The following is a 50239-nucleotide window of genomic DNA, read 5'->3' on the forward strand; positions in this document are numbered from 1 at the left end:
TTGCCTTTTGCCTTAGCTCCGTTCGATCTCCCGTTACGCTACATGATTTCCATTTCTTAAAAGAACTTGCTCGCTTCATCATCCGAATCAGCTATTATGTTTTTGCAATCGCTTGCTTAACTTGTCATTTTTATCAGCCTTGAGAATCGCTCTCCTCAGCCCTCGAACTACTCGCCTAACGCTTTCATTCTCTTTGTTTTAAACTCCTTTCGAAGTCCGTCCCGTTCGGGGCTGCAAAGGTAAAAACCTTTTTCTTATTTCCAAAACTTTTTTTCTTTTTTTATTCTAAGTTTTGAACCGCTTTCCCTCTCTCTTCTCTTTCTTTTGCGGGTCGCAAAGGTGTGAATTTTTTCTCAATCTTCAAAAAGTTTTTTAACTTTTTTTTCTCTCTCCTCATTCACTCTCAACCTTTAAGAACACAACCCGCTTCCTTATTTGCGGGCTGCAAAGGTGCAAATTTCATTTTGATTTAGCAAGTGAAAATTTCACTTTTTTAAATCTTTTTTCATTCGCTCTAAACCTTCAAAAAACAACGCCTTTTTTCTAAAGCGGTCACAAATGTACACAGAAAAGTCGCATCCAACCAAGATATATTTTCAAATAATGAAACCAATTTTGCAACTCGCTGTAAATTAGACTCAAACAAGCCATACGCTATTATTATAATTAAGTAAACACGGACATTTACCTTATGCGTATATTTGAAATGTATATGAACGAGCTTAATTTCCCACCGCATTTCATTGTATCATTAAGTGCAGAAAACGGTTTTGACGAAGAAAATTTTGTAAAAGCGCACCAGTTTGAGGATGCTCCAACCTCAGTAAGGGCTAATCCTTTTAAGCCGTTTGCCTTAAAAAGCACACAAAATGTACCATGGTGTGCCAATGGCTATTACCTGGCAAGCCGTCCGTCGTTCACTTTTGATCCGCTTTTTCATGCCGGTTGCTATTATGTACAGGAAGCATCGTCCATGTTTATTGATCATATTTTTAAAACGATCCATCAAAACAACGAGGATGAGATAAAAGTACTTGACCTTTGCGCAGCTCCCGGAGGCAAAAGCACCCTCCTAAATTCGGCCTTGCAGCCCACGGATCTGTTAGTATCGAACGAAATCATTAAAACCCGCGTACCTATATTAACAGATAATTTAAACCGGTGGGGCACGGCCAACACCATTGTTACCAATAATGACCCCAAAGATTTCGGGAGGTTGAAAAGCTTTTTCGATATCATACTGGTAGATGCGCCATGCTCAGGTTCGGGCATGTTTCGTAAAGACCTGGACGCGATGAACGAATGGTCGGAAGGGAATGTGAACCTTTGCCACCAGCGACAGGAACGCATACTGGCCGATGTTTATCCATCCTTAAAAGAAGATGGTTACCTTATATATAGTACCTGCTCCTACTCCCACCAGGAAAACGAAGACATCCTGGACTGGCTATGCAGTGAGTTTGAACTGGAAAGTATACGTATACCTATTAATAAGGACTGGGGTATTGTTGAAACGCAATCAGCCGAGAAAAAAGCCTGGGGATATCGCTTTTACCCCGGTAAAGTAAAAGGCGAAGGCTTATTTGCATCCTGCCTGCGTAAAAAAGAAAATAGCGGCGATCTGGCATCATTTAAAAACAACACCCAGCAAAAATTACCAGGCAAGGAACTTGACCAGGTACGGTCTTACATTAATAACCCCGACGATTTTTATTACTTTAAGGTAAATGAAGACTGGATGGCCATTAACCGCGCGCACAAGGAAAGCCTTAATATATTGCAAAGGCAGCTTTATATTAAAAAATCGGGGGTAATTATTGGAAAACTTGCCGGGAAGGACTTGATCCCCGATCATGAACTGGCCCTAAGCCTTATTATTAATAAGGATGCAGTTTTACAAACGCCCCTTAATAAGGAACAGGCTATCCAATATCTGCGCCGGGATAATATTGATTTAACAACAACCGATAAAGGCTGGACATTGATGACCTTTGAAGGACACCCGATTGGCTGGGCCAAGCTTTTGCCTAACCGTATCAATAATTACTACCCTAAAGAAATAAGGATCCTATCTGCACACCCACCGAGGGAATGGTAACTTAGCATACGAATACGGCGTTGAAGTTTAATCTTATACAAAGGCGCTAAGCCGCAAAGAGAAGATATTTCTAAACTTTGCGACTTAGCGCCTTTGTGTGAAAAACAGTTATATAACTATTGAAATTTAAACCCTAAACCAACCTGCCAAACCTGGTTACGATAATTAGGCAAATCCTGATCGGCATAAGGACGATTTTCGCCCAGGTCGAAATTGTAACGACCGCGAATCTCTACATTGCGGTTAATATCAAAGCTTACACCCACTACACCAGCTACATAGCTATGATCGGCATCATTGTCGATATGATCGATACTGGTGCCTAAGTTGCTTTCGTAGGTATTTTTAGTGGATGTTAAAAAGGTAAGCTGCGGACCAACCAATAGGTTAAAGCCCCTTACCACCCTAAACTTAGCAAGTAATGGCACATCGATATAATTGGTGCGCTGTGTAAATTTCCCGTCCCTGTCATTCACCTCATACCCTTTTTGCGAAAACAATACTTCGGGGGCAAATGAGAGTGGGTAAATAATAGGCAAATCGAACGTTAAACCTGCATGCCAGCCTGCAATTGAACTCGAACTGTAATTGCTGTTATAAGAATCAACCGTATTTGCAACGTTTAAACCTACAGCCACGCCAACTTTTGGGGTGTAAAAATCATCATAACGGCGTTGTGGCTGGGACCTTTCAACAACCCGGTGGGGCGGGCGGCGGTGACGCGGACCATAATAATATCCCTGCGCGCTAACTGTACCAACGGTAAAGAGGCATATCGCCAAAAAAAGTAATTTTTTCATCGTCTTTCTCTGTTTTAAATAAGTGGCAGGAAAAGCCTTTGGCCAATTAAATTACTGGTTGCCGCGGGCTTTTCCCTGTATGTATATTAATAACGTGATAGATTAATAAAAAACGCAAAGGTTTATTAGCGGTTTGATTTTTGTAATAGTTGTAACATCATTTTCATCAAAAATTCAGAATAACGCTACATTTGACCTATGCAAGCTTCTAAAACCCGCATTTTTTATCCCCTGATTATCATCTTCACATTTTTTACTGCCGATGCCTTTGCTCAAAAAGAGAGCTATATCCAGTTATTGGGCAAGCAAAACCGCTGGGTTGACTCGGTATATAACAAAATGAGCCGCAAGCAGCGGGTAGCACAATTGCTGTTTGTAAGGGCGCATACCAATAAAGGGAAAGCCTATGAAGATTCGGTTGGGCAGGTAATTAAAGAGCAGCAGTTGGGTGGTGTGGTATTTTTTCAGGGCGGACCGGTACGCCAGGCCAACCTTATTAACAAATACCAGAAACTGGCCAAAGTACCATTAATTATAACCATGGATGGCGAATGGGGATTGGGCATGCGCCTCGACTCTACCATATCGTACCCATATCAAATGACGCTTGGCGCTATACAGGATAATACCCTGATCTACAAAATGGGCCAGCAGGTAGCTTATGATTTTAAGCGACTGGGTATGCAGATGAACCTTGGGCCGGATATGGATGTAAACAACAACCCTAATAACCCGGTGATCAACTACCGCTCCTTTGGCGATAACATGTATAACGTTGCCAAAAAAGGCATAGCTTATTTTAAGGGGATGCAGGATGCAGGTCTGCTTACTTCGGCCAAGCATTTTCCGGGGCACGGCGATACTAATGTCGATTCGCATTTTGATTTGCCGTTGCTGCCTTATAGCCGTACACGGTTAGATTCATTGGAGATGTACCCTTTTCGCGAAGCTATCAACGCCGGGATCAGCGGCGTAATGATCGCGCACATGGGTATCCCATCGTTAGATAACACGCCTAAACTCCCCTCTACCCTTTCGCGCCCTATCATAACCGGAATTTTAAAAGATTCGCTGAAGTTTAAAGGTTTGGTAATATCAGATGCGATGGAAATGAAAGGAGTAACCAAATATTTCCCTAACGGAGAGGCTGATGTGAGGGCATTTATTGCAGGCAACGATATCATTGAATTATCTGAAAACTCCGACCGGGCCATTGGCCTGATCCGTAAGGCCGTGCGACACGGCAGTGTAAATGCTGCCGAATTTGAAGCACGGATCAAAAAGATCTTAGTTGCCAAATACTGGGTAGGGCTTAATCAATATAAACCTACATCACCGGTTAACTTAAGCCAGGATATTAACAGCGATGCGGCCAAAACACTGGTACAGCAACTAAGCGATGCGGCGGTAACACAGTTAAAAAACAATGGACCAAAGCTTAATCCTTTTTTAAAAACGGCCGTCGTGAGCATAGGCGTAAGCTCACCAACGCTTTTCCAGATGGAGGTTGTAAAAAACTTCCCGAACAGCCGCATATTTATAGTTAATAAAGATGCACCGGCCATTGAAGTTACCAATATCCTGAACTGGCTTAAACAATACCAGCAAATTATTGTGGGCATACATGATACCCGCCTGCGCCCGCAAAGCAAACTTGATTACAGCAATGACGTAAAACTAATGATTGCCGATCTGGCTTCGCGTAAAAATACAGCGTTCAGCGTGTTCGCTAATGCTTATACCATAGCAGGATTGCCGGGCCTTGAAAAAGCAGGCAGCCTAATTGTTTGTTACCAGATGTCGCCCGAGTTACAACAGTCGGCCGCGAAAGTGCTTAGCGGTAGGTTAAAGCCTACCGGTAAGTTGCCGGTAAGTGTGAATGCGTTTTTCCCTACGGGGACGGGATTGTAGTTGAGATTAGAGACTGGAGCTTAGAGATTGGGTTTATCGGTTATTTCCAAAGCAGGGGTATAACATTTAACAGGCCATAACTGTTATTTAAACTGGCTTTCTGTTAATACCCATTTACTCTTCATAACGTTAAGCAGGTATTGTGCCTCTGGCTCATAAAGATCTTCTCCAAAGCAGAAGTTTCGCATGCCGTAGTCAAATGCAATAGTTCCCCTTTCTTTATTTCTATAATAAAATATGAACCAGTGTTTCCGGTCGGATTCTGAATCCACTTCCCTGATCCTAAACTCCCTGCACTCGTTAAGGTCATAAACTTTTTCACGGGTAAACAGATCGTTTTTCCGGCTGATACCGAAAGTGCCCATACCAATTTCAATTATCTCTTTACCCCAAAATAGCCAGATAATCGTTTTCACAGTCATAATTCCGCCAAGAGCCCAGCCGCTTATCCAAAAGATCATAAAACCACGACCAAAATCGCTTGAGGGATGCAAAAGTTCATCAATAGCAGACAATCCGATATATCCCCATACAGCCAGCGAAAAACATATATATACTAAAAAGAGATAATTACGTTTTGCCGGAATAGTAATTTTGAGATAGTCGAAATTATCCTCAACTATTACCCTGCCTTGATAAGGTTTTTCCATGATCTGATAATACGGGCGTAAATATCATATTTATTATCCTGTTTGTAAATGCAGTATCAACCTTTTTTATCTTTACTAAATATTATGCAACCTACATTCAATAAATATAACAATAAGTTTAAAGAGGCATTGGCCGGTTTAAACCTCGAGCAACTGGCAGCAGTTAATAAAATGGACGGCCCTGTGCTTGTGGTAGCAGGCCCCGGTACGGGCAAAACCCAGATCCTGGCTGCACGGATAGGCAAAATCCTTACTGATACTGATGCCCTGCCAAGCGAAATTCTGTGCCTTACTTATACCGATGCCGGTGCGGTAGCCATGCGCAAACGCCTTTTTGAATTTATAGGCCCGGATGCTTACCGGATCAATATATACACGTTCCATGCTTTTTGTAATGAGATCATCCAGGAAAACCTGGAGTATTTTGGCAAGCTTAACCTCGAATCATTATCTGACCTGGAATCAGCCATGCTTTTCCGTGAGCTGGTTGATGAGTTCCCGAACGATCACCTGCTGAAGCGTTTTACAGGTGATATCTATTATGATGTACCCCGCCTCAAAAGCCTGTTCAGCACCATGAAACGGGAGAATTGGAATGCCACTATGATTGAACAGGCAGTAACTGAATACCTGGAAGACCTGCCCAACCGTGAGGAGTTTATTTATAAACGGGCCAATGCCAAAGCGGGCATCAAAGTTGGCGATCCTAAGCAAAAAGACATCGACGCTGCGCATGAGGTGATGAAAAAACTATTGGCTGCCGTTAATGAGTTTGAAAACTACAAACTTAAAATGGACGCCAAAAAACGCTATGATTATGACGACATGATCATTTGGGTGCTTCGTGCTTTCCGGGATAATGAAGAAATACTTCGTAAATACCAGGAACGCTTTCAATATATTTTGGTTGATGAATTCCAGGATACCAGCGGATCACAAAATGAGCTGCTGCGCTTTTTACTTAATTACTGGGATACGCCAAACGTTTTTGTGGTGGGCGATGATGATCAGTCAATATTTAAATTTCAGGGTGCCAACATGAAAAACATCCTTGATTTTGCCAACGATTATGTTGATACATTATATACTGTAGTACTAAAGCATAACTATCGTTCCAACCAACAGATCCTTGATATTTCAAAGGCGCTCATCGATAATAATTTTGAGCGATTAACCAGTCAGCTTAATTTAGATAAAGCTTTAAAATCTTCGCACCCGCGTTTTAACAATTTACTGGTTGAGCCGGTGATCCGTGAATACGAAAACCCGGATAAGGAACTGGTTGATGTATCCCTGCAAATAAAACAACTGGTGGCCGATGGTGTACCTCCGGGCGAGATAGCCGTAATTTACCGCAACCACAGCCAGGTTGAAGAAATGATCAAATTCCTGGATGTGCAAAAGATCCAGGTGAACACCAAACGCAAAATTGATGTACTCACGCAGCCCTTCGGAGAAAAGATCATCAATATCTTGCAATACCTTGCCATGGAACTTGATTCGCCATACAGCGGCGATGAATTGTTATTTGAGATCATGCACTATGATTTCTTTAACATCCCCCCTATCGAAATTGCCAAAGCAAGTGTGGCTGTATTTAAAGAAAACTTTGGCACCCTGGCTTATAATCAACCTAAAACCTCTATCCGTCGTTACGTAAGCGAAATGAGGCCGCCTAAGCAGGCAGACCTTTTCCATCCTGGTCAACAACAGGAGATGCGGTACCTTGTAAGCAATATTGATTACCTGCTTAAAGAGGCTGTAAGTGTTACGCTGCAGCAGCTTTTCCAAAGCGTTATCGCTAAAATGGGGATCCTGAAATATATTATGCAGCAGCAGGATAAAGGCAGCTACATGCAAATGCTCACAAGCTTTTTTGATTTCCTGAAAGATGAAAGCCGCAAAAAGCCCGACATCAGCCTGGATGACCTGATCTCGACCATTGAGATGATGAAGAAACACGTGATCAGGCTGGAGCTTAACCAAACTATTTTTTCAGAGAATGGCATTAACTTCCTTACCGCGCACGGATCCAAAGGCCTTGAATTTGAATATGTGTTTTTTATAGGTTGTGATAAACGCACCTGGGACAGCAAAGGCCGTAACAGCGGCTTCAGTTATCCTGATACATTAACAAGGGCATCATCCGACGAGATCGCTCAAAAGGAGGAAGCGCGCCGCCTGTTTTATGTGGCCGTTACCCGGGCCAAGCAGCACCTCATGATCTCGTACGCTGCTAAAGATAAAAAAGACAAAGACCAGGAAGCAAGCCAATTTATAGGCGAGATACTGGCCAGTACCAATATGCAGGTGCAATACCCTAAAGTGGACGCTATGGATATGATCGATTTCCAGGCAACACAATTCAGCGAAACTGATAAGCCCAAAGTTGAGCTGCTGGATAAAAACTACATTAACCAGCTGCTGCAAAACTATACACTGTCGGTAACCCACCTGAGCAGTTATTTGGATTGCCCGCTGCGTTTTTATTTTCAGTGTTTGATCCGGGTACCATCGGGTAAAAGTCCGGCCGCTACATTTGGGCAGGCTGTGCATTGGGCGCTCAATAAAACATACAGGCAGCTTAAAGATAATGACAATGAGTTTTTAAGCACAGAAAACTTCATGCGTGAATTTAAATGGTATATGGCCCGCAACCGCGATTCGTTCACTAAGGATGAGTTTAAGCTGCGTTCGGCCTATGGCGAAAAGATCCTGCCACCATATTATGAGCAGAATGTGCCGCATTGGAACAAAATAGCCGTAACCGAGCGATCCATCAAAAACATTGAAGTAGTAGGCGTACCTATTAAAGGTAACCTTGATAAGATAGAATTTGACGGCAAGCAGGCCACAGTTGTGGATTATAAAACCGGTAAACTAAAAAATGCAAAAGAAAAATTATTGCGCCCAACTAACGATGCACCAAACGGCGGTGATTACTGGCGACAGGCAGTATTTTATAAAATATTAATAGACCATGACCGCACTACCGACTGGCAGGTGATCAGCACTGTTTTTGATTTCGTTGAACCTGTAAGCGACGGAGAATATCACCGCGAAAAGTTTGTGATAACGCCTGAAGATGTAGAAACGGTTACCGAACAGATCGCGGATACATACACCCAGATCATGGCCCACAATTTCAGTACAGGCTGCGGCAAAAAAGAATGCGACTGGTGCCATTTTGTAAAAAGCAATTTTAAACAGGCCGATGAGATTTTGGGGATTGTTGCGGAGGAAGAGGAAGAATAAAGGATGCTGATGTAGAGACGCATCACATGCGTCTCCCACAGGACAAGCAATCGAAAATGAATAGTTCAATAGACGCATGTGATGGGTCTTTACATTCAAAAATGGAAGATAAGTTTCAAAATAAATATCGAGTCTCCTCGCCCCGTTTGCAGGGATGGGATTATGGTTCGCATGCATTGTATTTTGTAACAATTTGCGTCAAAGATCGATTGCCTGCCTTTGGTGAGATCTGGCAAAACGAGGCCAATGAAACTACTCTTTTAAAGCTCACTATGCTGGGAAATGCTGCCCATAGTAACTGGTTAAAAACACCTCATTTCCCCCCTTACGTTGAATTGGATGAATTTGTAATAATGCCCGACCATTTGCATGGTATTCTTTTTTTCAATAAACCCGATAAAATTGCATGGGAGCCTAACAAACCAGGAGGGCAACGTAATAATCTTGCGTCAGTAATACGCGGTTATAAAGGATCTATTAAACAGTACGCTCAACAAAATAATATAGATTTTAATTGGCAGCCAAGGTTTTATGACAGGGTCATCCGAAACGAAAAAGAATACGCAAATATCAAAGAGTACATTTCAAAAAATCCACGAAATTGGATTTTGAATAAAGATGGATTTGAAAATTTATATTTATAACCGGTTAACGTAGGGACGCATCACATGCGTCTCCCGCAGGACAAGCTACCGAAAATGCATAGTTCAATAGACGCATGTGATGCGTCTCTACATAAAACATCATCATCATTTTATGAAACACCTCATCCCCTTCATCCTCCTCATCCTGACCCTCCCGGCCGCAGCCCAAACCATCGTAAAACAGGATGCGGGTATTAAACAAATGGTTGATGAAGTATCGTCGAAAAATATTGAGACTACTATCCGCAAGCTGGTAAGCTTTAAAAGCAGGCATACACTGAGCGATACCATCAGTAAAACCACGGGCAGCGGGGCGGCACGAAACTGGATCAAGGCCGAAATGGACAAATATGCAATTGAATCAAATGGGAGAATGACCGTTCAGTTTGATACTTTCACTCAGCCTAAAAGTCAGCGTGTTGATAAACCTATCAAATTAAAAAATGTGCTGGCTATATTAAAAGGCACGGATCCGAATGATACCCGGGTGTACCTGGTTTCGGGGCATTACGACTCGCGCATTAATGATGTGATGGACGCTAACGGCGTTGAGCCGGGAGCGAATGATGATGCTTCGGGTACCGCGCTCTCCATGGAGTTGGCCAGGGTGATGGCTAAACGGTCGTTCCCGGCTACTATTATTTTCATGACAGTTGTTGGAGAAGAACAAGGTTTATATGGATCGGGCAACGTAGCCAAACGGGCCAAAGCCGAAAACTGGAATGTGGATGCCATGCTGAACAATGATATTGTGGGCAACACCTACGGCATGGAAACCGACCTGAAAGATAACCGCAGCGTGCGCGTTTTCAGTGATGGTGTACCTACTGCCGCTACTGATAAACAAGTGGCTGCTTTAAAATCATTAGGTGGTGAAAATGATAGTCCGTCGAGGCAATTGGCGCGGTACACCAAAGAAATTGGGGAGCGCTATGTTGATCAATTGGATGTGAAACTTATTTACCGGCGCGACCGCTACCTGCGTGGCGGCGATCATCTGCCATTTTTAGAGCAGGGCTTTACGGCCGTAAGGTTTACCGAAATGAATGAAAACTTTAATCGCCAACACCAAAACATTCGCACCGAAAACGGCATTGAATATGGAGACCTGCCCGATTTTGTGGATTTTAATTACGTGCAAAAAGTAGCCCGCATGAACCTTTCGGTATTGGCCAACCTTGCTTCGGCCCCTGCGGAGCCGCAAAACGCAGGTATTATCACCAGCGACCTGACCAATAAAACTAAACTGAAATGGGAAACTCCAGCTACGGGTAAAAAACCAGCCGGTTATTATGTACTGATGCGTGAAACTATCAGCCCTTATTGGGAAAAGAAATTTTATGTTACCGATACTGCGGCCACGCTTCATTATTCAAAGGATAATTATTTTTTTGCAGTACAGTCGGTTGATGCGGAGGGGCATGAAAGTTTGCCGGTGTTTCCGAAACCGGTGAGGTAATCTGTGAGAGATTGGAGGTTAGTGATTGGAGATTAGTTTTATACTTGCGTTTGCTTGTAACGAGCGCTTAAAATGGGTTGGCGATTGTATCGCCTGATTTACCCTAAAACAAAATCAACACAACAACTCATTAGAATGAGCAAATACACCTAAAACTTATTTAACCAATGCCAAACATTTCGGCACTTACTGATACTATTTTTACGGGTTTAAGGATTTTTATTCCTGTGCTTATCTTATTGAAATTTACAAAGCTTTTTGGCAACAGGATAAATATCAGGATCCTTGTCACAGCAACAAACTGGCTTTTACTTTTTGCCGCAACAGTTTCCCTGATACTCTTTGCTTCAGAAATATTTGTAGCATACTATTCACAAAACGAATATGAACAGTTTGCGGTAAGCAACCGGATTTTTGGCCCGTACTGGTTTACATTTGCTATCCAGGCATTTATTTATATTCTGCTTCCGCAAATGATGTGGTTTAAAAAAGGGAGGGCATCAATCACCTCAACAATAGTTTGGAGCTTGTTTGCGTACGATTTAACAGCTTTTGTATTTTACGCAGAGCATTCGGGCTATATAACATACTTTAGCCCTTCAACAACTTTGTCAAGCTATCTTAAATCACTCATAATCTTTATGGCGTTGCTGGCAATAGTTTATTTTATGCTTTTAAAACGGAAACGGCACCTTGTATCAAAACAGCAAGCTTAATTTACCTTGCCATTTCGCCCAATTGCCAAATACAGTACAGATCCTAAACAAGGCATCAGTATCACAACAATTGCCCAGATTATTTTATTGGATGGATCTTTAAAGGTTGAGCGGATGATGTCGATGAGGCAATAAATAACTAAAACCGGGTATAGCAGTACCAGCACCATTTCGGGCACGCCAATGTTCAGGAAAAGCAGTTTATTCATGATAAAGGTTTATGTAATAGTTATTAAACGTGAAGCCTTACCTGATCAATTTTGATGGCCGATCCCTTAAGCAGATATATCAATGATCCCAATACAGGAAGTATCACCACTATAAGTATCCAGCCAAACTTTACGCCAGTCCCCTTGAAGCGTGATCTCATTATATTGACAAGACAAACTGCCGTCAAGATGATATTGATCAGGGAAAATGAAGTCCAGAATGTTAAAAGATGATCGGGGCTAATGCTCGCGCAGAAGTTATTCATGATAAAGGTTTTAACTAAAGATATAAAATATCCAACAAGATCTGAATTTATATTTGTTTCAGGCCGTAGCCCGCTAACCGCCAGTCACTAATCTCCGGCAACCTACTTCACACTCTTTCGCTGCACAATAAAGTATCCGCTTATAAATACTACTACGGCAATAACAAGGCTCACAGATATATCTTTGGTAAAAATATCTATCTGCAACCTATTAGAGGGATCACCGTGATTATTTTTTAACATACTGCTGATAGCCTCCATGGGATGAGCATATGGAAACAGGTAACTATACTCCCAGCCTTTTGAGGCTGCCACCACACCTGCTATAGTGCATATAAAACCAATCCCCATCGGCTTCAAAAAATCGGCCCAAAGTAAGCTGAGCAAAAACTGGATAGAGAGGATGCCTAATGACGATAAAAACAGCTTGAAATAGATCTGCGCCAGTTCACTTTCCATGTGGAAGTTATCAAATCGCAGTTCGGGCTTAACTATACTCAGCAAATTGCCGAAGCCTATAGTGAACAGGACAAACAGGCTTAAACATAAAAACACAAGGAATACCGCATAAAAATATTTAGCTGCATAAACCGACCAGCGCGGAATAGGCAGGTTAAACAGCGTTTTCCAGGTATCGGCCCGGTGCTCAATACTATTTACCGAGTAGGCTATAAAAATGATATACATCGGCAATATCAGCGACCCCATAATACCCAGAATAGCACCGGCAAATTGCAGCCAAAGTACCATCGGCGGTAATGAAACCAATCGTTCACTTTTTACATAAAAGCCGGTGAATAGTAAAACACCGATCAGCAGTGGCAATATAATGGAAGCCCAAAAGCCAAGCGTTTTACGGCTTTTGTAAAACTCCGAACGGAATGACAGTATAAATCCTTTCATGGCTTAGGCGCTTTGGGTGATATCTAAAAATAGTTTTTCGAGGTCTTTTTGTTGCTTGCTGATGCTATAAACTGTTTGCCCGTTTTTATTAAGCATGGCATTGATCTCGCCCATTTGTTGTTTGGAGGTATAGGGCACCAGTAAATGATCGTCGGTTACATCGGTAACGTTAACATGGTTACGGGTTAACAGGTTGGCGGCATCAACAGTATTTTCGGCTTCAACGCGCACAAGCGGTTTGCTGATAGTCTGCAGATCGGCAATACTACCCTGAAAAAGCATAGCGCCGTTGTTAATGATGCCTACATGCGTCGCCATCCGTTCAATTTCGCCCAGCAGGTGGCTTGATATAAAAACAGTTTTACCATGTTTGGAAACCAGTTTTTTCAACAACTCGCGCACTTCTATAATGCCGTTTGGGTCGAGCCCGTTGGTAGGTTCATCTAAAATTAAAAGTTTAGGATCGGCAAGCAATGCCAGCGCGATGCCAAGGCGTTGTTTCATCCCTAATGAATATTGCCCGGCTTTTTTATTGGCAGCATTGGTTAACTGTACCAGGTCAAGCATATCTTCAACGCGCCGAGCAGGCACCTGTAATAATAAGGCTCTGTTCAGTAAATTTTCCCTGCCGGTTAAATGCTGATATAAAGCAGGCTGCTCAATAAGCGAACCTATTTGTGAAAGTATGCTGATGCGGTTTGTTTTGATATCCTGCTCAAAAATGTTGATGTTGCCTGCATCGGGTTTAAGCAGGTTAAGCAGGAGTTTGATGGTAGTGGTTTTCCCGGCACCGTTGGGACCGAGAAAACCATATATACTTCCTTCCGGAACTTGCAGCGCCAGTGATTTAACTACCTGCTGCTTACCAAAGGTGAAGGAAAGGCCTTCGGTACTGATTACCATATATTATTATTTTTTGCAATTGAGCAAACGGTTTTAACCATTACAAAACCTTTATGGAACAATGAGGTAGCATGTACTGCTGTGCGGCCAATTATTGCTGTTTCCTTTTTTTGCTCGAACTGGTAAGTCACGCCCAGGGTAAGGGCAAACATTACCGGGATCAATAACATGATAAAAGGATTTGAATTTTTGATAAGCGTTTTCATTGTGAGTGATTTTATACAACAAAGGAATATCAAAAAAACAACCTGCTAAAATCATTTAGACCAACACACTTTGTTTATAGATGAACGGTTTTCTACACCTTTTAACCGGTTCATCGATAATAAAAGCCAGTTCATCGAACAAAAGGGCAGCTATATATAAATAATAGGCCGATATCATTATCAAAATATTAAATTAGGTGCCACACCCTTAAATAAAAAGGGAATTTAAAAACAGCGAATGGAGGCCTCATTACCATTACCAAAACCCAGAACCGGCATTAAAACAGCCTGGATAATTTTTTGGCACCTGTTTTTTTGGACGGGCATTATATCTTTTTTTGTTTTTTTGGCAAGGCTAAACGATGCACAGCTCAGTACCAAAGAGCTACTGGTGATCTTTTTGCTTTATCCTACAATTAACATCAGTCTGTTTTATCTTAACTACCTGGTTTACATACCTAATTTTTTGAATAAAAAACGCTATTGGGAATATGCTACGGTTGTATTGGTAAGCATAATAGTGTATGGCATAGGCAAATACGGAGTGGGGCTTATATTCAAGGAGATTGTACTGGTTCATCAAAAAGGCCATGTAACCAGTTTCACCACTTATTTTTATAGCAGCATTTTTACCAGCCTGATATTTGTATTCCTGAGTACGGCGTTAAAATTCAGTACCGACTGGTTCCTGAACGAACGGATCCAGCGCGATCTGGAAAACCAGCGCCTCATCGCCGAGCTGGCTTTTTTAAAATCGCAGATCAACCCGCATTTTTTGTTTAACTCGTTAAACAGCATTTATTCCCTTGCCTATCAGCGTTCTGAAACTACGCCTGAGGCTATTTTAAAGCTTTCGGAAATTATGCGGTATATGCTGTATGAGTGTAATGATAACAAAGTCGATCTGGATAAAGAACTTCAGTACCTGCAAAACTATATCGACCTGCAAAAGATCCGTTTCGGCAGCAAAGCTTTTATTGATTTTAAAGTAGATGGCAACATTACCGATCAAAAAATAGAGCCATTACTGCTGATAGCTTTTATTGAAAACGCTTTTAAGCATGGCGTTGCCAATGATATCAACTCGCCTATTAAGTTACTTATTAACGTAGCGGGTGGTAAACTGCATTTCTACATTCAAAACAAAAAACATAACAATAACCGGGATGCAGTTGGTGGCATTGGGTTAATCAACGTACAGCGACGGCTGGACCTCCTCTACCCGAATAGGTATTCCTTAAAAATTAGGGACGAAGAATATACCTATACCTGCGAATTATCAATAGATTTATAGTTATAACCCATTATAACCATGACCTATCTGAAAAAATTGCTCCCTGCCCTGATTCTTGCAGCATTAGCTATCCCGGCATCTGCACAAACCGATCCTAAAGCAACCGAAGTTTGGGACCCGGAACCAGCATTGGTTTTACCGGGCGTTGGTAACAAACCACCGTCTGATGCTATTATTTTGTTTGATGGCAAAAGCCTGGATAAATGGACAGATCAGAAAGGTAACAAACCGGGATGGATAGTAAAGGATGGCATTGTAACTGTAAAGCCGGGTAGCGGCTCCATCATCACCAAACAAAACTTTGCCGATTGCCAGCTGCATATCGAATGGCGTACCCCGGCCATTGTTAAAGGCGAAGGCCAGGAACGCGGCAACAGCGGTGTAATTATGCAAAGCCACTACGAACTGCAGATCCTCGACAGCTATAAAAATCGCACTTACTCAAACGGACAGGCCGGTTCTATCTATAAACAATATGTGCCGCAGGTAAACGCCTCGCTTAAACCGGGCGAGTGGCAAAAGTATGATATCATTTATACCGCACCGCGTTTTAATATTGACAGTTCGGTTAAAACACCGGCCTATATAACAGTGCTGCATAACGGCGTGCTGGTGCAAAACCATGTAGCTATAAAAGGTACAGTAGCGCATGTAGGCCAGCCTAAATATCAAAAACATGCATTCGCGCTGCCGCTGTTATTACAGGAACACGAGTTTCCGGTGTCGTTCCGCAATATCTGGATCAGGGAGCTTGGTGTGCAAAAACTGTTGAACGGTAAGGAAAAAAAAGGCTGGTATACTTACCTGGATACCCTGGGCAAGGACAATGATGTGCATAATAATTTCGCCATTGAAAACGGCATGGTACATGTGATGGGTAAATACTTTGGCTATATGGCTACCAAAAAATCGTACGATAACTATTACCTTAAAGTGGTATTTAAATGGGGAACCAAACAATACTACCCGCGAGAAAAAGGTGCACGTGACGCAGGTATCTTATACCATTTTGGCGAGAGCGATAAGGATATTGTGTGGCCCCGATCGATAGAGTGCCAGATTCAGGAGGGTGATTGCGGCGACATCTGGTGCGTACAGCATACCAGCGTAGTTACGCCTAATAAATCGGCCATTGAATGGGATCAGCAGCGCGTTTATCGCACGGCCAATTTTGAAAACCCGCGTGGTGAATGGAATACCATCGAAATTATTTGCAATGGCAACCAGGTTGAGCATTATGTTAACGGGCATTTGGTAAATTGGGGAGTAGCCTCATTATCGCATGGCCGCATCCTGCTACAATCAGAAGGGGCCGAAATCTGGTACAAATCGGTAGAATTGACGCCTTTATAACAAAACAGCACATTAAAAAAATTTAAGATAACCATTATTACATTATTTTTACGCTATGATCAGATGTTTGGTAGTTGACGATGAGCCTTTGGCGCTGCACATTTTGGAAGATTATATATCTAAAATGCCTTTTTTGCAATTGGTTAAAGCTACAACCAACCCTATCGAAGCGCTCACCATGGTACAGGCCGCCGAGGCCGACCTTGTTTTTTTAGATGTGCAGATGCCTGAACTTACCGGCATTCAGTTCCTGAAAATAGCCAACGGCAAAGCCAAAGTTATTTTAACCACGGCCTACCCGCAATACGCGCTTGAAGGCTATGAACTTGATGTGGTTGATTACCTGCTTAAGCCCATAGCATTTGACCGTTTCTTTAAATCGGTACAAAAAGCTCAAACTATCATCCAACCTGTAGTAGCCAAACCACAGGTAGTGCTGCAGGCCGAGCCAGTACAACAGGATGATTTTTCGACTGATTTTATCTTTGTAAAAACCGAGCATAAAATTCAAAAAGTTTACCTGCATGATATCATGTTTATTGAGGGATTGAAAGACTACATCAGCATTTTCACCTCTGCCGAGCGGATCATCACCCTGCAGGGTATGAAGAAAATGGAAGATGCCCTGCCCGAGAAACATTTTGTGCGGGTGCACAAATCATACATTGTAGCCCTTAACAAAATAGACAGCATCGAAAGAAGCCGCATCCAGATAGGCGACAAGATCATCCCCGTAGGTGATACCTACCGCGATGAGTTTTTCAAAATGATTGAGAATAAGAATATTTAAGCTAAACAGCTTTATCTACCCACCGATCATTGCGAGGAACGAAGCAATCGCGAACTGTACAGAGCAGCTCGGCTAATCGGGGATTGCTTCGTACCTCGCAATGACGCTTTTTTAATCCTCCCTATCTTTGTGCTTGTGGTCGGTGTTTTCACCGCACCACTTTTGCCTTACTCCCTGGCCGTAAACTTCCGATATTCGCATTCACCAGATTGAACAGTCGACCAGTAAATCATATGGTGCGGTGAAAACACCGACCATAAGCTGAATGACGTTTTTTTAATCCTCCTTATCTTCCCTTACAACTTGCCTATTTAAAAAATATATTTCATAGAAGTGTATTTTTTGTATTTTACACGGTCATTCATCCTATAAAACACACTATGAGTTACCAGGTAGACCTGACCAATTGCGACAGAGAACCCATCCATATTCCCGGAAAGATCCAATCGCACGGTTTTTTGATCGCTGTAAACAGCAAATCATACAATATTTCCTATATCAGTCAAAATATTGAAAGCTATACGGGTGTTAATGCAGCAGGGCTTTTAGGTAAAAACATTACTGAACTCGAAGAGCAGTTAGCCATAGCAAGTGACACTGCGTCATTTCAACAGCTGTTAAATCTTGCCAAAGGCTTAAAAAGCTCAGATACCATCAATCCGCTGGCTATTGATGTAAAGGGTGTTAATTATAACCTCATTATCAGTCACTCGGTAAATGACCTGGTGCTGGAGTTTGAGCCAGTCGAATCAGACCTGGGTTATGATATTCAAAAAACCATAGGTCGTTCAGTAGCCGAAATCTTAAGCGGTAAAAACTTAAATATCCTGCTGCAAAACGCAGCCTTCGAGATAAAGAAGATCATCAACTATGATAGGGTGATGATTTATAAATTTAATGAGGATGGGCACGGCGAGGTAACTGCCGAAGTAAAGAATGATGATCTTGAACCGTTTTTAGGTTTACATTATCCGGCATCCGATATCCCGAAACAGGCACGCGAACTTTACAAGATCAACCTTACCCGTATTATAGCCGATGTAAACTCTGAAAGTTCGGCTATTATTACCTATGAGGAAGATGCTGCACCGCTCGATCTTACGCATTCGGTATTACGGGCAGTTTCACCTATTCACATCCAGTATTTAAAAAATATGGGCGTCGGTTCGAGCTTTAGTATTTCGCTCATTGCTCATGGAGAGCTTTGGGGACTTATCGCTTGCCATAATTATTCGCCAAGGTTTATCGACTATAAATCACGCGATGCCTCTAAACTGATCGGACAGATCCTATCCTCAGCGTTAGAGTACCGCCAGGACGAAGAGGATTCGGCCAAGCTTCATGAACTGGGCGAAGCCGCAAATACCATTGCTGATTATATTAAAAAAGATACCGACTTTACTTTTGCATTAACCCGCAATAAAGTAACGCTGAAGGATGTTACTACAGCCACAGGCGTGGCGTTAATATATGATGGTGAAATAACCACTATCGGCCTAACACCTACCAACGAGCAAATTGCCGATATTGTTGAATGGCTTAAAGTAAACATGGTGGATACTGTTTACAGTACCCATCGTTTCCCCGGGATATTTCCGGCGGCACAACAATATGCTGATGTTGCCAGCGGCATTTTGGCCTGCAGCCTATCGCGGGAACTTGGCGAAATGATCATTTGGTTCAAACCGGAGCAGGTACAATCTATTACATGGGCCGGCAACCCCGAAAAACCGGTTGAAGAAACAGCTGATGGCCTGTTGCAGTTATCGCCCCGTAAATCATTTGAAAGCTGGACACAGATTGTTAAAAACACATCCGAAAAGTGGAAGCATGACGAGATCACCGCGGTTTTAAGAGTACGTGAGGATATTATTTACGCCATCAACCGTAAAGCCAACGAGATCAGGATCCTGAACGAACGCCTGCAACTGGCTTATGACGAACTGGATACTTTCAGCTATACCATATCGCACGACCTGCGCACTCCGCTTTCGTCCATAAAAAACTATTCGGAGCTGCTGTTGGCAAGTAATAAAAGCCTGGATGACAGTGCTAAAAAGATGCTCGACAGGATCATCAAAGGTACAGATAAAATGCATATGCTCATTAAGGAGATCCTGCATTATTCGCGCGTGGGCCGGGCCGAGATTGAGATGGCATCAATTAATATGGGGCTATTATTGAACGAGATAAAAAGGGAAGTATTATCGGCCCTTAATCCCGAAAATATTGAATTTACCATTGGCGAAACACCCTCAATTGAGGGTGACAGTGTAATGATAACCCAGGTTTTCACCAACCTGATCAATAATGCTGTGAAATACTCGTCAAAGGCCGCACGCTCAAAAGTAAAGGTTGAAGGTGTGGTCAGAACCAACGAGGTTGTTTATTCGGTGTCTGACAACGGTGTTGGTATTGATGTTAATTATTATAACCGTGTGTTTGAATTATTTAAACGTATGGATAACGCACTTGAATTTGAAGGTACCGGCGTTGGCCTTGCCATAGTAAAGCGTATTGTTGAAAAACACAAGGCTCGTATTTGGTTTGAGAGCAAGTTAGGATTTGGCACAGTTTTTTATATATCTTTTAAAATTAGTTAATTGTGAGTTCGCCCGATATATTTTATGTTGAAGATGACGAGGATTTTGCATTCATAATGCAACATGCCGTTCAGGAAGTGAAAGACGGACTTACCGTAAAGATCATTGATAATGGCAAAGATGCGCTTGAGCAATTAAAGCAGCTTACTGAAGCCCGGGTAAAACCAAAGCTCATCCTGCTTGATCTTAACTTACCGGGGCTTTCGGGCCTTGACCTTGTAAAACGCATCCGTGAAATTCCCTTTTTGAAATATGTGCCTGTGGTATTCTTTTCAACGTCGGATAATCCGAAAGATGTTAAAGCATCGCTTGAATTTGGCGCTAATGCCTATTTAACCAAGCCTGCGGGTTATTTAAACCTGGTAAGCTGCGTTGAATCACTTTATAATTTTTGGTTCACTAAAAATCTGAATGTCAATTAAAACGTTGAAAAAAATATTAGTCATCGAGGATGATGCGGATATAGCCGATATTATGGAGATTGCCCTTTGCGATAAATATGAGGTTGAAGTAAAGCGCGACGGCTACCAGGTTGTAGCACAAATTGAGAACTTCGGCCCCGATTTGATCCTGCTCGATAACTATATTGGTCAGCGGCAGGCCCAGGAGATCATCAAAGAGATCCACGAGGTTAATGACCACAGAACTATACCATTTGTATTATTTTCAGGCCACGAAAACATTGTACAGCTTGCTAAAAAGCTTAACGCTACATCTTACCTGGCAAAACCCTTTGCACTTGATGAACTTTATAAGTGCATTGACGGTATCTTAGCCGCATAACACCACGTACACCTTATGCTTCACGAAAAAATAAAACAAGCTACTGCTCATTTACATGATCAGCTTGAACAAAAAATGTTTGTAGAGCAGATCATGGGTGGCTCACTTACGTTTGAGCAGTATCAAACCATATTACACGTTAATTATGTTACCCACTTCGCTGTAGAAGATTTTTTATTTTCCGGCCTGAATGCTGAGCTACGCCAAAAACTGGATATCGAAAGTCGGATAAAACTCCCGGCACTGCTACGTGACTTTGAAGAGATCAATTCGGCGGTGGGGATTTCGCCAAAAACTACTCCCGGTTTTATTGACCTAAGCAGTGATGCCTCAATTCTCGGCGCAATGTATGTGCTGGAAGGTGCAACACTCGGCGGTAATGTAATAGCAAAACGACTGAAAACTAACGAGCAGTTATTGCCTTACAATTTGAATTACCATTATTACCAGGTTTATGGCGACCAGCTTGGCTTAAAGTGGAAACAATTTTTAAAAGTGCTCAACGCTTTACCCGATACGGAGCATGAGGCCGCCATAAAAAATGCTGTAAGTCTGTTTGCACATATGGCAAATACTAAGATAACAACTACTACGATAACGCTTGTACCGCCGGAGATATAATTGCTTCCCACCCGGTCATTGCGAGTAACCATCAGGGAATTCCTCGAAAAAATCGCGATGTCGTGTGGTAAAAATAGCATTAGTAATCAATAACTTACAACCCCATCATTGCGAGGTACGAAGCAATCGTACGGAGGCATATCCGCCCTGTATAGTTTGGGATTGCTTCGTACCTCGCAATGACGATGGTGAATAAAAAAGGCGATGCTATTAGCATCGCCTTTCTCTTTGACTTAGAGTAAATCTTAATCCAGCGCATCTGCCGTGTCCTTCTCTCCTATTTGTTGCCTCCACATAGCATAGTATAAACCTTTTTGAGCAATCAGATCAGCGTGTTTGCCACCTTCAATAATGCGGCCTTTTTCCAGTACGTAAATACTGTCGGCATGCATGATTGTTGATAACCGGTGGGCGATCAATATGGTAATATGGTTTTCCTTTTCGGATACGTTACGAATGGTTTCGGTGATTTCCTCTTCTGTAATAGAATCAAGCGATGAAGTAGCTTCGTCAAATACCAGTATATCCGGCCTGCGTAATAAAGCACGGGCTATGGAAAGGCGCTGCTTCTCTCCGCCTGATACTTTTACACCGCCTTCGCCAATTACTGTGCTTAAACCTTTGTCGGCACGGGCCAGCAGGGTTTGACAGGCTGCACGCTGCAGTACATCCATACATTCCTCATCAGTAGCACCTGGGCGTACAAACTGCAGGTTTTCGCGAATTGTACCCGAAAACAATTGTGTATCCTGGGTTACAAAACCAATTTTTTCTCGCAGCTGATCGAGATCAATTTCTTTACTTAATATGCCATTATATAAAATATCGCCCTGCAAGGGTTGATATAAGCCCACCAGTAATTTTACCAATGTAGTTTTACCTGAACCCGAAGGTCCAACAAACGCTATCGTCTCGCCCGAATTGGTTTCAAAGCTAATGTGATTAAGCGCGTTACGGTTTGCTGTCAGGTGTTTAAAGCTAACATCATTAAAAGTCAAGGTATTCACCTTTTCAAGCAATACCGGTTTTTCGGGCTTTTTATCAATTGGGATGCTCAATATCCGGTTGAAGTTACCAAGAGAAACTTCAGCCTCGCGCCACGAAAGGATCACGTTACCTAACTCCTGCAAAGGGTTAAATAAAAAGAATGAGTAGAATAAAAAGCTGAAATATTGGCCGGGGGAGATGGTCCCTTTAAAGATGAGCATCAGTAAAACAACAACCATTACACTCCTTACCAGGTTAACGGTGGTGCCCTGTACAAAGCTCATGCTGCGCACATATTTTACCTTCTTCAATTCCAGATCAAGAATTTTATAAGTTGTATTGTTTAACCTTTCAATTTCCTGTTTTGCCAACCCCAAACTTTTTACCAGCTCAATGTTCCTTAATGATTCGGTAGTTGAACCTGCAAGTGCGGTTGTTTCAGATACAATCTTTTTCTGGATGGTTTTTATTTTCCGGCTCATAGCCATACTCACAAAAGTGATGATAGGGATAGCAGCAAAATAAACCAGTGTAACCTGGTAGCTGACACTTACCGAATATACAATAACGAACACCATCCCGATGAGCGAAACGAAAAGGATACTGATAAACGAAGTGATGAATTTTTCGCAATCCAAACGTACTTTTTGCAATATACCCAGGGTTTCGCCGCTCCGCTGGTCTTCAAATACCTGGTAAGGCAGCTCAAGTGAGTGTTTCAACCCATCAGCATACATTTCAGCCCCAACTTTTTGGGTGATGATATTAGTAAAATAATCCTGAAAGTTTTTCGCTATGCGTGATACCATGGCAACGCCAATGGCCGCGCCAACCAGCATCAGTACTTTGTTAAGATATTCGTCGTAATGAAGGGTACCGCGCTGTTCAATAACACGGTCAACGATACGACCGGTTATCCATGGGTCTAACAACGAGAAGCCTATATTCATTGCCGCCAGGAAAAGTGCAAATACTACGATCCAGCGGTGTTTTTTTAAGTAAGAAATTAATACATTCATGTTTCAACAGCAAACATAAAAAAAGGGAATGGCTAAGTAGCTCATTCCCTTTTAATTTGACATAAGGTTAATATTAAACCGTCATGATATCTTTTTCTTTAGCTTCTGAAAGCTGATCAACTTTAGCAATGTTAGCGTCGGTAAGTTTTTGAACTTCCGCTTCGCCTACTTTTATTTCATCTTCAGAAACACCTTCTGATTTTAATTTTTTGATCTTCTCGTTGGCATCTTTACGGATGTTGCGGATAGCAATTTTACCGTTTTCGGCTTCGCCCTTGGCTTTTTTAACCAGGTCGCGGCGACGCTCTTCGGTAAGCGGCGGTACATTGATACGGATAATGATACCGTCGTTTTGTGGGTTAAGTCCTAAATTTGCTTCCTTGATGGCTTTTTCAATTGCGCCCAGTAATGATTTTTCCCATGGCTGAACAACGATAGTACGGGCATCAGGAGTATTTACACTACCGATCTGGCTAAGCGGCGTAGGTGTACCATAGTAATCAACCTTAACATCATCTAATAATGATGGACTTGCTTTGCCTGCACGTATTTTATTCAGTTCGCTGTCCGCATGCTCAATGGCCCTATCCATATTGGCCTTTGCATCGTTTACTTGTTTTTTAATGAGTTCGCTCATCGGTTTTAAATTTTCAACAAAAGTAACAAAATCTATCGTTTTACCGCTTGGGTATTTAGGTACAATTCAAAAGCATTTAACAATAAATAACATTATTTAACATTTATATATTATTAAAGGATAAGTATATTGGTGTAAAATATTATCGCCATGAAAAAAACTTTATTTTTTGTTATGCTGATAGCCTGCGCTGGTCAGCTTAAAGCGCAAACACTTAATAAAGTCCCGGATAACAATAATTCTGTCGATAAACTTTTTAACCTGAAGCCATTAAAGGGCGATACCAACCTATCGAAATTAATTCCTTTACTCCCGCAAAACGGGCTTTCAAACAATAACGGTACATTGCTAAATACCCTCGAGCTTGTAGATAATATAACCGTTTACAGCCGGATGCCGGTAGTTAAAACTTATCCACGCGATAATATGCCAGTTGTTAAAACAGACGAACCCGGAATGAAATATCATATGCTGATTAAAAGGATAGATGCTGTTAATCCGGATACTGTCGGAATTAAAAAAGATAAGATTACCCCGCGATAGTGCTTTTGTCCGCATTCAATTTATAAAACCATATTCCTAACAAATTAAGCAGAGGATATGAGAAATAAGCAATAAAGCTCCTTTTGTTTAAAAACGATAGTGAATGGAACATTAAGAAAAATACAATTATAAAAAGTGTTATACTAATCACAGATAATGTTAACTTCACTAAGTTTCTGTTTAAGATCAGCTTACTGAGCAAGCTTGTTATTAAATAAAACAATAGGAAGCCCGGCACAGATAGTAGCAATCCGAAAAATATCATGTAAAACATATATGATGTTAGTTGCAACATTGACCATAACGGTTCAGAAAGAAAATTAACCCCGACACCTGAGGGTAACTGTGCTATGAATATAATAACTGGAGCAATTAACATAGTGCTAAACCAAATCCTAAAACAATAAGACAGTACTGGTTTCATACATCGTTGGTTGTATACAAATCAGCCACTAAATCATTACTATCAACCGCTCTATTTGCTCTCAATCTTTTCTCAACCACCTCCTCAAAACTTTTTTCATAGTCGGGATGATTTGTGCCCATTAGCCGGTCCCAGATGTTAAAATATAAGCCATAATTACATTTTACCAGTCGATGGTGCATGTTATGATGGGTTGAAGTATTATGCCATTTAAACAATTTATGACTGGCAAACCCTTTCGGGAAAAGCTCATAGCCTAAATGCCCCGTAACGTTTAGCAGCAGCGAATACAACGAAAATATAGTTAGTGCCGTACCATGATAAGGAATGGTAAAAGCGATAAGCGGCACAATGCCTATCTCCACCACAGCCTCCAGCGGGTGAAAGGCATAAGCAGCGAATGGCGTTGGGTTGGTTGATAAATGATGTGTTTTGTGCACCAGCTTAAACAAAGGCTTCCAGTGCATGGCACGATGGGTCCAGTAAAAGTAGGTATCGTGCATCAAGATCATCAGGCCTATGCTCAAAAAGTAATAAGCATACCCTTTGTCGCTAATGTTTGGATAAATTCTGGTCACTCCCTTTTTACTGGCATAGATCACCAGCATGATCACCGCACCAAATATCAGTATGGTGATGAACGAATAAACAATTTCGCGAATGATGTGCTTATTTTCGGGATAACGCTGCTGAATTTTTGCCTGCCAGTAAGCCCTTTTTCGCCATACATAAAAAAACAGGTAAAATGCGCCGGCAAATACAAGGTAACGCCCTGCTATGGAAAATAGAACCCGGGAGGTTTCTATTATTTTATCGATAGGAACTTGCAGTGGCATTAGTTATTAACGCTAATTATCGGTTTACTAATATAACAATCCTTTTGGCGTTGAGCTCAAGTAAACCCGGCTCTCGCATTGTCAGTCTGAGCTTGTCGAAGACTCACGCGTAGAGCCCCTTCCACCATGGTTCGACGAGCTCACCATGACGCCCCTCTTATTTGCTCCTTTAAAAATCCTTATTCAAAACTTTTTCCAGCTCCGCAAAACTGATATTCATTTTGACCCGGCCTTGTTTGGCGTATGATATCTCACCGGTTTCTTCGGATACGATGATGGCCGTGGCTTCGTTAGCCTCCGTTACACCGATGCCTGCCCTATGGCGTAAACCAAACTGTGCCGGCAGATCTGTTTTTTCGGTAAGCGGTAAAATACAGCTGGCCGATTTAATCTTATTCTCAGAGATAACGACCGCCCCATCATGCAGCGGACTGGTTTTTTGAAAGATACTTTCGAGCAAACGTTTGGATATTTTAGCTTCCACAACCTCGCAGCTGTTTTGGTAAAACTGCTCATCATAATATTTAGCGAAAACAATAAGCGCCCCGGTGCGGGTTTGCTTCAGGCTTTTGCAGGCATCTATTATAGGCTTGATACGGGCATAGTTATTTTTTTCCACTTCTGATTTTCCGAAGAAATATTGCCACCATGCCTTATTACGTTGCAATGAGGCATTTTTACCTACCAGCAATAAAAATCGTCTTACCTCCTGCTGAAAAACCACGATAATAGCAATGATCCCCACATCAACAAACTTACCCAGTATAATAGTGAGCAGCTTCATATCCAAAGCTTTCACCACAAAGTTGAGGGCAAAGATCACCGCGAAACCTATAAAGATATTAGCTGCAATGGTTCCCCTGATGAGGTTATACAACTGATAAATGATCAATGCCACCAGCAATACATCAAGGATAGAGAAGAAACCTATTCTGGGAAAAAGAGATTGTATGGACTGCATTTACGAAGTTAATAAGTTTACCCGAACATAAACGCCGGGAGGGTGGTAAATATGATCAACCCGCCTAATCCAGTGGTCATTTTACATTCCTGTGCTATTATTTTAAGGGATATATGGCCCTCCCGGTACGCCCCATCCCCATTGCGGCATAGGGGCATCAGGGTTCTCTGTTGTATTATCTGTTTGGGAGTTCAATACAGCTATTCGCGTGCCCCACTCCAGGTAAGCCATAAACGCCGAACGAAATTCAGGGTCATCTGGCAGTGAAAGCTCATCGGCAGTTTGCAGCAACAGTTCAATCCAGCGCTTGCGGTGTGCCTCGGTTAAATGCTTTTGCAAATGTTTATTGATCATGGCATAATGACTACCTTCAGTTTCGCTGTAAGTTTTGGGACCTCCAAAAACTTCGCTCACAAAATGAGCCACATGCATCCGGTGTTCGGGCGACATATGTTTAAATACAGGTTCCAGCAGTTCATCGGCCAAAACCTTATCATAAAATTGATTGAAAAGCTTTTCAAAAGCAGGTGTGCCGCCCGCCCATTCAAACAGTGTAGGGATTGTAGCTGTCATAATTGTAAAAACCGGTTATGATAAAGATAAGGAGCCTATCTTTAAAAAGCCAGTGATTTACGTGCAACAATAAAATCGAATTATTTGTTCCGCTCGGTAGTAAACCTCACCAGCTGTTCTAAGCCGCGGTGCGAATCGCTGTCGGGGAAAGTGCTCAGGATCTCAAAAGCTTCATCCTGGTACTTTTTCATCTGGGTTTCGGCATACTGCAAACCACCGGTTTCCTGTACAAAACGAATGATCTCGGCAATTTTTTTCGGATCTTCATTATGGTTTTTCACCAGGTTGATCACCCGCTTTTTTTCTGAACTGCTGCAATTAGCCAGCGCGTAAATAAGTGGCAGGGTAACTTTTTTCTCTTTGATATCGATACCCAGCGGTTTACCCACATCATCGGTACCAAAATCAAACATATCATCCTTAATCTGGAACGCGATGCCGATCTTTTCGCCAAAGAGACGCATTTTTTCAACCACCTCGTCACTGGCCCCTGCCGATGCTGCCCCGCAGGCACAGCATGATGCAATAAGCGAAGCGGTTTTCTGCCTGATCACATCGTAATAAACAGGTTCGCCAATATCCATGCGGCGCACCTTTTCAATCTGCATCAGTTCGCCCTCGCTCATTTGCTTAACCGCGTCAGATACTATGCGCAACAACTGGAAGTCGTTGTTGTTGATAGAAAGCAGCAAGCCTTTTGAAAGCAGGTAATCACCCACCAAAACGGCTATCTTGTTTTTCCATAAAGCGTTGATAGAGAAAAATCCACGCCGCTGATAGGAGTTATCAACCACATCGTCATGCACAAGCGATGCTGTATGCAACAGCTCAACCAATGCGGCCCCGCGGTGCGTTGCCTCATTGATGCCCCCGCAGATGCTGGCCGAAAAGAACACGAACATAGGGCGGATCTGCTTGCCTTTACGCTTAACAATATAATGTGTGATACGGTCAAGCAGCGGAACAGAACTTTTCATCGAAGTTCTGAATTTCTCCTCAAACGCATCAATATCAGCAGCAATAGGTTTTTTAATGTCGTTGATGCTCAGCATTGCAACCAAAACAGTATTTTATGTTAACCACCGCCATGTGACAGTGCGGAGCAAACATAAGCTAAAATTATGTATCTGCATTATAGCCCAATATTTTTTACTTAAATTAAACCAAAGGCTACAATTACCGTCATACTTACGTGAGTGCAATTTTTATAAGTAGAGTTAAGTTTTTGTGAAAGCGGGGCCTGTTGAAACAGGCTTCGCTTTTTTGTTGATAGTAAGGTCAAATATTTTACCTTTGCACTCCACATTTACACGGAGAGGTGTCTGAGTGGTCGAAAGAGCACGCCTGGAAAGTGTGTATACTCCAAAAGGGTATCGAGGGTTCGAATCCCTCCCTCTCCGCTGATTTTCATACCAAAAATGACTAAAATCCTGTATCTCGCACGAAATCAGGTTTTTAATTTTTAACCGACAAGCCATTTTATTCACCATTTGACATATATCTGGTGAGTAATTCGGTGAGTCAAATCAATCATTTGATTGACTCACCAGAAACAGGTTAAAACACTGATTGACAACCCGTTCAAAAATTGAACATCTTGTCAGAGAATGGCCGCAAACCGATATTTGTTTAACCATTTAGTGAGTCATTATGAAGACAATTTTCAGTGTGCTCTTTTATTTGAAGAGAGCAAGAAACTATCAAACAGGTCCCGTGCCTGTGTACATGCGCATCACCGTGAACGGCAAGCGGTCAGAGCTGACAACGGGCCGCGAGTGCGAACCATCGCAATGGATCCCCTCCGCCGGCCGGATGAAGGGGACTAAAGAAAATGTTAAAACTTTCAACAACTATCTTGACACCCTGAGGGCACAAGTTGACGAAGCACATAGTGCAATGATCAAAGCCCAGGAAAGTATTACGGCTGAAAGCCTGAAAAACCGTTTTATGGGTAAGGAAGAAAGCCCCAAAATGCTGATTGAAGTATTTGAAGAACACAACAGGCGGTTCGAGAAGCTGGTAGGCAAAGAAGCGACCAAGGGTACTTTAAGCCGGTATAAAATATCGCTGAGTCATACCCAGCGTTTTTTGAAATGGCGTTATGATTTAACCGATATAAGCCTGCGCAAGGTCGATCATCAATTCATCACAGATTATGATTTCTGGCTGCGATCGGAAAGGAACTGCGGTAACAATTCTGCTGTCAAGTATATCAGGAACTTTAAAAAGATCATCCAGATCAGCCTGGATAACGGTTGGATAGACCGAAATCCTTTTGTAAAATATAAAGGCAAGGTCAAGCGCGTTCACAGGGCCTGTCTTGAGCAAAAGGACCTGACTGCGATTGAGCTCAAAGAATTCTCGTCAACCAGGCTTGAACAGATACGTGATATCTTTTTGTTCAGCTGTTATACCGGCCTGGCATATGCCGATATTAAAAAACTGCACCGGCGCGATCTTACCGACCGATATGATGGTGAGATCTGGATCATGACAAACCGTCAAAAAACCGATATTCCCACCAGGGTGCCGTTACTTCCGATGGCGATTGAACTGATGCGAAAATATGAGCATCACCCAAGATGTTCCAATACGGGATTGATCTTTCCGGTACCTTCTAACCAAAAGGTAAATGAGTATCTGAAAGAGATCGCAGAATTGTGCGGTATTAAAAAAACCGCGCTGACTTTTCACATAGCACGTCATACCTTCGCGACTACGGTCACGCTGGCCAACGATGTGCCGATGGAAAGCGTTTCCGCCATGCTGGGACACGCCAACATCAAAACCACGCAGGAGTATGCAAAGGTGCTGAATATGAAGCTAAGCAAGGATATGCTTCTATTGAAGCATAAGATTAAAACGACAGTTTAATCTTCGGAACTGTTATGCTTCGAATAATAAATTCTTAGAATCGAATCAGATTACATGAAAAACGAACATATGAGTGATGCTGGAATTGCCGAAAAAATATACTTGATAAGAGGAGTCAAAGTAATGATCGACCGCGATCTTGCGGAAATGTACGGTACGATTCCCAAACGCCTGCGACAACAGGTCAAACGAAACGAGGAAAGATTTCCCGGGCATTTTATGTTTCAACTAACGGAAGAGGAAGTTGATATCATGGTATCACAAAATGTGATACCATCCCGGCAATACCTGGGCGGTACAAGACCTTACGTGTTCAGCGAACATGGCATTCTGATGCTTGCCAATGTTATTAAAAGTCAAATGGCAATTGCAATGAGTATCAAAATCATAGAGGTTTTCGTCAAGTTGAGGGAAATGCTGATAACGCAGAAAGACCTGCTGTTGAAATTTGAACAGATAGAAAAACTGGTTATCCAGCATGATGATGACATCCAGGCTATTTTTCAGGCCTTGAAACAACTGATAAAGCAAAAGAATGAGCCGAGAGAACCAATAGGCTTCAAATTAAATAGTTGAATGAACTGAAATCCGAAAGTAGATAAGGGGTCACAATTTGTGACCCCTTATCTACTGAAAGATCTGATAACTTCATCGCCCAGTTACGCATCACTACGAAATAAGCCAAAATGAAAAAATTGGAAATGAAAGTCAGCTTGCCTTTCGCTCCTTTTTATATTTCGAGATTGGCATTAGATCGTCTAAGTTAACATCGAGCGCTGTTGCAAGTTCAACGAGACTATCCAAAGTGGGATTTCCAACACCGCGTTCGTATTTCACGATTTGGGAACGATTTACATTTGAGATACTTGCCAGCCCGTCCTGCGTCAAATCTCTTTGTTCACGAACAGCCCTGAGCTGTTCGCTAAAGATTTGATTTGCCAAAACGTTCCGCTTGTTCTTCACGAAAACGAAATTGCGGCATATAAATTATTCGCAACGACTCATATATGATCCATTTTTATTATTTTTAGATCATAATAAGCTTTGTAAAAACAGACTATTCATGACCRCATCAATAACTTCAGTTATTCTCAATAAAGAAATTCGTCGCTTGGATTTGAGTGATGGGTTCAAGGAGCTGAGTAAATTAATGGGATTTGATACACTCCAACAGATTATTGCTATTGGTCCCGCTGAACTATTCAAAAAAGAAAAATTTGATTATGCCTGGTTCGGTGAGTTGATCAAGTACCTTGATAAAAACGGATTAGGAAACTTACTGCAACCACTGCCGGGAAAAAATCACGGTTGATGCGGGCGACCATCCTGAGCAGGAGATCCCTTAATTCCGCAGCAGTCACTTGCGTGATACTGTAATATTCTTTAATGAAGTTTCCCTGCGAAAATGCATCCTGTCGTTTGCTGGAGAAATTTCCCGAAAAGAATTCAAATACCTCGTTCATGCTATGATCTCCGAAAATCTTTTCTTTGACAAACAGCTTTGCCAAAGCCGCCAGTTGGGATACCGAAAGAATCACGTGCATCTTTTTGGATTTACCGCGATCTGTAGATGAGGGCGCGACCTCACTTTTGGTCAGTTTCTTTTTTGCCTGCAATAGCCAGCCCGTCAACATTTCTTCAAGTGGGGGCCAGCGCAAATCATACCGAAGTGTATTCGGGTTGTTTTTATGCGCTAATAGGAAAAGCTCTTCATCTAATTTATTTTCCCTCTTTTTTAACGGTGTACTATCTAACCTTTGCTGGATTGCGGTTTGATAATGGATGAAAAGCAAATAATGATTAAATTCAAGTTTTAGCAGCCGCTCCGCGAAGACAGATGCCCGAACAAGATTAAGCGAATTTTGAAAAAATAGTTCCAGGTCGTTCACAAAACCGTTGAAATACATCACCTGCCCGAAATTAAAAACTGTAGTGTGATCGCTCGATCTTATATGTCTTAAATAAGTGCTCACTACGTTTCCAAGCGGCTGGACAGCGTCATTCAGCTTAGGTAGCGAATTATACACGAAGTCAACTTTGGTACTGAGGTTCTCTACGATGTATTGTTTGAATACATCCGGGCAACTAGCATAACAATCAATATACGGTCGATAATATCCAATTAAATAATTTACCAATGAAAGTATTTCACATCGGATTGATTGAAATATATCAGAATTTCCCAGAGATCCGAAGAATTGCCTGGAAATATCGTCTAACAGGATGGTTACTTCTGTAACAGCGTTTAGCTGATGGGAAAAATAACGGGTAAGGGAGGTTTCGCTCAAATCGGAAAAAGCAGCAGAAGCCCAGGTTTTACGGGCTTCGCTGCATAATGATTCCGTTTTTGCCAATGTCTGCTCGCCTGGACAGGTGGAGCTTTGGCACCTTTTAACCATTTCCTTTAAATGATCAAAAATATCGCCCCCCAATGTCAGCTCGGCAGTTTTCAAAGTAAAGTTTGATTGTTAAATGTAATGAGTTGTTGTAAGGATAGTAGTACAACCATTAGTCGGGTCGCCTTGAGAAGTAGTGGTTGTGTCGCCGCCTGATTTAACATGACTTACCATGTTGTAAACTTTGTTAACTGTAGATTTTGGAAGTTTGATTTTCTTATTGCTCATAATATATATTTTTTACTATATTAATGTTTTATGATATATATAATAGTTTTATTACATGGATCCTCTGAAATATTACACAAAAACACATTTGAGTAATTCACACCTTTCGACTGTTCAGTTTAGGTTAAAAGACATATTAGATCACAGTATATGGTGGTTTTGCTTTATAGTATACGAGCTTTCAATATTTTATTATACAGCCGGAACAATAGGAAATATACCCAAAAACCTATTTTACTACTTCTGTAATATTACCTTATTTTACCTGCACAAATTCCTTCTTGATGAAAACTTAATAAAAAGAAATAAAAAATATTTCAGGCTCGCTTTGCTTGTTGGCTTAGAAATATCAGTTTACTTAAGCGTTAAAGTCAGTGCAGATTACTTGTTTACCGATTTTACAAAGTCGCAAGACACGAAATTTAAGATTATAAAAGAAATGGCGGCTTTGGACCTTTATCGTTGCATATTCTTTGCAGCGCTGGCGACACTTTATTGGACAGCCCTGAATATATCCAGATTTCAAAAACAGGCGGCAGAGGCAAAAATAAAACAGCTGACAGCTGAACGGGATAACCTTATGCTAGAGGGAGACCTCGCCAAAGCGCAGAACGCTTATCTTCAGCAGCAGATCAGTCCCCACCTCTTATTTAATTCCCTGAATTTCATCCACAATACCGTTTACAAACACTCGGAAGAGGCAGCGGAAAATGTACTGTTGTTAGCAGAGATCATGCGTTTTACGATGCAAGGAACCGGGACTGACGGCAAAATACCATTGGAACGCGAATTGGAACAGCTGAAAAACCTGATCATGATCAACCAGTCAAGGTTCGATTACCCCCTGCATATCGATTATTCCATTTCCGGAAACACGGCCGGCCACCGTATCATTCCCCTCGTGCTCATGACCCTGCTGGAAAATGTTTTTAAACACGCCAATCTTCGCGGAAAACCGGCTTATGCCAGCGTGTCGGTATCCGGCACCGGTCTACTGGTCTTTGAAACCGGCAATTACAAAAGTCCCCATTCTTCTTTCGGGCGGATCCAGAGCCTCGGCATCAAGAATATCCGGCTCCGGCTTGACTATACGTATGCTGACAATTATAGCCTGGAGATCAGGGAACAGGAAGATTACTACCAGTCCACCTTAACCGTACAATTATGAAATTAACTACCTATATCGTCGACGACGAAGCACACGCCATAGCCTATTTAGCAGCCTATGTGGCGAAAACATCCGATCTCGTCTTAATCGGTTCCAGTACCGATCCTGTTCAGGCGTTAAAGGATTTAAAGGCCGATCCGCCGATGTTTGCCTTCCTCGATGTGGCAATGCCCGTTTTGTCGGGACTGGACCTCGCCGCTCTGATCAACCCGATGACCAAAATCATCTTCGTTACTTCCTTCCGGGAATATGGCCCCGAGGCCTTTTCACTGAAAGCGTTAGATTACCTGATGAAGCCGTTCTCCTACGCCCGCTTCGAGCAGAGTGTTCAGAAAGTGAGGGAGCTTTATGAGCCGAGGACGCCCGAAGTCAAAGAACACCCGCCTTTATTCGTTAAAGGCGGTCAAAAGGATTTTTATACGAAGATACCGGTCAACGATATCCTCTATGTACGGGCCGCGGTAAACTATGTAGAAATTCAGCTTGTCACCGAAAAAATCGTGACCTACCTGACCTTATCGGAATTACTGGAAAACCTTCCCGCTGAAATGTTCTCCAGGGTACAGCGTTCCTTTATCATCAACCGCAATAAAATCAGGGCAATCGAGAACAGCGATATCAGGATGGAAAATAATGACCTCATCCCGATCAGTGATAGTTACCGTGAAAAATTTATGCAAAGCGTCCAGCCCTTAATGCTGATCAGCAAGCGCACCAGGCACTGATCCCTGTTTTTGAATCCGGGCCTGCCTGCCCGAGCAGCTTTTATATAAACAGTAAAATATCAGTGCTTCGTGCTGGCGCTGCCGGGTGCTGAACATCCTGTTTACCTGCATGTGAAGCAGGTCTGCTAAAAAAGCATACCGTTTTTCGGTGTTCCAGTGAGTGGTTGCGCCCGATAATACCTGCATGATTTTCAAAATTTCCGAGTCCTGGCCTTTTTTATAATTGGTTCCACCAGTATGAACATCCGCTACTGCCCTGCTGAGGTCGCGGCTAAAGGCCCGGTATCTGGTATCCATGCTTATCCGCAACGCCTTATCCGGGCCAAACTCCTTAAAAAAACTTTCCGATCTCCGGTTGAAAAACCCGATAGCTTCCTTTTCGGAAATGAAGGCAGCGGTCATCCGGTAAACAAGCACAAAAGCCTCAATGTCCGTTTGTTTTGGCGGGGATTCAACCATTCCGGATAGTTTTTCCAGTGTCCATAAACTGCCTGCCTGAAAGAGCAGTTCCGCTGTTTCTATCAATTCCGGGCTATAACGCTCGATCTCGCGCCGGTATATCTCCTGCTTAACATCTTTAACCAATGCATGCTGCCGGGCGATGATTTTCCTGATCGCATTGAGCAAGGGTCCTGATCCCCCTCCTGCGCTTCTGATCCGCAGGCGTATATGCGGCTCTGGGTCCCGGTAACGGATAAAAAACCAGAGCCTCACCTGCTTGCGGTATTTATCCAGAAACGGTAAAACGGCGGAAGTCAATAAACGGTCCGCAGACTCCTCTGTCGTATAGATTTTCAGGTATAACCACTCGCTTCCCGGCAGGAAGTCCCGCTGGATTTCTTTCGTGACCCTGTACCGAACTTTCGTCCCTTTATAAACCGGGTCCGGGCGCAACAAAACAGCGACCAGTTGTGCGGCGAAAGCTTTGCCTTCTGCCTGTACCGCATCATTCGGTTGCAGGTATTCCCTAATAACGGCCGACCGTGTATCTTTCAGGCAATCCAGGAAAAAGAGCGCCTCTTCGTCGTCGCCCAGATCGAATACCAGCTGCTGGTCACTCAGGCCCAGGCTGACCAGTTGCGGGATACCGCGTTCGGCGCGGAATAAATGGAGCCTGCCGATCGAATAAGGTTTGCTCAGTAACATTTGCACCTCAGCATCGCTCAGCCGCCAGCGTGCCAGACTGATCACGACCTTGCCGCTGACGACCCTCGGATAAAAGTCCAGTCCCGGGAACAGCTTTTCCAGGTCGAATGTCAGGTTCGCCTGCAGCCCCTCGTACTGGAGATCGCATAAAAACTGGAACAGGGCCAGCGGGTTGTGCTGATAATTATAGGCGGTCGGCAATCTCGGTATAATGCGCCTGCCTAGGCTCACCGACTCCAGGATCAGCTTCTCCCCTGCCATGCGCAGGATGAGGTCACTTAGCGGCACCTGTAACTGACCTGTCTCTGCGGGAAAGGTGTTGATATGGATGGCCGCATCGTATACCGGGGAACGCCTGTTGATATTATCGACATGCGTATCGGACAATTGGTGGACTTCCGCGAACATGATGTCCGGGTTAGCCCGGCTTTCTTCAGCGGCCACCCAGTTGCAGAGTGTTTCGATTTCCGCGCTGAACACTGAAAACCGCCCGATGAGCGAGGTAGCGGATGCGCCGCCCAGGTTGTCCAGTACGATATCATCCCCGGAACAGGAAAACATGACGGCCAGGGTGGGCGGAAGAGCATACTCTTCCGGGACCTTTAGATCTGCCGTGTCTTTCGCATTCACATGAACCGGGTCATAGGGTCCGCGGCTGGTATTCTGGAGCCAGAGCCGCAGGAACAACCGGTGTACCGGGGTCCATTCAACTGCCTTCGCGGTTTTCGCTTTTTCCGGGAATGCGACGTGATTTAGCAATCCGCCGGTTTGTGCCTGTCCATGAAGATCACCGTAGCCCACGCCGTTATCCGGATCGACAGCCCGGAGCAAAGGAACTGGCTGGCTATCAAACCGCTCTTTAAAATTCCTTATAAAATTTTTTAAGGCGGGGGTAGGATAAGGTATAACGATTTTCTGTAATATTTCGATGGTGGATAACAATGACTGCTGCTTATCCCGGTCTATCCCGCCGGACTGGATACCCCTTTCCAGGCCGCCGTAAAGCGCATTTCCGGAAAATGGGATACCGGCTTTCCTGTTCAGGTCGCTCAGCATGGCGGCCCTTTCCGGTAAACTAAGTTTTACATCGAAGAGCGACGCGGCCGAATGCTGCCAGAAAGACCGCATAGCATGATCAGTACCCGCCGAGTCCGGAATACCGGTACCGCCCGGATGGTGTCCCGAGATCAGGGCTCCCTCCAGCTCGGTTATCAAAACCTGTTCACTGATCAGGAAATTCACATAATCCTTGGCTTCCCGTAAGCTGCATCCCGTTTTCTCCGCTACCATAGCCTGTAAACCGATGCGGGTAACCGGCTGGTCTGCGCCGGCCTGTATGACTTCCCTGTGCAATGCTTCGTCCGGGAGTTCATTAACGGCAAATTCCCCTTTCCCTGACCGTTCAAATGAGGAGCGGACATACCGGAACCCGCCCGGGATGCTGAAAAGCGTAGGATTTGTTCGCAATAATAGCGCGGGCTTATCCTGCTGCCCCTGGGCATGCGAGGCGGCGACCTGCCATTCCCTGGAGGGCAACAGGTGCAATACGGACTGAGCGCTAGCTGCAAGCCTAAGCCCGGATCCCCGGTCCTGCCAGTGAGCCAGTCCGAAAGAGGAAAACGCCCCGAAAGGGGTTGGCCGGAATGACATCCGGTTGTAGTACTTTTTCAAAGTCAGTTTTTGCTTCGCGGTCAGGGTTTTCCAGTCAAAGTTCAGTTTTTCCAGTTCCGCGTAGAATGACGGACTCGCGAGGTACAGCGCGTTCCGAAATGTCGTTTCCGAAAGCATACGCTCTGCTGCGCCCAAAGCGTAGTGTTCAAAACTATAGAACGGCGCACGTATGAACAGCCGCTCATCAAACCCATAAACCTGTCCTTTATTCATATTGCCAACTCCTTGTCAGGGGTATATACCCTTTTGTTACTGTTTTACCTTTTTCCAAGCCCCGTACTTTGTTTTCGTCAAACACAAAATACCATGAGGACATTCGCACGATCAATCATTCCCGCCCTGCTTATCATTCTTTTCATTTATGCAGCCCTTAGCAAACTGCTGACGTTTGGTGATTTCAGGCAGCAGCTCTATAACCAGACCTTCCCCCACTGGCTGGCGGGTGTTTTGCTTCACCTGCTGCCCGCAGCAGAAATTGCAACAGCTGCCTTACTTAGTTTCAAACGTACCCTGGTGGCGGGGCTTCTGGGCTCATGCATTTTATTGGCGGCATTCACCGGCTACATATCCCTGGTCATGCTGCATTACTGGGACCGCATCCCCTGCTCCTGCGGGGGCATTCTCAATCACATGTCCTGGACAACACACCTTATTTTCAACTGGGTATTCCTGATCCTGAACCTTCTTGCCATATACCTGCACTTTTCTGAACGAAAGCAACAGATCTTATTAACTGACTGATCCAACAGGGGAAAGCCGAAAACCTGCGAAAAGAGTAGGCGACCATTCTTTAACCAAAGTTTTTCCGAGCGTTTTTTGATCCAATAAAGCGTTCCCACATCATGAAAGGCATGAAATTAAATTTCGGCGCCATTGCGGTTTTATTAGGCACCGGTGCCGCATTCGCCACATCTGCTAAACCTGCAGATGTCAAATGGCGGATTCTCTCCGCTGGCACCTATCAAAAAGTGACCACTTCCTATTCATGTTCGCTTTCAACGAACACCTGTACCGTCAGCTACCCTACAGGCCAGGATCCGAACATCGATGACAGCAATCCAACCGCACAGGAAAGCGGCACTTTCCATTAATTTGTAATAACGACCGGCCTCGCGCCGGTCGTTTTGCTTAACGGTCGTTCTGACCAATACCACTGGCTTTCACTTCTTCGTCCGATATCGGCAGCACATAACGTTTATCACCCGGCAGAAGGATGTAATTTTCCCCTTCGTATTGCCGGTTCAGCGTTTTCGCAAAACGCTGGTCCTTGTTCAGCCTTTTCAGGTCATCCCATCGCAGCCCGCGGAAGGCAAGCTCCTTCCGGCGTTCGGTCAGTACGGTTGCCAGGACGTCGGCCGTATTACCGGTTGTCAGCGGAACAAATACCCCCCGTTTCCAACGCTTTACCAGCAATGTATTCAGGTCACTCAGCGCCGCGGCACTATCGCCTTTACGTGCGTAACACTCCGCCCGGATGAGGTAAAGTTCATCGGTCGCCAGGCCGCCAAACAATTCCAGGCTAAACCCGGTGTACCTGCCTTTAAAATAATTCGGATCACCTCCACTGTAAAAGATCCCCTTCGGGAGGTCATTGTCAGCATACAAGTCATATAGCTCCTTGCTGACGGTCAGGTTAAGGTCAAGGAACATTTCATAGGAGCCCAAATGATCATAAAGGATGACCTCCGGATTGTTAAGTGCGGGGGAGCTTGGAAAAGGGCTGTCAGATTGCGTATCAAGCTCATTGTAATCGATCAGCGCAGGGTGGAGCTTAAGCGCTGCAGAGGCGTGTTCTTCGGCCTGGTCGTATAACCCCATAGTCAGGTAAACCCTCGCCAGCATGGCCTCTCCCGCCGCTTTGACCGGCCGGCTTTGGTAAGGTGCGCTGACTGGGAGCAGGGAGATTGCTTCCTGCAGGTCAGCGGTCAGCTGATCGTATGCCTGCTGCACGGTCCCCCGCCCTACTTTCGCGTTGACGTCGGAAACCAGCCGGAGCGGAATACCCGCATCCTTAGCCGATGTCGTCTTATCATAGGGGGTGGAGAACAGCGTCACCAGGTTATAAAATGCAAAAGAGCGCCAGAAAAAGGCCTCGCCTTTTGCATTATTCCGCGATTCGGAAGATCCGTTCCCGGGATTTGCAGCAAGGCCATCAAGCACAACATTAGCGTAAAAAACCTGCTGGTAGGCGATATTCCAGTCAAAACAGGGTTGGCCCGCATAGATATCTTTTTGCCACAGGTAAGCGTTCTTCTCAGCCGGGTTTTCAAACGTCGCAAGCAAGGCATCCGGGATCTGCGCCTCGTCGGCTGAAAGCACGGTCAAACCCGGGCTTTGGTTAAAAACCGTGAGGTTGTCCATCAGCGACTGGAAATCCGTCGGGGTCGCAGGCACCAGCAGCGATTTGTCCGGTTTCTTACCAAGGTAGCCGTTCTGACAGGACATCAATACCAGCAGGGGTATCCATACGCCGGGCAGCCGAGAAAAGGAGTACAAGCTATATTTTTTTTTCATCGTATTTGCGTTAGTGATTTACCGTAATTAAAAATCCGCTTTCAAGCCCAGTGCAAGGGTCCTTACCGGAGGATAAGCAGCCGTAGGGTAGTCCGGGTCGTATTTGGTCTTCGTCGCCTTCCACAGGATGCCCAAGTTGTTGGCGTACAGATAGAGCGACAGCTGCCGGACAGGCAGGCCTTTCAACGCGGCCTTATCCAGTGTATAAGAGAACGAAACATCCTGCAGCCGGACATTATCCCCTTTCTCGGCAAGAGCAGCCGAATAATTATAAAAATTATCCCTTGCAGAATTTACCCCCGAAGGCAGGGAAGGCACATTCGTGTGCGCCTCGTCGCCCGGGTACTGCCAGCGCTGGCTGTAAAGGCCTGCATAGTAACCCTGACCGGTCAGCACGGTATTGTAAGCGATCCCCGGCAGCCGGAAATAATGACCGAACCGGTAGCTGACATTGGCCGACAGCGTAAACTGCCGGAAGCTGAACGTATTTCGTAGGGCCCCGTAGGTCGTCGGCCGCGCCGGACCGTTGAACTGCAGGCTGTCGGCCGTTGCCGTATTGATGATCTGCGCATAATTCTTGCTCACCTTGCCATTCAAGTAGCCCTGCGGGTCGCCGGTCTGCGGATCCAACCCCGCCCATTTATAGCTGTACAAGCCATAGAACGGATGGCCTTCGAGCGGGTAAACCTGACTTTCGCCAAACGAGAGAAACCTGTTGGCCACCTGCTTAAAGGCGTACCCCGTTACTTCGTCTGTCACGTGGCTGAACAACAGGGTCGTTTGCCACTTGAAAACACCTGTCAGGTTCCGTGTATTAATGGTTACATCGATTCCCCGGCCCTTCGTATTTGCGGAATTACCACGAAAAGTAGTGATGCCCGTTGAAGGGGCAAAGGCAATATCACCGATGAGGTCCATCCCCCGCTTCCAGTATGGCTCTACCGTTCCACTGATCCTGTTCCCTGCCGTCTCAAAATCCAGCCCGGCGTTGACCACCCGCACGCGTTCCCAGCGCAGGTCAGGGTTAGGCGGGTTGCGTACCTGGGCATAAACCGTATTGATCGCGTTGCCGTCGAGATACTGCGCGGTAGTATAGGCAGAGAGTGTTTTATTGACGTTGCCGTTATAGCCATAGGTCAGCCGCAATTTCAGGTAAGGCAGCCAGGCCAGTTTGTAAAAATCCTCCCGGTCCATGTTCCAGCTGATCCCTGCCGAATACAAGGGTACGCCCTGCCTGTTGGCGTTCACGCCAAAGAGGTTACTCCGGTCCAGCCGGGCACTGCCCGACAGGGTATATTTATAGCGGTAAGTATAAGCCGCATTCGCATAATAAGAGATGTTGCGGTCCGTCAGGTCCGACAGGCTGTTGTAATAGGGCACTGCCAGCGCATTTCCCGGTGCAGGATATTGCGGGAAGGGCTTCACATAATCGACCGGCAGCGCCGTCGCATGCGCATCATCGTAACCGTAGGAACGGTCGCTGTTGGAGATGGTATGTAAATTCCGGAGTTCGTAGCCTGCGATCGCAGTCAGGGCGTGTTTGTCCTGCCAGCTTGTATTCAAATTCAGCTGTGCCCGGAAACTTTGACTGCTTACGTCAGTGTTAGCCAGGTCGAGGACACCGCCTTTGGGAATTCCGTAGCTCAGGCTGCCGTCGTCAGCGGCCTGGGTATAGTTGTTTACCAGGTCACGGGCATAATAGGTGTCTTCATTTTGCAGTATCCTGCCGGCGGTCAGTGTATGGCCGTACTGGTACAATACCGAAGCGGAAAGATCAGATGTGATCCTATAGCTCAGGTTCGCGTTCAGGCGATAATCTGTAATGCGCGACGTATTGTCCGCCAGCCGGAGCTCATCCAGCGGGCGGTATGCCCAGTCCAGCAGGCCCGCCTGCGCTACACCGTCAATGAACACCTGCCGGTGGTCATGGGCGATCGCCAACGGGTTACCCGCCGCGTCCGCCAGCTGCGCGTAGGGGTATAATGTGTTACCGGCACCCGTTTTTAAACCGATCAGGCCCGTCCCCGTGTTACCCTGCTGCCTGTTGCTTTCGGTCAGGTAAAAAGCCGTGGTCAGCTCCAGCTTCCGCTTCAGCATTGCCACCGTCTGGCTGGCATTCAGCGTATAGCGCCGGTAACCGTTACCGCTCAGGTTGTCCCGGTTGTTGTCGTACCCGCCGCCGATATAAAAACGCTGGTTATCCCCTCCCCCGCTCAGGTTGAGCGCGTATTGCTGGGCAATGCTTTTCTGGTAGAAATATCTGCTGAAATCATTGCGGACATCCATATTGCGCAGGGCATCGATCTGCCGGTTCATATCATCCGTACCGATCTTTCCGTCGCGCCCGGCGATTAGCAACTCCACCACGGGTGTCAGTGCCGGATGGTTATAACCGTTCTCCTGGTTCTTATAATAGCCTTTGGCGAACAGCATTTTTTCGACATCGATAAAATCAGAGGAAGACATCCGCGGCTGGTAAAAAGCGTCTGGTTTTTCGCCGACAGTGGTGTTCGCATTAAACGATACCCGCAGCGCCAGTTTATAGGCCGCCTTTTTCGTGGTGATGACGATCACGCCGTTGCCCGCCCGCGAGCCCCAGATCGAAGCCGCCGCGGCATCTTTGAGCACCGAGATGCTTTCAACGTCGTTCGGGTTGATATTATTGATGTCGCCGTCATAGGGGAAATTGTCGATGACGATGAGCGGGTTGGCGTTGCCGTAAATAGTGTTCTGCCCGCGAATACTGATCAGGTTGGCACCGGCCGATTTACCCTTATTGAACAGCAGGCCCGGGGTGACATCCTCCAGCCGGTCGAGGACGCCGGTGCTGACCCGCCGGTTCAGCAGTTTATTGTCCACTTGGACGAAGGAGCCGGTCGCTCGTTCGGCGGGGATTGACTGGTAGCCGGTAGAAACAACGACCTCCTTGAGTTCGGCGGCCGAAGGGATCAGTTCGATACGGATTGGTTCGCCGCTGCGGGGCAGGACAGTGAGCTCCCGGCTCGTATAGCCGACATAGCTTACCTCCAGTACGGTTTTACCGGAAATCCTGATGCTGAAGTTGCCTGCGGTATCCGTCAGTACGGCCGCTTGTCCGCCTTTCACTTTGACGGTCGCAGCGTATAAGGGAAGACCGCCCGCTGCAGCGACATGGCCCCGGACGAGGGCTTCCTGTCCGGAGGCCAAAGCAGGCATCAGTACCAGGCACAGGTAGGTTATCAGCAAGCATGCATACCGCTTAAGGCATGTATCCGGGGAGAGACGCTTTTGGAAGTTGATCAGGTTCGTAGAAATCTGGATTTTCATATGCAATAGTTTAGGTGGTGCCAATCAGGGTTTACTGCTTACCGCGTCGCGGATAACGAGCATTTCTAGGTCTGCCGCCCGTTCTTCAAAACGCAGGTCGTATTTCGCCAGTTCCCGGTTGAGCTCGGCGAGGTTGCTCAGGTCACCGCTCAGTTGCAGGTCGACCTTGCCGGTGTAGCCCGTCTCGTCTTTGAGCGGCAGCGGGTGGTATTGAAGGGGTAGCTGCATGCGGCTGATAAAGACGCGCAGGTAGCAGTTGGTGAATTTGGAGCCGAAGGCGTCCTGCTCGACAGCCGGTTTCTCTCCTGCGGATTTCAGTTTATCGGCACCGGAGGTGCGTACGAGCGCGAGGCAGCGGACATGTCTTTTTTCCAGTGAGGTGCTGTAATTGCTGAAATAGGCGTTGAGCTTGCTTTTGAGTATTTCGTAGGAACGTTTGCGCAGGCTGTCGGGCAGGACGAGCTCGACGCAGAAGCCGTGCCCCTGTTTCAGCCATTCCCGGAAATCATCGCTGCTGAGGTTGCCTGACGCGAGCGCGGTGGTGTCGGCGACTTCGAGCACGACTTCCTTGGGCTTTTTGGAATAAGCCAGCAGGTACAGTTCCGGGATGGTTTGATTACGCGCGGTCATGCGCCTTTCCTTTCCCTCACCCGGGATCATGGTGTCGTTGTAGTATCCCCTGCCGACACCTTCCTTGTAACCGGAAACGGCGAAGGATACACCGGGTTCGGTTGCCGAGGGGTCGATCAGCAAATTGGAACTGCGGTCATAGGTCATCACCTCGTCCCGTTTTATTTTCATCCCGGTATTGTCCCCGGCGAGCAGGCGGTCTATGACGGCTTTGTTCAGGGCCTGCGGTCCTGTGATGGCTTTGACGATGCCGTCCGGTCCGATCCAGACCAGGTGGGGCAGTTCCGCATGCGGAAAAAGTTTGACGAGGCTGGTGTCTCCGGTGACCAGGGGCAGCTGTTCTTTGATACCGCGCTGCTGTTCGAGCCGGTTGAGGAAAGTTTCGACTTCTTTCCGGCTTTGATAGGCCACCGGCAGGAGCTGAATTTTTCCGTGGTAGCTTTCCTGCAGGGTATTCATTTGGGGGATCATGGCCACGCAGGGTGCGCACCAGGTGGCCCAGAAGTCCAGCACCAGTAATTTGGCTTTAAGATCACCGCTGCCTTTTTGCTGCAGCGCTGCTGTTTTACTTAAACCGGACAGGACGCCCGCAGGCACCTTGTCCCCTATTTTGAGCGGCGAAGCTGCTGCGCCGCTGGTGTTGATAGTTATATTTTCCTGTGCTGCTGCGCCGAAAAAAAGGCAAAGCAAGGCCAGGAAGCTGAAAAATCGCTTCATTTTAAATCACATTAAAGAATAAATTATTTAACCAGAACAATCCGGCATTTGCCGGGAATACTAACCTGCGGTATGCGGGTCGTCGTCGTTGTTGCCGCTGCTTCCCCCGTTCCTTTCGGATGGGCGGTCTTCGCTTCTTCCGCAGATGACGCAGCGGCCGTTTGTTTTTGCTTGCAGGTCGTAGATGCCGTTAACCAGGTTGATGAGGCCGTCGAAAAGATTTGCTACATCCTGGATGTCGGGCAGTTCTTTGTCCGTGGTGGTCTCGGTTGCCAGGGTGAAGCCGCGGAAGGCTTCCCAAAGTCCGGCCTGTACTTCTTCGGGATCGAAAGTTGCATAAAATACGCGCACTGCCTGTTCGGGGGTACGGACATTCATATCTTTCAGGTCGACTACAATTGCACTCATATATTAAATCAACGAACTACAATGAACAAAACATTAGGCCATAGTTTGGCCTTTCCGGTGAAAAACTGGTGGTTTCACGGTCAGGCAAAAAGGGAGAAAACGGCAGCCGGTTTTGATTAACTATTAACGGGGCTGCCGTTTTCGGTATTTATGTGGGAGATTTTATTACGTTCTTGATGGGGTTTTGGAGTGAACGAGTATTAGACTGATAGTAATATAAATAAAAACGCGAAAAATCAGCGCCGAAACAGCCAATAAATGTACTTTTTAAATTCTGCTTAAACTGCTTCATACTCGTTCATCATTTTAGAGAACCGAGTCTCAACTGCAAATCAAATGGATGGACTTCACAGCTTTTGCGCAAGGTACCGCCAGGAACCCCTGTAATGCATTTAAGCAATACAGTTGACCACAAAAGACTTAAGTGAAGCCCATCCATTGACTTATACCCCAAAGATATAAATTTTCAGGAATGGGCGCTTTCACTTGCCTTCACGTGGTCGAAACTGGCGGTTTTAGACGTGAGACTTCGTAAGCGAATTAAATATTTAAAACCATGTCGCTTTATTTTTAACTCATAAACAAATATAATAAAAAAAATTACCAATGGTAATTTTATAATACTATAAGTAATAATTTTTTATAAAAAAATAATTTGTGGTGACTTTTATCATCAAAAAAAGACACTTATGTCAGATTGGGGAGATAAAAGAGATATTGATTTAGCGATATTTGAACCGATCAAATATCTCTTTGAGAATCATGCTATAAAACGCATGTATAAACTTAAAGATTTCATCCCCGGAAAAGTAGCGGTGGCTTTAGGTATTAACACCGGTCGCTATGCGAGCAAGCTGCTAAACCCGGAAAAATTTACTCTTTTCGAAATTTTAAGATTTGCTTACTTAATCGATGTTGACCCGAATTTAGTAATAGATGTAATTCAAACCGAAGTCGACGTAATAAAAAAAATCCAAGAAAGAGTTAAGAAAAATATAAAAAAGGTACCAATTGATTAATAGGGATTTGATATGATCGTCAGCTTTTTTTGAAGATGCTTCTAAAATTCAAGTTTTATTTATTTTTTGCAGTTGCTTAATAATCCTCTATTCAACTTTACCATATTCACACAAATACATACTAATTTAATTAGCAACCCCTTACCTTCTTTCATTTGCTTTCATACATTTGCGGTATGAGAAAACAAATATTATCAGTTACATTGATAGCCTTATCAGCAGCTTTGATTTCCTGGGGATATAAAGGGCACCGGGCTGTGGCGACTATAGCGCAAAAGCATTTAACGTCAAATACCGCCTATGCAGTTTCCGCTTATTTAAAAGACGAAAGCATGGCGGATGTGAGTACCTGGGCTGACGATCATCGCAACCCGACTACGGGTAAGTGGCACTTTTTAAACCTGCCTTTGGGTTTGGACCATCAGCAGTTTGTTGACTTTGTTAATCAGCAAAGTAATGATAACGTTTACGGGGCTATACTTAAGGAGGAAGCTATTTTAAAAGATCAGTCGTCGACACCAGACCAAAAGAACAGTGCACTCAAATACCTGATCCACTTAGTTGGGGATGCCCATCAACCCATGCATATCAGCCGTGCTGAAGATAAGGGCGGGAATACGATCCAGGTGCGTTTTGATAATGCGGGCACTAATCTGCACAGTTTATGGGACAGCAAGTTAATCGAACACGAGGGCTTAAGCGAGGAACAGATCGCAAAGCAATATGATTGGGCCAATGACTCGCAAATCAAGAAATGGCAGGCGTCCAGCCCGATGGAATGGCTTTGGGAGAGCTACCAGATAAGTTCTGAGCTATACGCTGATATTAAACCAGGGCAGAATATCGATGAAGCCTATTATAAGAAATACATTCAAACTATACACTTAAGGATCGACCAGGCAGGCATCAGGTTGGCCGGGGAACTGAACAAGTTGTTTAATGATACGAAAGTTAAGATCACTAAGGTAGAGTTGTTGCCTCCTCCTCCTGTATCAAACGCTTCTGATCCGGCTCAGAAGATCAGACTTGAAGATGTAAAAAACAACATTGGCAAGGACGTTACCGTTACCGGAAAGGTATTTAGTAGTAAAGATATCAAGAGTATGATACTGGTTAATCTTGGCGCACCTTATCCAAAGCAGTTACTGACAGTGGTGTTAAAGGGAGATGCTAAGCAATTAGCGGGTCAGATAGATGATAAGAGTATTACTGTACAGGGAAAGGTGATTGATTACCAGGGTAAACCTGAAATTGTTGTGGTTGATGCGAATGCCGTAAGTATTGAAAAGTGACTTGACAAAGATAAAGTCATTTTTGAAATGAAAACGCCGGGCTGATAGAGCCCGGCGTTTCTTGTTATATAAGAATATTATTATTTACTGCTACCATTTGCCCCGGTCTTCTTTTGAACTGATTTAAAAACCTAACATAATCTTATGACTATCTCTTATAACGCCGTTGGCGACAAATGCTGTTCTTGGTTCCATTGCAACCCCTATTTAGAGTTTAAAATTGATAATGTTCAGTTATCCTTTATTGACACATAGCGATCGTAAAGATCAATGGGGCGACGTTATTCAAAAGTTCATTATTCTTTGTTAGTTTCAATCTGAGTTTTTAGCTTCTTTTTTATGTCCTTGAATAACGCAGATTGATATTTTTTAAGTTTATGTATAATTATTTTAGTCAATTTTTCATAATACGAAGAAACCTCGCTGTCTTTGTAATTACCTGCGATGGCTATGAAATCCTCGAAATATTTTTCACAACCATGAAAATCAAATTCACCCGCGAATTCTGTAGCATAGATTGCGGTTTCCAAATTGGCAATATCACCATTCAGGTGGTGCAATAGGTGAATATAAATTAAATCCCTTAGCCGGTTTTTATCTTCGTCAGTTAATACATCAAATAATGCGAATAGACGTTCATAAAGTTTTTTTATCGTTGAGTAGTTTAACCGATATGCAGTTTCTATTAGGGCATCCCCCAGCATTTGTATATGGTCACCTTGCTGCTGCGTATATTTCTCCAGAAATTTAATCCCGGTATTAAATAGTTCCGATGAAGGCTCTCGGCTGATTAGCGTCATGATTAAGCCTATAAGATCATCATTTATCGGTAAGGGCTGATTATAGCCCGAAAGTCCAATAATCTGCAATAGAATTTGTAGCTCATCAAGCCTGATCGAATTGTGCTTGCTTTTTGCTTGAATGACAATTTGATCAACAATCAACGTTTCTTGCTCGATTGATAATTCCGGTAAAAGGAGCCAGGCCTTCGCCAAGGCAGCATAGTGACCATTCTTTAGTAAAAACTGAATGTAAAGCAATTGATTTTTTCCATCTAAAGCCGGCATTATCAATTCGCTTGGTTTTTCAAATAAAACTAGCCGCGTAAATAGATGTTCGAGCGTCAGTGTATCGAAAGACGAGTTGATATCGGCATGCTCAATGAGCTGCGTTAGTTCAGACCGCTGTGCGGGAGTTATAACGCTTGTAAAATAGGTTTGCACTTCCTCTTCCAGTCCTTTTTGCCTATTTAGTTGCATAACAATTGGTAAGAACTGAATGTTGTTAGGTTGTCGCTGAAAATCAGTTATTAGGGTGATTAGCGAAGTAATGGCATCGCTACGATCCTTATTAAGCAGTTTCAATAGTGTTTGTTCTGTTAAATGAATAAGTATGCCCGCTTTTGATTCATCTGATTGAAAACTGGTCCAGATATTCGGAAATGATTGCGCGACCGCATTTAATACCGTCGGTACGTAGTTATCTTCGAACACAACGAGGGGTAAGAGTGAATATATATGCAGTCGGTCGGCAACAGCCGCTTTGGTCAATTGTGTGATCAGGTGTTCACGGAATTTACTGTCAACAAACTTTTTCTGCGCTTCGTCATCTTGCAACATCTTATATATAATCTTGTCGTTAAGATATTGCTGTACGAGGATATTGGAGATAGTTGTTAATTGTTTAGTGGTGAAACTTTTTCTAAAAGCAATCAGAAAATTAAGTGTCTTTTCGATATACTCATCACTTAATTTATTGTCTTTGGCACCCAGTGGGCTTAAATAATTATCTATAATCTTTTGGAGATCAGCTGTAGGTAAAGGTTTGATCTTAATTAATAAATTTTCTCTAAGTAATTCGGGATCAAAAGTTAGATGCTCGCTCTTAAGCATGCGCATCATCAGATCAAGCAGGTCTTTATACAAGTTATCCGTCAATGTGACTTTGAATTTCTGCGCAAAAGTTAGTGTGCCTTTAAATATCGAGAACTGGATGTGACGGTTTGTACTGCTACGGAACTTATTGCGGATTGCGTTACTAAGCGCTGGGAGGTTTAAGTTTTTTACTACCTCTTCTGAAAGCTTAACTTTACCGTTCTCGTAGATAATTTCATTTAAGATATTGCTTAGTTCGGGAATTAGTTGCTCATCTTTTGATAACCTGAACCTGAAATAAGTTTCCAAGCTGGCAATACTAATTTCCCTTGTACGTTCTAGCAGGTCTTGAAACTCTTTATGGTCGATATAACCGTTTTCTTCTTTGGTTATTTCTCTTTTGATATCATCGTTATCAATAGCGTAAACTCCTTTTCGCTGATAAAGATCAATGATCTCTGGAAAGCACATTTTTAAGGCTAAAAATTTAGCGAGTTGCAGCAGATTGGTTTTATAAAACGTCTTGTTTTCGAACGCGCCTTTCTCACAAAATTCTTTCATCAACAAATAATTGGACAACAGTATATTGGATATACCAATGATATTGACCCCTCTTCGCCAATCTAAAGTGACCCCTCTGAGTTAGGGTTTGAAAGAGAGTAAAGTTGTTGTACAGATAGGCTCTTTGGAGCGGATGTTTTTGTCCGGTTTAACAACTATTATTTTTACAAAAATACATTTTCTGATTTAGAGTTTCTTCTCCTTAGTGATTCGCCATATAATTCGACCCTTAAAGAGTGGTGAACAATGCGGTCAAGGATCGCATC

General features: G+C 44.1%; 45 protein-coding genes and 1 tRNA gene. 23 read left to right on the forward strand and 23 right to left on the reverse strand.

Annotated features, from left to right (window positions below):
• Window positions 1–691 precede the first annotated feature (691 nt).
• Window positions 692–2098 carry a methyltransferase RsmF C-terminal domain-like protein gene (locus AC1DUD_RS30200; RefSeq protein ID WP_477381520.1) on the forward strand — a complete coding sequence of 469 codons (1407 nt, stop codon included), beginning with the start codon at window positions 692–694 and terminating at the stop codon, window positions 2096–2098.
• 116 nt (window positions 2099–2214) lie between these two features.
• On the opposite strand, the gene AC1DUD_RS30205 is transcribed toward AC1DUD_RS30200, so the two are convergent.
• A complete protein-coding gene (locus tag AC1DUD_RS30205) occupies window positions 2215–2898 on the reverse strand; it encodes a porin family protein (protein ID WP_477381522.1) in 684 nt (227 codons plus the stop codon).
• 198 nt (window positions 2899–3096) lie between these two features.
• Between AC1DUD_RS30205 and AC1DUD_RS30210 the strand changes: the two genes are divergently transcribed.
• On the forward strand, window positions 3097–4809 hold the full coding sequence (locus AC1DUD_RS30210) for a glycoside hydrolase family 3 protein (RefSeq protein WP_477381524.1): 1713 nt from the start codon (window positions 3097–3099) through the stop codon (window positions 4807–4809).
• Between the two features lie 83 nt (window positions 4810–4892).
• On the opposite strand, the gene AC1DUD_RS30215 is transcribed toward AC1DUD_RS30210, so the two are convergent.
• Window positions 4893–5459: a hypothetical protein gene (locus AC1DUD_RS30215; RefSeq protein ID WP_477381526.1), complete on the reverse strand. Its 567-nt coding sequence runs from the start codon at window positions 5457–5459 to the stop codon at window positions 4893–4895.
• Between the two features lie 84 nt (window positions 5460–5543).
• Between AC1DUD_RS30215 and AC1DUD_RS30220 the strand changes: the two genes are divergently transcribed.
• The 4 genes from AC1DUD_RS30220 (at window position 5544) to AC1DUD_RS30235 (ending at window position 11533) form a co-directional block, all read left to right on the forward strand.
• Window positions 5544–8714 carry an ATP-dependent helicase gene (locus AC1DUD_RS30220; protein WP_477381528.1) on the forward strand — a complete coding sequence of 1057 codons (3171 nt, stop codon included), beginning with the start codon at window positions 5544–5546 and terminating at the stop codon, window positions 8712–8714.
• A gap of 101 nt (window positions 8715–8815) precedes the next feature.
• Window positions 8816–9358, forward strand: coding sequence for a transposase (locus AC1DUD_RS30225; RefSeq protein WP_477381530.1), 543 nt, complete (start codon window positions 8816–8818; stop codon window positions 9356–9358).
• A gap of 112 nt (window positions 9359–9470) precedes the next feature.
• On the forward strand, window positions 9471–10817 hold the full coding sequence (locus tag AC1DUD_RS30230; RefSeq protein ID WP_477381532.1) for a M28 family peptidase: 1347 nt from the start codon (window positions 9471–9473) through the stop codon (window positions 10815–10817).
• 167 nt (window positions 10818–10984) lie between these two features.
• Entirely contained in the window at window positions 10985–11533 is a 549-nt protein-coding gene (locus tag AC1DUD_RS30235) for a hypothetical protein (RefSeq protein ID WP_477381534.1), read from the forward strand.
• Here AC1DUD_RS30235 and AC1DUD_RS30240 read toward each other — a convergent pair.
• The 5 genes from AC1DUD_RS30240 to AC1DUD_RS30260 form a co-directional block, all read right to left on the reverse strand.
• Window positions 11530–11742 (reverse strand): PLD nuclease N-terminal domain-containing protein, encoded by a 213-nt coding sequence (locus tag AC1DUD_RS30240; protein ID WP_477381536.1) that lies wholly within the window; start codon window positions 11740–11742, stop codon window positions 11530–11532. The genes AC1DUD_RS30235 and AC1DUD_RS30240 overlap by 4 nt on opposite strands.
• A gap of 23 nt (window positions 11743–11765) precedes the next feature.
• Window positions 11766–12008, reverse strand: coding sequence for a PLDc N-terminal domain-containing protein (locus AC1DUD_RS30245; protein WP_477381538.1), 243 nt, complete (start codon window positions 12006–12008; stop codon window positions 11766–11768).
• Between the two features lie 102 nt (window positions 12009–12110).
• Window positions 12111–12911, reverse strand: coding sequence for an ABC transporter permease (locus tag AC1DUD_RS30250; RefSeq protein ID WP_477381540.1), 801 nt, complete (start codon window positions 12909–12911; stop codon window positions 12111–12113).
• A 3-nt stretch (window positions 12912–12914) separates the two neighbouring features.
• Window positions 12915–13814: an ABC transporter ATP-binding protein gene (locus tag AC1DUD_RS30255; RefSeq protein WP_477381542.1), complete on the reverse strand. Its 900-nt coding sequence runs from the start codon at window positions 13812–13814 to the stop codon at window positions 12915–12917.
• A complete protein-coding gene (locus AC1DUD_RS30260) occupies window positions 13808–14020 on the reverse strand; it encodes a hypothetical protein (protein ID WP_477381544.1) in 213 nt (70 codons plus the stop codon). The genes AC1DUD_RS30255 and AC1DUD_RS30260 overlap by 7 nt, the downstream gene beginning before the upstream one ends.
• A 238-nt stretch (window positions 14021–14258) precedes the next feature.
• Between AC1DUD_RS30260 and AC1DUD_RS30265 the strand changes: the two genes are divergently transcribed.
• The 7 genes from AC1DUD_RS30265 (at window position 14259) to AC1DUD_RS30295 (ending at window position 21464) form a co-directional block, all read left to right on the forward strand.
• On the forward strand, window positions 14259–15314 hold the full coding sequence (locus AC1DUD_RS30265) for a sensor histidine kinase (protein ID WP_477381546.1): 1056 nt from the start codon (window positions 14259–14261) through the stop codon (window positions 15312–15314).
• 18 nt (window positions 15315–15332) lie between these two features.
• Entirely contained in the window at window positions 15333–16667 is a 1335-nt protein-coding gene (locus AC1DUD_RS30270) for a 3-keto-disaccharide hydrolase (RefSeq protein ID WP_477381548.1), read from the forward strand.
• A 55-nt stretch (window positions 16668–16722) separates the two neighbouring features.
• Complete coding sequence (locus tag AC1DUD_RS30275; protein ID WP_477381550.1) at window positions 16723–17457, forward strand: LytR/AlgR family response regulator transcription factor; 735 nt, start codon at window positions 16723–16725, stop codon at window positions 17455–17457.
• Between the two features lie 380 nt (window positions 17458–17837).
• Window positions 17838–20060, forward strand: a complete 2223-nt coding sequence (locus AC1DUD_RS30280; RefSeq protein ID WP_477381552.1) for an ATP-binding protein — start codon at window positions 17838–17840, stop codon at window positions 20058–20060.
• Between the two features lie 2 nt (window positions 20061–20062).
• Window positions 20063–20482 carry a response regulator gene (locus AC1DUD_RS30285; RefSeq protein ID WP_477381554.1) on the forward strand — a complete coding sequence of 140 codons (420 nt, stop codon included), beginning with the start codon at window positions 20063–20065 and terminating at the stop codon, window positions 20480–20482.
• Between the two features lie 4 nt (window positions 20483–20486).
• A complete protein-coding gene (locus AC1DUD_RS30290) occupies window positions 20487–20843 on the forward strand; it encodes a response regulator (RefSeq protein WP_477381556.1) in 357 nt (118 codons plus the stop codon).
• A gap of 15 nt (window positions 20844–20858) precedes the next feature.
• Entirely contained in the window at window positions 20859–21464 is a 606-nt protein-coding gene (locus AC1DUD_RS30295; RefSeq protein WP_477381558.1) for a biliverdin-producing heme oxygenase, read from the forward strand.
• Window positions 21465–21709: 245 nt separating this feature from the next.
• Here AC1DUD_RS30295 and AC1DUD_RS30300 read toward each other — a convergent pair whose 3' ends face one another.
• Complete coding sequence (locus AC1DUD_RS30300; RefSeq protein WP_477381560.1) at window positions 21710–23470, reverse strand: ABC transporter ATP-binding protein; 1761 nt, start codon at window positions 23468–23470, stop codon at window positions 21710–21712.
• A 73-nt stretch (window positions 23471–23543) separates the two neighbouring features.
• Window positions 23544–24107, reverse strand: a complete 564-nt coding sequence (frr, locus tag AC1DUD_RS30305; protein ID WP_330858169.1) for a ribosome recycling factor — start codon at window positions 24105–24107, stop codon at window positions 23544–23546.
• A 150-nt stretch (window positions 24108–24257) separates the two neighbouring features.
• On the opposite strand from frr, the gene AC1DUD_RS30310 reads away from it, so the two are divergent.
• Window positions 24258–24650, forward strand: coding sequence for a hypothetical protein (locus tag AC1DUD_RS30310; protein WP_477381563.1), 393 nt, complete (start codon window positions 24258–24260; stop codon window positions 24648–24650).
• A gap of 420 nt (window positions 24651–25070) precedes the next feature.
• Here AC1DUD_RS30310 and AC1DUD_RS30315 read toward each other — a convergent pair whose 3' ends face one another.
• From AC1DUD_RS30315 to AC1DUD_RS30330, 4 genes are all read right to left on the reverse strand, one after another.
• Window positions 25071–25910 (reverse strand): sterol desaturase family protein, encoded by an 840-nt coding sequence (locus AC1DUD_RS30315; RefSeq protein WP_477381565.1) that lies wholly within the window; start codon window positions 25908–25910, stop codon window positions 25071–25073.
• Between the two features lie 169 nt (window positions 25911–26079).
• On the reverse strand, window positions 26080–26871 hold the full coding sequence (cdaA, locus tag AC1DUD_RS30320) for a diadenylate cyclase CdaA (protein ID WP_477381567.1): 792 nt from the start codon (window positions 26869–26871) through the stop codon (window positions 26080–26082).
• Between the two features lie 102 nt (window positions 26872–26973).
• The gene (locus tag AC1DUD_RS30325) at window positions 26974–27444 is read right to left on the reverse strand and encodes a group II truncated hemoglobin (protein WP_477381569.1); all 471 of its coding nucleotides are present in this window, start codon (window positions 27442–27444) and stop codon (window positions 26974–26976) included.
• Between the two features lie 80 nt (window positions 27445–27524).
• Window positions 27525–28496, reverse strand: a complete 972-nt coding sequence (locus AC1DUD_RS30330) for a polyprenyl synthetase family protein (protein ID WP_477381571.1) — start codon at window positions 28494–28496, stop codon at window positions 27525–27527.
• Window positions 28497–28756: 260 nt separating this feature from the next.
• Between AC1DUD_RS30330 and AC1DUD_RS30335 the strand changes: the two genes are divergently transcribed.
• From AC1DUD_RS30335 to AC1DUD_RS30345, 3 genes are all read left to right on the forward strand, one after another.
• Window positions 28757–28844, forward strand: a tRNA-Ser gene (locus tag AC1DUD_RS30335).
• 250 nt (window positions 28845–29094) lie between these two features.
• Entirely contained in the window at window positions 29095–30318 is a 1224-nt protein-coding gene (locus AC1DUD_RS30340; RefSeq protein WP_477381573.1) for a site-specific integrase, read from the forward strand.
• Window positions 30319–30372: 54 nt separating this feature from the next.
• Window positions 30373–30894 carry an ORF6N domain-containing protein gene (locus tag AC1DUD_RS30345; RefSeq protein ID WP_477381575.1) on the forward strand — a complete coding sequence of 174 codons (522 nt, stop codon included), beginning with the start codon at window positions 30373–30375 and terminating at the stop codon, window positions 30892–30894.
• 132 nt (window positions 30895–31026) lie between these two features.
• On the opposite strand, the gene AC1DUD_RS30350 is transcribed toward AC1DUD_RS30345, so the two are convergent.
• From AC1DUD_RS30350 to AC1DUD_RS30360, 3 genes are all read right to left on the reverse strand, one after another.
• A complete protein-coding gene (locus tag AC1DUD_RS30350; RefSeq protein ID WP_477381577.1) occupies window positions 31027–31281 on the reverse strand; it encodes a helix-turn-helix domain-containing protein in 255 nt (84 codons plus the stop codon).
• 281 nt (window positions 31282–31562) lie between these two features.
• Complete coding sequence (locus AC1DUD_RS30355) at window positions 31563–32771, reverse strand: hypothetical protein (protein ID WP_477381579.1); 1209 nt, start codon at window positions 32769–32771, stop codon at window positions 31563–31565.
• Window positions 32772–32786: 15 nt separating this feature from the next.
• On the reverse strand, window positions 32787–32942 hold the full coding sequence (locus AC1DUD_RS30360) for a hypothetical protein (protein ID WP_477381581.1): 156 nt from the start codon (window positions 32940–32942) through the stop codon (window positions 32787–32789).
• Between the two features lie 580 nt (window positions 32943–33522).
• On the opposite strand from AC1DUD_RS30360, the gene AC1DUD_RS30365 reads away from it, so the two are divergent.
• Window positions 33523–34110, forward strand: coding sequence for a sensor histidine kinase (locus AC1DUD_RS30365; protein ID WP_477381583.1), 588 nt, complete (start codon window positions 33523–33525; stop codon window positions 34108–34110).
• A complete protein-coding gene (locus AC1DUD_RS30370; protein ID WP_477381585.1) occupies window positions 34107–34835 on the forward strand; it encodes a LytR/AlgR family response regulator transcription factor in 729 nt (242 codons plus the stop codon). The genes AC1DUD_RS30365 and AC1DUD_RS30370 overlap by 4 nt, the downstream gene beginning before the upstream one ends.
• Here the strand turns inward: AC1DUD_RS30370 and AC1DUD_RS30375 are convergent.
• The gene (locus tag AC1DUD_RS30375) at window positions 34803–37865 is read right to left on the reverse strand and encodes a lantibiotic dehydratase (protein WP_477381587.1); all 3063 of its coding nucleotides are present in this window, start codon (window positions 37863–37865) and stop codon (window positions 34803–34805) included. The genes AC1DUD_RS30370 and AC1DUD_RS30375 overlap by 33 nt on opposite strands.
• A gap of 93 nt (window positions 37866–37958) precedes the next feature.
• On the opposite strand from AC1DUD_RS30375, the gene AC1DUD_RS30380 reads away from it, so the two are divergent.
• Both AC1DUD_RS30380 and AC1DUD_RS30385 read left to right on the forward strand, forming a co-directional pair.
• Window positions 37959–38393: a MauE/DoxX family redox-associated membrane protein gene (locus AC1DUD_RS30380; RefSeq protein WP_477381589.1), complete on the forward strand. Its 435-nt coding sequence runs from the start codon at window positions 37959–37961 to the stop codon at window positions 38391–38393.
• Between the two features lie 101 nt (window positions 38394–38494).
• Window positions 38495–38743 carry a DUF6520 family protein gene (locus tag AC1DUD_RS30385; RefSeq protein ID WP_477381591.1) on the forward strand — a complete coding sequence of 83 codons (249 nt, stop codon included), beginning with the start codon at window positions 38495–38497 and terminating at the stop codon, window positions 38741–38743.
• Window positions 38744–38780: 37 nt separating this feature from the next.
• Here AC1DUD_RS30385 and AC1DUD_RS30390 read toward each other — a convergent pair whose 3' ends face one another.
• The 4 genes from AC1DUD_RS30390 to AC1DUD_RS30405 are packed head-to-tail and all read right to left on the reverse strand — an operon-like array spanning window position 38781 to window position 45227.
• Complete coding sequence (locus tag AC1DUD_RS30390) at window positions 38781–40166, reverse strand: RagB/SusD family nutrient uptake outer membrane protein (protein ID WP_477381593.1); 1386 nt, start codon at window positions 40164–40166, stop codon at window positions 38781–38783.
• 27 nt (window positions 40167–40193) lie between these two features.
• Complete coding sequence (locus AC1DUD_RS30395; RefSeq protein ID WP_477381595.1) at window positions 40194–43472, reverse strand: SusC/RagA family TonB-linked outer membrane protein; 3279 nt, start codon at window positions 43470–43472, stop codon at window positions 40194–40196.
• Window positions 43473–43496: 24 nt separating this feature from the next.
• Window positions 43497–44819, reverse strand: a complete 1323-nt coding sequence (locus AC1DUD_RS30400) for a TlpA family protein disulfide reductase (RefSeq protein WP_477381597.1) — start codon at window positions 44817–44819, stop codon at window positions 43497–43499.
• A 60-nt stretch (window positions 44820–44879) separates the two neighbouring features.
• Window positions 44880–45227, reverse strand: a complete 348-nt coding sequence (locus AC1DUD_RS30405) for a hypothetical protein (protein ID WP_477381599.1) — start codon at window positions 45225–45227, stop codon at window positions 44880–44882.
• Between the two features lie 689 nt (window positions 45228–45916).
• On the opposite strand from AC1DUD_RS30405, the gene AC1DUD_RS30410 reads away from it, so the two are divergent.
• Both AC1DUD_RS30410 and AC1DUD_RS30415 read left to right on the forward strand, forming a co-directional pair.
• Entirely contained in the window at window positions 45917–46246 is a 330-nt protein-coding gene (locus AC1DUD_RS30410) for a hypothetical protein (protein ID WP_477381601.1), read from the forward strand.
• A 176-nt stretch (window positions 46247–46422) separates the two neighbouring features.
• Window positions 46423–47538, forward strand: a complete 1116-nt coding sequence (locus AC1DUD_RS30415) for a S1/P1 nuclease (RefSeq protein WP_477381603.1) — start codon at window positions 46423–46425, stop codon at window positions 47536–47538.
• A gap of 296 nt (window positions 47539–47834) precedes the next feature.
• Here the strand turns inward: AC1DUD_RS30415 and AC1DUD_RS30420 are convergent, their stop codons facing one another.
• Window positions 47835–49973 (reverse strand): hypothetical protein, encoded by a 2139-nt coding sequence (locus AC1DUD_RS30420; protein WP_477381605.1) that lies wholly within the window; start codon window positions 49971–49973, stop codon window positions 47835–47837.
• Window positions 49974–50137: 164 nt separating this feature from the next.
• A complete protein-coding gene (locus AC1DUD_RS30425; RefSeq protein WP_477361193.1) occupies window positions 50138–50233 on the reverse strand; it encodes a hypothetical protein in 96 nt (31 codons plus the stop codon).
• Window positions 50234–50239 lie beyond the last annotated feature (6 nt).

It is taken from the genome of Mucilaginibacter sp. P4_A11, assembly GCF_056402535.1.

What these genes read in the sequence shown, in the direction of transcription:
- AC1DUD_RS30200 (WP_477381520.1), top strand. Translation starts at nt 692, where the DNA reads ATGCGTATATTTGAAATGTATATGAACGAGCTTAATTTCCCACCGCAT.
- AC1DUD_RS30205 (WP_477381522.1), bottom strand. Translation starts at nt 2,898, where the DNA reads ATGAAAAAATTACTTTTTTTGGCGATATGCCTCTTTACCGTTGGTACA.
- AC1DUD_RS30210 (WP_477381524.1), top strand. Translation starts at nt 3,097, where the DNA reads ATGCAAGCTTCTAAAACCCGCATTTTTTATCCCCTGATTATCATCTTC.
- AC1DUD_RS30215 (WP_477381526.1), bottom strand. Translation starts at nt 5,459, where the DNA reads ATGGAAAAACCTTATCAAGGCAGGGTAATAGTTGAGGATAATTTCGAC.
- AC1DUD_RS30220 (WP_477381528.1), top strand. Translation starts at nt 5,544, where the DNA reads ATGCAACCTACATTCAATAAATATAACAATAAGTTTAAAGAGGCATTG.
- AC1DUD_RS30225 (WP_477381530.1), top strand. Translation starts at nt 8,816, where the DNA reads ATGGAAGATAAGTTTCAAAATAAATATCGAGTCTCCTCGCCCCGTTTG.
- AC1DUD_RS30230 (WP_477381532.1), top strand. Translation starts at nt 9,471, where the DNA reads ATGAAACACCTCATCCCCTTCATCCTCCTCATCCTGACCCTCCCGGCC.
- AC1DUD_RS30235 (WP_477381534.1), top strand. Translation starts at nt 10,985, where the DNA reads ATGCCAAACATTTCGGCACTTACTGATACTATTTTTACGGGTTTAAGG.
- AC1DUD_RS30240 (WP_477381536.1), bottom strand. Translation starts at nt 11,742, where the DNA reads ATGAATAAACTGCTTTTCCTGAACATTGGCGTGCCCGAAATGGTGCTG.
- AC1DUD_RS30245 (WP_477381538.1), bottom strand. Translation starts at nt 12,008, where the DNA reads ATGAATAACTTCTGCGCGAGCATTAGCCCCGATCATCTTTTAACATTC.
- AC1DUD_RS30250 (WP_477381540.1), bottom strand. Translation starts at nt 12,911, where the DNA reads ATGAAAGGATTTATACTGTCATTCCGTTCGGAGTTTTACAAAAGCCGT.
- AC1DUD_RS30255 (WP_477381542.1), bottom strand. Translation starts at nt 13,814, where the DNA reads ATGGTAATCAGTACCGAAGGCCTTTCCTTCACCTTTGGTAAGCAGCAG.
- AC1DUD_RS30260 (WP_477381544.1), bottom strand. Translation starts at nt 14,020, where the DNA reads ATGAAAACGCTTATCAAAAATTCAAATCCTTTTATCATGTTATTGATC.
- AC1DUD_RS30265 (WP_477381546.1), top strand. Translation starts at nt 14,259, where the DNA reads ATGGAGGCCTCATTACCATTACCAAAACCCAGAACCGGCATTAAAACA.
- AC1DUD_RS30270 (WP_477381548.1), top strand. Translation starts at nt 15,333, where the DNA reads ATGACCTATCTGAAAAAATTGCTCCCTGCCCTGATTCTTGCAGCATTA.
- AC1DUD_RS30275 (WP_477381550.1), top strand. Translation starts at nt 16,723, where the DNA reads ATGATCAGATGTTTGGTAGTTGACGATGAGCCTTTGGCGCTGCACATT.
- AC1DUD_RS30280 (WP_477381552.1), top strand. Translation starts at nt 17,838, where the DNA reads ATGAGTTACCAGGTAGACCTGACCAATTGCGACAGAGAACCCATCCAT.
- AC1DUD_RS30295 (WP_477381558.1), top strand. Translation starts at nt 20,859, where the DNA reads ATGCTTCACGAAAAAATAAAACAAGCTACTGCTCATTTACATGATCAG.
- AC1DUD_RS30300 (WP_477381560.1), bottom strand. Translation starts at nt 23,470, where the DNA reads ATGAATGTATTAATTTCTTACTTAAAAAAACACCGCTGGATCGTAGTA.
- frr (WP_330858169.1), bottom strand. Translation starts at nt 24,107, where the DNA reads ATGAGCGAACTCATTAAAAAACAAGTAAACGATGCAAAGGCCAATATG.
- AC1DUD_RS30310 (WP_477381563.1), top strand. Translation starts at nt 24,258, where the DNA reads ATGAAAAAAACTTTATTTTTTGTTATGCTGATAGCCTGCGCTGGTCAG.
- AC1DUD_RS30315 (WP_477381565.1), bottom strand. Translation starts at nt 25,910, where the DNA reads ATGCCACTGCAAGTTCCTATCGATAAAATAATAGAAACCTCCCGGGTT.
- cdaA (WP_477381567.1), bottom strand. Translation starts at nt 26,871, where the DNA reads ATGCAGTCCATACAATCTCTTTTTCCCAGAATAGGTTTCTTCTCTATC.
- AC1DUD_RS30325 (WP_477381569.1), bottom strand. Translation starts at nt 27,444, where the DNA reads ATGACAGCTACAATCCCTACACTGTTTGAATGGGCGGGCGGCACACCT.
- AC1DUD_RS30330 (WP_477381571.1), bottom strand. Translation starts at nt 28,496, where the DNA reads ATGCTGAGCATCAACGACATTAAAAAACCTATTGCTGCTGATATTGAT.
- AC1DUD_RS30340 (WP_477381573.1), top strand. Translation starts at nt 29,095, where the DNA reads ATGAAGACAATTTTCAGTGTGCTCTTTTATTTGAAGAGAGCAAGAAAC.
- AC1DUD_RS30345 (WP_477381575.1), top strand. Translation starts at nt 30,373, where the DNA reads ATGAAAAACGAACATATGAGTGATGCTGGAATTGCCGAAAAAATATAC.
- AC1DUD_RS30360 (WP_477381581.1), bottom strand. Translation starts at nt 32,942, where the DNA reads ATGAGCAATAAGAAAATCAAACTTCCAAAATCTACAGTTAACAAAGTT.
- AC1DUD_RS30365 (WP_477381583.1), top strand. Translation starts at nt 33,523, where the DNA reads ATGCTAGAGGGAGACCTCGCCAAAGCGCAGAACGCTTATCTTCAGCAG.
- AC1DUD_RS30370 (WP_477381585.1), top strand. Translation starts at nt 34,107, where the DNA reads ATGAAATTAACTACCTATATCGTCGACGACGAAGCACACGCCATAGCC.
- AC1DUD_RS30375 (WP_477381587.1), bottom strand. Translation starts at nt 37,865, where the DNA reads ATGAATAAAGGACAGGTTTATGGGTTTGATGAGCGGCTGTTCATACGT.
- AC1DUD_RS30380 (WP_477381589.1), top strand. Translation starts at nt 37,959, where the DNA reads ATGAGGACATTCGCACGATCAATCATTCCCGCCCTGCTTATCATTCTT.
- AC1DUD_RS30385 (WP_477381591.1), top strand. Translation starts at nt 38,495, where the DNA reads ATGAAAGGCATGAAATTAAATTTCGGCGCCATTGCGGTTTTATTAGGC.
- AC1DUD_RS30390 (WP_477381593.1), bottom strand. Translation starts at nt 40,166, where the DNA reads ATGAAAAAAAAATATAGCTTGTACTCCTTTTCTCGGCTGCCCGGCGTA.
- AC1DUD_RS30395 (WP_477381595.1), bottom strand. Translation starts at nt 43,472, where the DNA reads ATGAAAATCCAGATTTCTACGAACCTGATCAACTTCCAAAAGCGTCTC.
- AC1DUD_RS30400 (WP_477381597.1), bottom strand. Translation starts at nt 44,819, where the DNA reads ATGAAGCGATTTTTCAGCTTCCTGGCCTTGCTTTGCCTTTTTTTCGGC.
- AC1DUD_RS30405 (WP_477381599.1), bottom strand. Translation starts at nt 45,227, where the DNA reads ATGAGTGCAATTGTAGTCGACCTGAAAGATATGAATGTCCGTACCCCC.
- AC1DUD_RS30410 (WP_477381601.1), top strand. Translation starts at nt 45,917, where the DNA reads ATGTCAGATTGGGGAGATAAAAGAGATATTGATTTAGCGATATTTGAA.
- AC1DUD_RS30415 (WP_477381603.1), top strand. Translation starts at nt 46,423, where the DNA reads ATGAGAAAACAAATATTATCAGTTACATTGATAGCCTTATCAGCAGCT.
- AC1DUD_RS30420 (WP_477381605.1), bottom strand. Translation starts at nt 49,973, where the DNA reads ATGAAAGAATTTTGTGAGAAAGGCGCGTTCGAAAACAAGACGTTTTAT.